The organism is Dermabacter sp. p3-SID358 (genome assembly GCF_025147465.1).
GTDB lineage: Bacteria > Actinomycetota > Actinomycetes > Actinomycetales > Dermabacteraceae > Dermabacter.
This window is the reverse complement of the sequence record NZ_JALXOZ010000016.1, coordinates 1-57,671: the sequence shown is the minus strand read 5'-3', so window position 1 is coordinate 57,671 and position 57,671 is coordinate 1. Positions and strand designations below refer to the sequence as shown.

The window sequence follows — 57,671 nt, the reverse complement described above, 5'->3', positions numbered from 1 at the left end:
CACGGCGCTCGCCCTCGATTCCCTCGCGATCGCGGCGCAAGCCCTCACGGGTAAGCATCTCGGCGCTGGCGACCGCAAGAGCGTCGAGTCCGTGACGCGCACGCTTGTGCGCTGGTCTTTCGTCGGCGGGATCGCCGTCGCCGCCGTGCTCCTTCTCGCGTCGTTCGTGCTCCCCCAGGTGTTTACGCCCGATCCCGCGGTGCAGCGCTCGCTCACGTGGGCGCTCGTTGTGCTGCTCATCGCGCAGCCGCTCGCGGGCTACGTGTTCGTGCTCGACGGGGTCTACATGGGTGCGGGCGACGCCCGCTATCTCGGGCTCGCCGGGCTCGTCACGATGGGGGCATACCTCCCGTTTGCCCTGGGACTCTGGTGGGTGTCCGACGCCGGCCTGCTTCCCGCCGATTCCCCGTTCGCACTGGCACTTCTGTGGGCCATCTTCACGTTCGTGTTCCTGGCCTCGCGCGCCGCGACGCTCTGGTGGCGCGGCCGAAGTGACGCGTGGATGCACCTCGACGAACACGAGAGCGCCGCAGCGTAGGCGAGCGTCGGAACTGACCTACGGGACGCTCGCCTGCACGAGCCGCCCCTGCCCCCGCACGGTGAGCGGGCCCTCCGCTGCGGCGATAAAGACGGCCTCGCCCCGCTCAAGCGTGTCCACTCCCGCCGACGTTTCGAGGGTGAGCGGCCCCTCGATGCACAACACGATGCGCGGGCCAGTGCCCACGAGCGTGCGAGCCGCCGCGTCCGCGTTCGCCCCGCCCGTCTCGCTCGTGAACGTTGAGAGCTCGAAGTCGTCGATCGGCGCGAAGTAGGCGCTCGTGGCGTCGCTCAGGCGCTCGGGCGCGATGCGGATCGGCGGGGCGGCGGTCACGGAGACGCACTGGAGGAGTTCGTCGGCGTCGACCTTCTTGGGGGTGATGCCGGCGCGCAGCACGTTGTCGCTCGAGGCCATGATCTCGACCGCGAACCCGCTCAGGTAGGAGTGGAGCGCGCCCGCCGGGACAAACATTGCCTCGCCCGGCTTGAGTGACACGGGATTGAGGAGAAGCGTTGCAGCAACACCCGGGTCGCCGGGGTACTTCTCATTCAGAAGCGCGACGGCGCGGTCGATGCGAGGCGAGGGCGACGTGCGTGCATGAAGGCGCGCGGCGCACTCGTCTGCGAGCGCGATGATCTCGCTCGAATCGGGGCGCATCGCGGGCGCGACGAGCATGCGAAACGCCGCGCGCATCCCGTGCGCGCTCGGCTGGGTCTCGAGCAGGGTGAGCATGCGCTTAGCGAGCGGCGTCTCGAGGTTCTCAAGCATCGAGGCGGCTTTGCGGGGCGTGCGGAAGCCACACAGCGCCTCGAATGGTTCGAGGGCGAGGACCATCTCGGGTTTGTGGTTCGCATCGCGATAGTTTCGCTCGGGCGAATCGAGCGCGAGGCCCGCGGCGTTTTCGGCAGCGAAGCATTCGCGAGCGTGCTCGCGCGTGGGGTGCACCTGGAGCGAGAGCGGCTCTTTCGGGGCGATGAGCTTGATGAGGAACGGCAAAGTGTTTCCGAAGGCGCGCGTGACGGGCTCGCCGAGCATGCTCTCGGGGTGAGCGGCAATCGCATCGTTGAGGGCCTCGCCGCCCTCTTTGAGGGTGGCGGGAGCGAGCGGGTGGGCGCCGAACCAGAGTTCCGCCCACGGTTTTCCGTCGGCTGCAGTCGAGAGGAATTCGGGGAGGAGCGTGGGCGAGCCCCACGCATAGTGCTGGAGATAGCCGTCGAGTCGCCGCATCCGGTGCCTCCCGAGTCAGGGTGTTACGAGGATCAATCCTAGACGTACCCCGCACCCCATAAGAAACCCTTTGGAGGCCTGTAGACTTTAGCGTATGGATCCTCGCAGACTCGTGATCTTCAACAGGGTGGTCACCAAAGGCTCGATCGGCGCCGCCGCGCGCGAACTTGGATGGACCCAACCCGCCGTTTCCCAGCACATCGCCGCACTCGAGAAAGATACGGGCATGCAGCTCGTGGTGCGCGGCTCGGGAGGAGTGGCTCCCACGGAGGCCGGTGCGCGCCTCGCCGTGCACGCCGCCGCGATCGCAGCGAACCTCAAGGCCGCGGAGACGGAGATGAACGACCTCGCCGCCCTCAAAAAGGGTCTCGTGCGCTGCGCCGCCTTCCCTTCGGCCGCCGCGATGCTCCTTCCTCCCACGCTTGCACGCATGGACAAGGATTACCCGGGGATCGAGCTCGGTTTCACCGAATGCGAGCCGCCCGCAGCACTCGAAGGCGTGCGCGGCAATAGCTTCGATGTCGCGATGATCTTCCGCTACTCGCAAACGCCGCCCGAGGAGCACGAAGCCCTCGAGTGGACGCCGATCCTCGCCGACCCGGTGCGCCTCATTCTCCCGAAGAGCCACCCTCTTGCGACGCGCGAGGACATCTCGATGAAGGATCTAAGCGGCGAGGCGTGGGTTGCCGGCTGCGATCGATGCAGCGCGAACCTGCGCCACCACGCGCGCGTCGCGGGCTTCACGCCCGATATTCGGTACTGCACGGACGATTCGACGGTCGCCCAGCGCCTCGTCGGGCATAACACGGGCGTCGTCGCCCTTCTTCCCGAGATCGCGCTCGAGGCTTACCCGAACGACACGGTGGTGATCAAGGAAGTCAAGGAGCTCGACAACCGCGTGATCGGCATCGTGAATCGACCCGGCGCACTTAAGATCCCCGCGATCGCGGCGTTCGTGAACACGCTTCGCCACAACGCGAATGCGCATGGCTGCACACTCACGCACGCTCACGTGCACCTCGACACCGAAGACCTCGACAATCTCGACGCCCTGGCCGACATCGAGAACAACGCACGCGAGGAGAAGCAATCATGAGCACCCGCTCGAATCCGCCCGCGATCCGGCTATGGGCGCGCACCCTGCTCTTCCTCATCGTGGGCGCGATTGCCGCGGCGATTTGCGCCTACTACGAGTGGTGGATCACGATGACGATCATCCTCGTGCCCACGCTATTCTTCGCATGGTGGGTCTCCCCTGTTCGCAAGGGCCAGCACACCGCGTGGCTCGCGGCTCTCACGCACCGCGCCCCGGATCACGCAATCATCGTGTGGTCACCCGCCGATAAGCGCAGCGCACAAATCCAGGTGGGGCTTCAGCCCACCGACCCGCGTACGACGTGGGTCAACTACCACCACGACACCGAGGCGTGGGCGTTTGCGCAGCAAAACGACGGTTTCGCCGCGCTCCCGATCGCGCTCATTGGTGAACGAGTGCTCGTGAATGCGACGTCAGGGCAGGTGCTCGACGTGCTCGACAACAAAGGCTCCGCACGCACGGCAGAGCCCGGGGAAGCGCCCGAGCGCTAAATCCAGTCGAGGAAGCGACGCACATACTCGTCCCACACGGCCCATTCGTGGGCGCCGGGTGTGTATGTCACCTCATGCTCATGGCCCGCTTCCTCGAGCGTGCTCACGAATGCGCGCGTCTCCTCAAGCAGGAAATCCTCAGTTCCACATCCGATCCACAGCTTCGGAAGCGAGCCCGGTGCCGCCTCGCGGGCGAGTGCGTTCAGGTCATCGATCGCGGGGAACGTGCCCTGCTCAACGCCCTCGAAGAACGGCTCGTACACGGTTCCCGCCTCGGGCGTGAGGCCCTGGCCCCAAATGCGTGCGGGCATGCCGTAGCCGAACTCGGTATAGTCGCGCTGCGCGACCGCGAGCGCGCCCGAGAACGAACCCGCGGCGGCGAAGCGTTCGGGCTGGTTGAGGGCGAGTTTCATCGCGCCGAAGCCGCCCATCGAGAGGCCCGCGACGAACGTGTCTTCGCGCGCGGTGGAAATGCGGAAGGTCTGGTTAATGAGGGCGGGAAGCTCCTCACTCACGTATGTCCAGTACTTTTCACCGAGCACTTCATCGGCGTAGAACGAGCGGCGCACCTCGGGCATGATCACGCAGATGCCCTTCGCGGAGGCGTAGCGCTCGATGCTCGTGCGTCGAGTCCAGCCTGTGCAGTCGTCGCTCAGGCCGTGCAGGAGGTACAGCACGGGAACGCGCGGATCGCCGTTCTCGTCGAGATCGATGCCTCCCGCCATGCCGATCTGGCCGTCGGTTTGCTGCGGGTAAAGCACCACGGCGCTCGTGCCCATACCGAGCGCGGGCGAGTGAAAATCCATGCGTGAGTGAATCATGGCTCTAGCGTAGTCGCCCCTCCACATTCACGTTTATCCACATTTGACTAGGGGCGCTAGTCTTGAACGTCAAGGGGCTCTAGATTTAGCCTATGGTCAAGCCTGATAAGCATCGCGCGAACACTCGGTCCTCAAGCACCGAAAGAGTGGAGGTAGCACTCATGGCGGCTTCGTCATTTCACGTCCTTGCTCGCCGCGAAGGTCGATGGTGGGTCGTCGAGATTCCGGCCCTCGATATCGCAACTCAAACCCGAAATCTCAAGGATGCCCGCGCCGTCGCGACCGAGGCCATTGGCCTTTACCTCGATGTCGACGAGTCAAAAGTGATCGTCGATCTCTCGATCCAGCTTCCGCGCGACGTGAGCTCGACATGGCAAAAAGCCCGCGACCTTGAGGAAGAGTCTCGAAAGACCTCCGCCGAGGCGGCCCGTCTCTCACGCGCTGCCGTCCGCACCTTGCGTGCAAGCGGCATGAGCCAACGCGACGCCGCGGAAGCGCTCGGCCTTTCGTATCAGCGCATCGCGCAGCTCGAGAAACAGTCTGCTTCCACCTAGTGAAACAGCCCACATAAAACGGAAGCCGCCGGTACAATCGTGCAGGCCATGCAGAAAGATTCCGCGCCACCGCACACGCATCCGATGATCCGGCTGTGGAAGATCGTGCGGCCGATTCGCGGGCGGCTCGTGCTCGGTCTTCTGTGCGCGATTGGCAGCGCGGTGCTTGGCCTCATGATTCCGCAAGTGCTCGAGCGCCTCGTGAATTCCGACCTCGTCGAGGGCGGGACCGCGGCCGCGGTGTGGACGGCGGGCGCAACCGTACTCGCGCTCGGTATTTTCGAAGCGCTCTTGCTGTTCATGCGCCGCGTGTTCGCGCTCGTGCCCGCAACCGGAATCGAGCGCGACATGCGCACGGATCTCTACGACAAGATCCAGCACATGCCCGTCGCCTTCCACGATCGGTGGAGCTCCGGGCAGCTTCTCTCGCGCGCGATGAGCGACACGAACCTCATCCGGAGGTGGATCGCCTTTGGCATGATTATGGGCGTGACCACCGCGGTCACGACGATCGTGGGCATCATCCTGCTCATCCGCTCGAGCTGGATTCTCGCACTCGTGTTCATCGCGGCCGCCATCCCCATCGCGATTTTTTCGTTCCGCTTCAGCCGCCAGTTCTCAACTCTTTCGCGCCTCTCGCAGGATCAAAACGGCGATCTCGCGACCACGATCGAACAGTCGGTGCAGGGTATTCGCGTGCTCAAAGCCTTCGGTCGCGGCCCCACCGCGCTCGAGCAGTTCACTCACCAGGCCGACGAGCTGCGCGGCACCGAAGTCAAGAAAGCAACGGCGATCGCGCGCTTCGACATGCTCATGTACGGCCTCCCCGAGATCGCGACCTCGGTGAGTCTCTTGCTCGGCATCTACCTCACGGCGAACGGCCACATGAACCTCGGCCAGTTGAGCGCCTACTTCGTGACCGCCGTGCTCGTCACGGGCCCCGTGCGCATGCTCGGCCAACTCTTCGGCATGCTCATCAACACGAACACGGCTCTCGACCGCTACTTCGAGGTCATGGATGCGGCCAACACGATCACCGATCCCGAAACACCGGCGACCACTCCAGCCACCACATTCGAAGGCCGCCTCACACTCAGAGACGTGCATTTCCGCTACGACGACTCCCCCGCGCATATGCCCGACCTCCTCGACGGCGCGAGCCTAGAGGTCGAGCCCGGCGAGACGATGGCGCTCGTGGGCATCACGGGCTCCGGCAAATCCACCTTGCTCCAGCTCGTGCCGCGCCTCTACGACGTCACAAGCGGGAAGATCACGATCGACGGCCACGACGTTCGCGACATCCCCCTCGACACCCTCCACCGGATCACGGCCTTCGCGTTCGAAGACGCCACCCTGTTCAGCGATTCCGTTCGCGACAACGTACTCCTTGGGGCACCCGGGTACGAAAGAACCGTCGGAACCGTGGAGTTTCCGAACAGGCTTTTTGGTTCCGACGGCGCCGTGCCCCCGCTGACCCGCACGTCCGCACGCAGTGCCGAGCTGGACGAGGCGCTCGAGCTCGCCCTCGATACGGCAAACGCACGCTATGCGTACGAGCTGCCAGACGGCGTGGAAACCCACATCGGCGAGGAGGGCATGAGCCTTTCGGGCGGGCAGCGCCAGCGCCTTGCCCTCGCGCGCGCGATTGCGGCGAAGCCCACGGTGCTGCTCCTCGACGATCCCCTCTCCGCGCTCGATACGAAAACGGAAGAGCGCGTGACCGAGCGGCTGCGCGAGGTTCTTTCACGCACGACCACGCTCATCGTCGCTCACCGCACATCAACGGTCGCGCTCGCGGATCGCGTGGCGCTTCTCGAGGATGGCCGGATCACGGCCGTGGGCACGCACACCGAGCTCATGGCCTCGAGCGAGCGCTACCGCTACGTGATCGCCAATCAGGAAGAAGAGGCACGCGGCAACCGCAATCTCACGCGCGTCGCGACGGAAACGGGAAGTCTCGAGGTTGCCGAGATCCGCGCCGCGGCCGACGAGAAAGGAGGTGCGCGATGAGCCAAGCGGTCGAAGAAGAGAACGACGAGTTCACGAAGGAAGAAAATCGCGCCTCGCGCAAGCGTTCGCTCGCGCTCCTTCAAGAGCTTCTCGCACCCGAAAAAGCCTCGATCGCGCTCGTCGCGGTCATGGTGGTCCTCGCGCAGGCCGCGGTCGTCGCAGGGCCCGCGATCCTCGCGTGGGGCATCGACCACGGGCTCCCCGCCCTCATCGACGGCAACGCTCTGCCCGCACTCGGCGCCGCGGGGCTCCACGCGGCGTGCGCGATCATTGCCGCGGCCCTCACGTTTGGCTTTACGCGCCAGTCTTCCGTGATCGGGCAGAGGCTCCTTCTCGACCTGCGCCGCCGCGTTTTCCGGCACACGCAGCGTCTCTCCCTCGAGTTCCACGAGCGCTATACGTCTGGGCGCATCGTTTCACGCCAAACGTCCGACATGGAGGCGCTGCGCGAGCTTCTCGAATTCGGCGTACCCATTCTCATCGGCTCGAGTCTGTCGATGGTCCTCACGGCCGGGTCGATCGTCGCGATGGACTGGCCCACGGGCCTCATCATGCTCGTACTGCTCATCCCGTGCATCGCGCTGACCGTGTGGTTCCAGGTGCGCTCGCGCATCGCCTATCGCGGAATGCGCACCCACTCGGCGGCGCTCATCGTGCAGTTTGTCGAGGCGATGAACGGCATCCGCGCCGTGAAAGCTTTCCGCAAGGAGGAATCGAACTCGACCGAATACCGCGCGCTCGCCGAGAACTATCGCCGCGCAACCCTCAACTCGATCTCCGTGTTCGGCATCTACCAGCCGGCCCTGCGCCTCCTCGCCAACGTCACGGTCGCCTCAGTTCTCGTCGTGGGCGGTTTCCGCGTGCTCTCGGGGGACTTGAGCGTGGGCGTTCTCCTCGCGCTCGTGCTGTATGCGAGGCGCTTCTTCCAGCCGGTCGACGAGATCGCGAACTTCTACAACTCCTTCCAGTCGGCAACGGCCGCACTCGAGAAGATCAGCGCGCTTTTGTGGGAGGTTCCGACGGTTGCCGACCCGGATACTGCGCACGCACAATCCATCGCGAGCGGCCGGGGAAGGATCGAATTCACGGGGGCCGAGTTTCGCTATAGCGCCGAGGGCCCGCTTGTGCTCAAGCCCCTCAACCTCGCGATTCCCGCGGGTCAAACCGTTGCCCTCGTGGGGCAAACCGGCGCGGGCAAGTCGACGATCGCGAAGCTCGTCTCGCGGTTCTACGACGTCACGGAGGGCAAGGTCGAACTCGACGGGGTCGACCTTCGCCATCTCACGAGCGAAGAACTCACGCGCAACGTCGTCATGGTGACGCAAGAGGCGTATCTGTTCAGCGGCACCGTCGCCGACAACATCGAGCTCGGCCGGCCTGGCGCGAGCCGCGAAGAAATCGTCCGCGCGGCGAAGGCGATCGGGGCACACGAATTCATCGAGGCGCTCCCCTACGGCTACGACACGGACGTGAGCAAGCGCGGCGGCCGCGTCTCCGCGGGTCAGCGACAGCTCATTTCGTTCGCGAGGGCGTTCCTCGCGAATCCCAATGTGCTCATTCTCGACGAGGCCACGAGCTCACTCGACCTCCCGAGCGAGCGCCTCGTGCAAGAAGGTCTCACGAGGCTTCTCGGCAATCGCACGGCGATTATCATCGCCCACCGTCTCTCGACCGTCATGATCGCCGATCGCGTTCTCGTGCTCCACGACGGCGTCGTGGTGGAAGACGACACTCCCGCGACGCTCATCGAGCAGGGAGGCTGCTTCGCCGCCCTTTACAAGGCGTGGCAGGATTCGCTCTAGGGTTCCTCGGCTTCACTCGCGCCTTCACCTAACCGCTCTAGTACTTCCGTGTAGCGCTCAAGGCCGAAGGCTGCTGCGTCGCTCACGATGCGCTCGTGTTCAGCCTGATTCGTCGCCATGAACTGCTCCTTTTCCTAGTTCCATGAGCCGCATCGAGGTTGCCGTTGCGCGCTCGAGGTTGCGCGGGCCGTCCTTGAGGGCCTCGTCGAGGGTCGCAACGCCCTGCACGATCGGCACGAGCGCGCTCACACCATGAGCGTAAAGCACCTCGGCGCCGTCGCCTAGACGTCCCGCGAGCGCGAGGCATGGCACGCCGTGGCTTTTCGCGAGGGCAGCGACTCCCGCGGGGGCTTTGCCGCTCAGTGTCTGCGCATCGATCGAGCCCTCGCCCGTGATCACGAGGTCGGCATCCGCAATCGCACCCTCGAGGTTCACCGTGCGCGCCACGAGGTCGAAGCCCGGCTCGAAGTGTGCTCCGAGGAACGTCGCGAGGGCCCAGCCGAGCCCGCCCGCGGCACCGGCACCGGCTTCCGTCGCGTGGGCACGGGCGTCAAGGGCGGGGTCCGACGCTTCCGCAGCCTCCACGAGCTCCTCGAGATATCGGTCGAGTTCGGCCACCATCGCGGGGTTCGCGCCCTTTTGCGGCCCGAACACGGCGCTCGCGCCGTTCGACCCGAGCAGCGGGTTCGTGACGTCGCACGCGACTTCGATGCGCACGCGCTGCAGCCGCGGATCGAGCCCGCTCGTATCGATGCGGGCGAGCCTGCCCGCAAGAGAAGAGGAATCGGGGCTCAGTGAGGAGCCGTCGGAATCGTAAAAACGCACGCCGAGCGCGTGGAGCAACCCCGCGCCGCCATCGTTGGTCGCGGAGCCGCCGATGCCGAGGAGGATCCGGCCTCCGTTGCCGACATGGTCGAGAGCGTGCGAGAGGAGCTCGCCCACGCCGCGCGTGCTCGCATGCCACGGGTCGCGTTCATTGGGGGCGACGTGCATGAGCCCCGCGGCGCTCGCCATCTCAACAACGGCGGTGCGAGGCGCGGCGCCCGGGGCGAGAGCGAACTCGGCCCGCACGGGGCGACCGAGGGCGTCGGCAACGCTCACCGAATGGAGGGCGGCCTCGAGCGCGGAAGAGAGGGACTCGGTGAAGCCCTCACCACCGTCGGAAACCGGAACGACAGCGCATTCGGCGTGCGGGACCACGGCACGCACCCCGCGCGCGATCGCCTCGGCGGCGTCCCTTGCGCTCATCGACTCCTTAAATGAATCGGGCGCGATCACAACCTTCACGGCGAGCCTCCCTGCTCTCGTGGGTGAGCCACGCGTTTCTCGACAGCTCTCTCACAGTGAACCTACCGGCTCTCCCGTAGAAACCGTCAAGGGGGTACCGTGGAAACATGTCCCAGACCTTCAATCCCGATCCAACTCTGCCCTCGAGCCCCCGCGAGATCCTCGACGCACTCGTGCGGATCGACAGCACCTCCCACACCGGGAACCTCGAGACGATCGAGCTGCTGCAGCGGATCTTTGAGAGCAAGGGCGTCACGACCCATGTGTTCCGCGAAGACGACGGGCTTGACGCGAACCTCGTCGCCGTGTTCCCCGCGAAGGGGGAAAGCGCGGGTGAAAGCACCGATCGCAAGGCCAAGGACGTGCTCGGCGAGGACTACGGCACGGGACGCGGCGGCGTGAACCGACTCGACGGCGAAAGCGCGCCCCAGACCGCTCCGAGCACCGAGCGCCGCGGCATCCTCATCGCGGGCCACACCGACTGCGTGCCCGTCACGGGCCAGAACTGGGTGAGCGATCCCTTCGAGCCCACCGAGCGCGACGGGAAACTCTACGGGCGCGGCACGGCCGACATGAAAGGCTACCTCGCGACGTTCACCGCGCTCGCGGATCGGTTCCTCGCCGCCGACCTCACGGAGCCCGTGTACCTCGCGGCGACCTGGGACGAGGAGACGAGCTGCAACGGCGGCCGCGAACTCGTCAAGCAACTCGCGGCACTCGACATTGCGCCGCGCATCGCCTACGTGGGCGAGCCCACGATGATGGACGTCATCACCGCCCACAAGTCGATGAACTCCTTCGAGGCCGACTTCCGCGGCATCGCCGCCCACTCGAGCCTCCTCCCCCGCGGCCTCAACGCCAATCGCTACGCCGCGATGTTCACGACGTGGTTCCACGAGGAGATCATCGACCGCGGCGTTGCCGAGGGCCCGAACGATCCGGCATTCCTCGTTCCCCACATCACGGGCGGCGTTAACCGTTTTGATGGCGGCAACGCGATCAACACAGTCGGGGCGCACGCCCACCTCCTCTTCGAGTACCGCGCGCTTCCGAGCGACGACGCGATCGCGATCGCGCGGCGCATCCAGGCGAAGATCGCCGAGCTCGACGAGGAGATGAAGAAGGCGATTCCCGCCGATCCAGCCGACCCCGAGCAGGCGAAGGACGTCGGTGCGAGCCTCACGATCCGCACGCTCCTGTACCCGCTTGATTGCGGAACCGAAGGCGAGGCCGTGCAGCTCGCGCGTGAGCTCGGCGTGAACATCAGCCCTACAAAAGTCACCTACGGTACCGAGTCGGGCATCTACGAGGCCGCGGGCATGAGCGCCGTCGTGATCGGCCCCGGCGACATCGCCCAGGCGCACGGCGCGAACGAATACGTTGCCCTCGAGCAGCTCGAGAAGTGCGAGGCGTTCTTCCTCGCCCTCCTCGAACACCTGAGCGAATAAGGCCGCAGGCCACCCGAATCTTTAACGACGATCGATCCATTGGAGTAGTACGCAGTGAACAGCAAGCAGGCGTCGGAACACGACCTGCCCGCACCCAAGCCGGGCACCCCCAAGAAGATTCTTGAGCAGGGCACTTTTCGCGAATACAGCCGCGTGGAAGAGATTCTCACGAAGGAATCCGCGGGTGGCGTTGCCCTCGTGATCGCGACGATTCTCGCGCTCATCTGCGCGAACTCCCCGCTCGCCGACCTCTACTTCAACGTGCGCGACGCGCACCTGGGTTTTGACCTCGGCTGGCTCAATCTCAACCTTTCGGTTGCGCACTGGGCTGCCGACGGTCTCCTCGCGATCTTCTTCTTCCTCGTGGGTCTCGAACTCAAGCACGAGTTCGTGCGCGGCGACCTGCGTGACCCGAAACTTGCCCTCGTGCCGATGCTCGCCGCCGCCGGTGGCGTGGCCGTTCCCGCCATCATTTACACGCTCGTGAACCTCGCCGGCCCCGCCGCCTCGCATCACGGTTGGGCAATTCCCGCCGCGACCGACATCGCATTCGCCGTCGCAGTTCTTACGCTCATCGGCTCGAAACTCCCGGCAGCGCTGCGCACCTTCCTGCTCACACTCGCCGTGGTCGACGACCTCATCGCGATCCTCATCATCGCGATCTTCTACGCCGAGGAAACGAAGTTCCTCTACCTGCTCGCGGCGCTGCCCGTGATCGCGATCTACGCGATCGTGGCGTACAAGGCCGAGGCCATCTTCAAGAAGCACTACAGCGCCACGTGGCTCATCCTCCTGCCGCTCGCGATCATCACGTGGATCCTCTTTTACAACTCGGGCGTGCACGCGACCATCGCGGGCGTGGTGCTCGCGTTCTGCGTTCCCGTCCACGCGCGCAGCCCGTACGGCAAGCAGCACTCACTCGCCGAAACTCTCGAGCACAGGTTCCGCCCCTTCTCGACCGGCGTTGCCGTGCCCGTGTTCGCGTTCTTCAGCGCGGGCGTGGCCGTGGGCGGCCTGAGTGGTCTCTTCGACGCGTGGACCACGACCGTCGCCCTCGGCGTGATCGTGGGCCTCGTGCTCGGCAAGATGATCGGCATCACCGGCACGACATTCCTCGTCACGAAGCTCACGAAGGCCAACCTCGACGACGAGATCCGCTGGATCGACCTCATTGGCATGTCGGCCATCGCCGGCATCGGCTTCACCGTGTCACTTCTCGTTGCGGAGCTGAGCTTCGACCCCACGAGCGCCCTCGTGGAGGACGCGAAGATCGGCGTGCTCACCGCCTCGGTGCTCGCCGCGATCGTGGGCTCGATCATCCTCGTGCCCCGCAACAACCACTACAAGAAGATCGCCGAGCTCGAAACGCGCGACGAGAACCAGGACGGCGTGCCCGACGTGTTCTCCGACGACTCGGCACGCACACAGAAGCCATAACCTGTAGACTCGTTTTCGGTGTGCCGGGAAGTCTGGTCGGCACGGGCCGTGAGGTATTGACCGCGGCTCGTTGACATTACCCGCCGAGCCCCAAAGGACTCCCCATGACGAGCAACCACAAGAGCCGCAGCGAAACGATCCTCGCGCGCGGCACCTACCGCGAACTCACGCGCATCGAAAAGATCCTCACGACCGAGACGACGGGTGGCCTCATCCTCGTAGGCGCCACCGTTCTCGCGCTCATCCTCGCGAACTCCCCCGCCGCCGACGCGTACTTCTCGCTACGCGACATGCACGTCGGCTTCTCGACGAGCTGGCTCGACCTCGACCTCTCCCTCGCGCACTGGGCGGCCGACGGTCTCCTCGCGATCTTCTTCTTCCTCGTGGGGCTCGAGCTCAAGATGGAGCTCACGAAGGGCGACCTGCGCGATCCGCGCCGCGCCTTCGTACCCGTCGCGGCGGCCGTGGGCGGCGTTGCGCTCCCCGCCCTTCTCTACTTCGCGCTCAATGCTTCGAACCCCGAAACCCTTGGCGGCTGGGCGATTCCAGCCGCGACCGACATCGCGTTCGCGGTCGCGGTCCTCGCGATCGTCGGCTCCAAGCTCCCCGCCGCGCTGCGCACCTTCCTCCTGACCCTCGCGATCGTCGATGACCTCATCGCGATCACGATCATCGCCGTGTTCTACTCGAGCGACCTCAAACTCCACTACCTCGCGATCGCGCTGATCCCCCTCGCGCTCTACTGGCTCGTGGCCAACAAAGCCGAGGCGCTCTTCAAGAAGCACTACAGCGCCGCGTGGTTCGTGCTGCTCCCGCTCGGCCTCATCGTGTGGGCGCTGTTCTACAACTCCGGCATCCACGCGACGATCGCGGGCGTTGCGCTCGCGTTCATGATCCCCGTGAACCCCCTCTCGAAGTACGGCGAACGCTACTCGCTTGCCGAAACCTTTGAGCATCGCTTCCGCCCCCTCTCCTCGGGCGTTGCCGTGCCGATCTTCGCGTTCTTTAGCGCGGGCGTCGCCGTAGGCGGCATAAGCGGCCTCACCGAGGCGTGGACTTCCACGGTTGCGCTCGGCATCATCGTGGGTCTCGTTGCCGGCAAGATGCTCGGCATCGTGGGCACGACCTTCCTCGTGACGCGCCTTCGCGGCGCAAACCTCGACCCGGACATTAAGTGGCTCGACCTCCTCGGCGTCGCGGCTCTCGCGGGTATCGGCTTCACGGTGTCGCTCCTCGTGGCCGAGCTGAGCTTTGATGTTTCGGACCCGGCACATGACTGGGCGAAGGTCGGCGTGCTCACCGCCTCGGTGCTCGCCGCAATCGTGGGCGCCGCGATCCTCGCGCCGCGCAACGCTCGCTACGCGAGGATCGCCGAGCGAGAAAAGGTTGACGCGAACCGCGACGGCATCCCCGACGTGTTCTCCGACGACTCGGCGCGCGCGAAGTAGATCTCAAGCTTCGGGGGAACCGTCTTCGGCGGAATCGCCGCCGGGGTTCTTGCTCTCGCGCTCGGCGTAATACGCGATGCGGTCCGTGTGCACCCAAATACGCGCCGCATCCGACGTGAGCGTGAGAAGCGCGAGAGTGCTGAGTCCCACGCCGAGCAACTCGGTCGCGCTTGCCGCCCCCGCGGGCTCGAAGGCCGCGACGCTAATGCGCGCAAGCGAATCGAAGGCAAGAAGCGCCATGAGGCCGAGCCTCGCCCACCTGTTGCGCCCGAGCATGAACACGAAAAGCACGATTTGCCCCGCGACAAGCACGGTGAAGGTCGGGAGCGGAGCTTCGCCGAGCTGTTCGAAACCGAGGGTGCGCACGATGGCGTCGGCCTCCCCCGCGCCCGAGCCCTTCGCCCACACGAGCCCCCAGAGCCCGAGCACCGCAATCGTTTCGAGCGCAATCATGAGCCCCACGAAACCGATCGACGGGGGCGGAAGGTGGTGGTCGCCGAAATTGCGGATCGCCTGAAGAAAATCCTCGCGCGCCCCGTGCCAATCACGCTCAAGCGACTGCATGAGTTCACCGGGGCGGAGTGAGCGCCCGCGTAGATAGAAGATGCCGGTCGCGCGGTTGCGCGGTTGAATCACGGCGGTCGAACCAGTCGAGCGGGCCTCCGCACCCGTAACGTCGACGACGGGAAGGTGACCGTCGGTACGCAGCGGGTCACCGCCACCGTTCACGTGGTGGTACGACGTCGAATAGTCCTTGATGACGCCCACGGGAATCGCGTGATCGGCGTGCAAGAGGGTATCGACCACGTAGTTGCGCTCGACGTCGGTATTCTCATCGATCTTGTGCGTGACCTGGAGCGTGAAGCGCGAAAGCCCCACGCCGCGGTCGAACGTCGCCGCGGCAAGCCACGTTACGCGATGCCCGCCGGGCATGACCCACTTGTGCGGCACGCGCCAAAACCTGATGTGGTGACGCCTCAAAGTCGTTCCCCCCACCTCCTGCTGGTAGGCGAACTCATGGCGCCTCCCAAAAAGGAAGAGCGAACTCACGGGTGCCCTCGGGTACGAGCGCCGCAAAAGGAACGCGACCACCGTGCGGCGGGCGCTGTGCAGGGTGTTCTCCTCCGCGAGGACCCAGCCGGCCTTGCGCATCGCCACGTGGATGTCCTCAGCGCTCCCCTCGAAGGCGAGGTTGACGGGATCGCCGAGAAGGCCATCGGCCGTGCGCGTGCGTCCCATGAAGTAATCGGGAACGTACACGGCCGTGAGCGCCTGATGGAGTCGCGGCAGAGCCACGTAGGTGGACACGATCCAGAACACGAGCAGATTGATGAGTCGGCTCGGATTAGTCGTGAGGCCCTGGCGTAAAAACACGTACGCGAGCACGAGCGAGAGCACCGTCGCAAGCAGCACAAACACGGCATCGAGGCGAGGATAAATCTCGAGACGCGGGCGGTCATAGCTGTGGCCCGCCTCGTGATCGTATTCGGGATACGCGAGTGGAACCGGCCGCTTCCACTTCGCAAACCGGGTGCGCTTCGTGTGCGGTGGGCGGGGCACCACGCGCGGCTTCTCGGGAAGGGGAATGGGGTCCGACGATTGCCTCGCCTCCGCGCGTGCGCGCGCCCCGTAAGCCTCCATGCCGCTCATTGTACGGGCGCCGCCGCACAATCACGGTGATTCAGGGAGGGCCCGCTTGAGGTTTATAGGCTGGTGGAAGCTTTGAGGAAGAAGGATTCGATGACGCCCACGCGCGATTTCGCCACTGCAAGCCCCCTGCTCAAGCTGAACGACGGCAAGGAGATCCCCCAACTCGGCTTCGGGGTGTACAAAACTCCGAACGACGAGGTCGAAGCCGCAATCGAGTGCGCTTTCGAGGCCGGCTACCGCCACATCGACACCGCGAAGCTCTACGACAACGAAGAGGGGGTGGGGCGCGCCGTGCGCCGCTCGGGCCTCGATCGCTCCGATGTGTTCGTCACGACGAAGGTGTGGAACGACGACCACGGGCGCGAAAAAACGCGCCGAGCTTTCGAAGAGAGCCTCGAGCGGCTCGGCCTCGACTACGTGGACCTCTACCTCATCCATTGGCCCATGCCCATGAACGGACTCACGGTCGAAACCTGGGAGGAACTCATGAGGCTCCGCGAGGAGGGTCTCGCGACCTCGATCGGCGTCGCCAATTTCCCCGAGAAGCGCATCGACGAGCTCACGGCCGCGACCGGCGTGAGCCCCGTTCTCAACCAGATCGAGCTCAACCCCTACTTCGCGCAATCGGAGCTTCGCGAGGCGAACCGCGAGCGCGGCGTGCTCAGCCAGGCGTGGGCGCCGCTCCACCGCGGCAAGGGGCTTTTCGAGGAGCCGATCATCCGTGAGATCGCCGAACGACGCGAGGCGACCCCGGCGCAAGTGGTGCTCGCGTGGCACCTTGCCCTCGGCACGATCGCGATCCCGAAATCCGTCACGCCGAGCCGCATCCGCGAAAACTTCGCTGCCCTGAACATCCACCTCACGACCGAGGATGTGGAAGCCATCGCGACCCTCGATCGCGGCGAGGCAGGGCGCACCGGCTTCGATCCGGAAACGATGGTGCGAGGCCCGGGATACAAGGGCTAAGCGCCCCGCGCAGCAAGCAGACCAAAAATTGTGTGACCGCCAACCGTAAGGAGAAAACCATGGCCTTCGAGAGTCCACTCACAACCCTGAACGACGGGAAGCGGATCCCGCAGCTCGGCTTCGGCGTGTTCAAGGTGCCGAACGACGAGACCGCCGCCGCCGTCAAGGCCGCGATTGAGACCGGCTACCGCCACATCGACACCGCCGCCGTGTACGGCAACGAAGAGGGAGTGCGCCAGGGCATCGATGCCGCGGGCGTCGACCCAAAGGACCTCTTCATCACCACCAAACTGTGGAACGCGAACCAGGGCTACGACGAGACCATGCGCGCGTTCGACGAGTCGATGGGCAAGCTCGGCCTCGACGTTGTTGACCTCTACCTCATCCACTGGGCATGCCCGAGCTTCGGCCTCTACAACGACACGTGGAAGGCGTTCATCGAGCTCCAGAAGCAGGGCCGCATCACGTCGATCGGTGTCTCGAACTTCCCCGCGGAAAACCTCGAGGATCTCATCGAGAAGAGCGGAGTCACCCCGGTTCTCAACCAGATCGAGCTGCATCCCTACTTCAACCAAGCCGAGCTGCGTGTGGTGAACACGAAGTACGGCGTCGCAACAGAGGCATGGGGCCCGCTCGGCCAGGGCGGCGACGTTCTGAGCGATCCGACCCTCGACGCCATCGCGAAGGCCCATGACGCAAGCATCGCCCAGGTCATCCTCGCGTGGCACCGCCAACTCGGCACGATTGCGATCCCGAAGTCGGTCACGCCCTCGCGTATCGCTGAGAACTGGGAGTCGCTCGGTCTCACGCTCAGCGGCGAGGAGATCGAAAAGATCAACGCCCTTTCGCGTGCGGATGGCCGCGGCGGTCCGGACCCCGCCACGGCGGATTTCAAGTGAACCGTCGGAGGTGAAGTTTCCTTCCGTTGAGCGGAAGGTAACAAGTTCCCGAACACTGTGCGGAACCTGCCCGCGCCCTCTTCCATGGGGGCGTGGGCCTTCCTATTTTGGAGGCATGAGTGACGCACGCACCCTTTCACGCACCGACTTCACGTTCCGCGCACGCGGCTATTTCGCGCTCACGCAAGAAGACGCGTGGGACCGCATGACCCAGCAGTGGCTGCCCGCGTGGCTCGGCCTTACGTCGATCCCGCTCATGGTGGGTGGGCCACTCGTCAAGAACCCCGGTAAGAACCGCCAGATCATCGGCAAGGTGCTCGGCTCGGCGCTCGGTCACCGTATCCGCGTTGAGTACGACAGCCCGCTCGTGGATGCCCGCATCATCGTGCAGGCAACCCTCATGGAGGATGAGGGCGCGACCGTTCTCGAGCTCGATATTGAGCACGCACCGTCGCTCGAAGCACTCGAATCTCTCCGCGAGGCATGGAGCGAGCGTGTGGCCGCAGCCGAGGCTGAGGTTGCCCGCGAGCAGGAAGCGCACCGCGCCCGTTAAAGCTTCACCCCAACCGCATACGCGAACGCCCCGCCCGATTGGGCGGGGCATCGGTGCTGTTCACGCGTGAATGACACGAATGTAGTTCTCCCCAAACGTGGACAGCATTGTGGATAACTCTGTCGAGGGTGGGCTCAGGCGAGGTAGACCGTGGTCGCCGCGAACCACCACTTGACCGCACACGCGGCCAGCATGAGCACCGTGAGACCGGCGACAACGGCACCGTGGCGCATCGCCGACTTCTTGGCGAGCGCAACACGATCCACTCCGGGCTCGGCGGTGGGGCGCGTGGCGAAGAAAAGTCCGACGGTTGCCGCACCCGCAATGAGACCACCGAGATGGCCCTGCCACGAGATACCCGGGTAGAGGAAGCCGATTGCGAAGTTGAGCACGATGAGGATGAGCACCTGCGCGCTCTCGGATCCGAGCCGACGCTGGAGAATGAGCAGCGCACCGAACATGCCGAAAAGGCCGCCCGAGGCTCCCACCGTGCCCGTGAACCACGCCTCCGTACCGATGCTCGCCAGAAGCAGTACGGCGGTGTGCCCGCCAAACACGCTCACGAGGAACACCGCGAGGTATCGCCAGTGGCCGAGTGAACGCTCGAGGACCTGCCCCACGGCCCACAGGGCGTAGAGGTTGAGGCCCACGTGCGCGATACCCCCGTGGAGGAAACCGCTCGTGAGGAAAGTCCACGGCATCGCGAGCGAGCGGAAAGGTGCGAACATGAGCCACTCGGAAAGCGTGTGATCCAAACCGAGCATCTGGAGCGCGAATATCGCGACGCAGATCCCCATGATCGTGTATGTCACGATGGGAGCGCTCCGCACGGACTCGGCGCCCATGACTGTGCGCGGGGCACTCTGACGCTGGCTGCGTTCGGCCTCGCTCACGCAATCGACGCACTGGATCCCAACGGCGGCCCGGCGCTGGCATTCGACGCACGCGGGGCGGTCGCAGCGCTGACAGCGAATAAGAGAGGGCCGACCCGGATGTCGCGGGCACACGGCGGGCGTATTTTCCGGCTCGCGCGGGCTCGGACTCGGGTCGGCTCCTTTTCCGTAGCTTTGTGTCATCGACGTAGGGAGCCCTGCGCCTTAGTCTTCGATGCTCACCGAGTTGATGACGACATCCTCGAGAGGACGGTCACGCATGTCGGTGTCAACCTTGGCGATTTCGTCAACGACCTTCTTCGACTCGTCGTCCGCAACCTCACCGAACACGGTGTGTTTGCCGTGCAGGTACTGGGTGGGGGCAACGGTGATGAAGAACTGCGAGCCGTTGGTGCCCGAGGGGCGACCCGTAATGGCGTTCATGCGCTTGCCGGCATTCGCCATGGCGAGAACGTAGGGCTCGTTGAAGTTCTTCTCCGAGATTTCATCATCGAAGTTGTAGCCGGGGCCGCCCGTGCCTGTGCCGGTCGGGTCGCCGCCCTGGATCATGAAACCATCGATGATGCGGTGGAAAATCACGCCGTCGTAGTAGGGGCGCTTTTCCTTGTCGCCCGTCACTGGGTTCGTGAACTCGCGCTCGCCCTTCGCGAGCTCAACGAAGTTCGCGACGGTCTTGGGGGCGTGGTTTTCGAACAGTTCGAGGCGAATATCGCCGTGATTCGTATGAAGCGTTGCAAACATGCCTCGATCCTCCCACACCCTCGCTGAATGCGGCTGGACGGCACTCGGTCATTCTGCATAGAAACTGTGATTTCGCGATGCGCCGCTAGTAGGCTTGAGGCATCGCGGCGTGGCGATCACCCGCACTTCCAGACCACCGCCGGGGAGATCCGGCGCACAAACGAAAGGGTCAGCGATGGCTTTCACTAATTCCAAGCGCGAGGCCAAGAAGGCCGCGAAAAAGCAGGCCAAGAAGCAGGCCAAGCGCGCACAGAGCACGTGGTACAAGGCGCTTGACAACGCCGGCCCGCTCTTCAGCGAAGCAACGGCGGAAGCACGCAAGCGCGCCGAGAAGTTCTACGGCGACTTCGCACCCGAGGTTGAGAAGCGCGTTCGCAAGGGCCTCGACCGCGGCCAGGCGCGCGTGAACAGCCTCTCGAGCCGTCTTTCTGACGAGTTTGATCGCAATGTCGGCCCGCGCGCCCGCAAGTTCCGCAGCGACTTCGAGGCTGACTACCTCCCCCGCGCCCGCCGCACCGCGGATGCCGCGAACACGACTCTCGGTGCAGCCGTAGCTGCCGCCGTGGATGCCGCTCGCGCTGAATGGGAAAAGGGCGCTCCCGAGATCCGCACAGCCGCAACCACGAGCCCCGTTGCCGACAAGAAGAAGTCGAAGGTCGGCACCGTTCTCGTCGTGCTCGGCATCACCGCGGTTGCTGGCGCAGCCGGCTACCTCGCATGGCAGAAGACCCGCCCGGTCGAAGACCCGTGGGCGCCGCCGGCAGATTTCGCCCGCTCGCACTACCCCGCCGCGGGCGTGAGCGAAGAGGATTCGACCGAGGTTTCCGATTCGGTTGCCGCGGCCGAGGCAGGCGACGTTACCGAGTCCCTCTCCGATGGCGAGAAGGAAAACACCCACAAGGGTGAGTGACACTTCGCTTCACAGCAGTAAGAGCCCCGTTTCCCACGCGCACAGTGGGAGCGGGGCTCTCTCGCATACCCTGGCCCCACTGTGCGCCACCGATTTGCCTGAGCTTTGGCTCCTCCACTCGGATCCCCGCGTGTTCGAACTCGACACGATCGGCCCACTCGAAACCGTTGACCAGATGCAGCGCGTCCTTGGAATATGGATGCGCTCGCATGAACGCGACGGGTACGGGTACAGCGCGATCCGCGAGAAAGCGACGGGGGCATTTCTCGGCGTCGCAGGACTCTCGGCGATGCCACTCGGCGATCGCTGGGTCGCAAACACGTACATAAGGCTCACGCCCGAGGCGTGGGGCACGGGCACGGCCACGTCAGCTCTCGATCAGAGCCTCCGAGCGGTCGCCTCCCTCGACAATGCCCCGCGCGAAGCCGCCTTTATCACCGCTGATCAAAATCTCCCCGCGCGCCGCCTCGCCGAACGCCTCGGCTTTACCCTCTCCACCGAAAGCGACCCGACGGAATCGGGCGCGCACGTCGTCTATCTCCTCGATCTTCATGACCTCTCCTGACCTCCACTCCCCCTTCGGCTTCGCGGGCCGCTACGCGCCCTCGCCGAGCGGCGACCTGCACCTCGGCAACCTCCGCACGGCGATCCTCGCGTGGGTGTTCGCGCGCCGCACCGGCCGTGACTTCCTCATGCGCATGGAGGATCTCAATCGCGTGAAGAAAGGCAGCGCCGAGCGGCAACTTGAGGATATGGAAGCGCTCGGCCTCGACTGGGACGGCCCTGTCGCCTGGCAGTCGAAGCGACTTGACCTGTATCGACGGGTCGTGGCAGCCCTCGATGAACGCGGGCTCGTCTACGAGTGCTATTGCACCCGCCGCGAGATTCACGAGGCGCCGTCGGCCCCGCACGCCCCGCCGGGCGCGTACCCCGGAACGTGCCGCGACCTCACCGAGGCCGAGCGGGAGGCCGGTCGAGAAAAGATGCGCGAGCTGAGCCGTGAGCCGTCGCTCAGGCTCCGCGCAAGCACGCACTCTTACGAGGTCACCGACCTGTACGCGGGCCGCACCGTGGGGGATGTCGATGATTTCGTGCTCGTGCGCGGCGATGGCATGTGTGCCTACAACCTTGTCGCGGTCGTGGATGATATCGAGACCGGGGTCGATCAGGTCGTTCGCGGCGACGACCTTCTGAGTTCAAGCCCCCGCCAGGCGTACCTCACGGACCTGCTCGCGCAGGCCGCGCCGTGGCTCTTCCCGCACCCCGAAAACCTGCGAGAGCGCCCTTCCACGCACCTCTCCTACATTCACGTGCCGCTCGCCCTCAATGCCGAAGGGGCGCGCCTCGCGAAGCGCGACGGCGCCGTGACGCTCCGCGATCGCCTCGACAAAGGCGAAAGCCCCGGGGACGTCGCCGAAACCATCGGCACATCCCTGGGGCTATCCGGATGCCGCAGCGCGCGCGACATCCTCGAGGCATTCGACCCGGAGGACCTTCCGCGCGAGCCGTGGGTCTATACGCCAGGCGCCTAAATCACACTCACGCCGAGCAGAGTGCCGATACCGTACGAGACTGCCATCGCGGCCGTGCCGCCGAGGATGGTGCGGATCGTCGCCCGCCCTGCCTTCGCCTGTCCAAGACGCGCCGAAATGTAACCCGTGAGGGCGAGCGCGATGACAACCGCGAATACGACGGCGGGGACTTTGAAGGCCACGGGCGTCGCGAGCACGGCGATGACCGGGAGGAGACCGCCGAGAGTGAACGCGATGAGCGAGGCAAACGCGGCCCCGAGCGGCGACGCAATTGCCTCTTCTTCAATGCCATACCGAACGCGCACGTGAGCGTCGAGCGCGTCGTGCGCGCTCATGCGCTCGGCAGCCTGGCGAGCAAGATCCCCGGGAATACCGGTTTCTTCGAGGGACGCGGTGAGCGCTTCGAGTTCGCCCTCGGGATCGTCCGCGAGGCGCTCACGCTCGCGCGCGAGCATCGAGCGCTCGGTGTCGCGCTGGGTCGAGACGGACACGTACTCGCCCATGGCCATCGAAAGGGCGCCCGCGCTGAGCGCGGCTGCGCCAGCGATTGCGAGCGCGGCGAACGTGGGGGTCGCGGCGGCGACGCCAACGACCATGCCGGCGACGGACACGATGCCGTCGTTCGCGCCGAGCACGCCGGCCCTCAGCTGGTTGAGGCGAGCGGAGTGTTCGGCGCGGTCGTGCGACTCTTCGGAAGCGACGTAGGGTGAGGTCTCGGGGGCACTATTAGGGCTGCTCATAACCCCAAAGTACGCGCGTAGAAACCTCGCCCGCTAGACCGGGAAGCCTACCCTTAGCGGTCCTCGCCACCCTCAACTGCCGCCGCTGCTTCGCGATCGTCGACCTTCGGCCCCCACAGGATCGAGGCGATGATTGCGATGATCATCGAGCCCGCGATCACGGTGAGCGAAAGCCAAATCGGGATCTCGGGGATCGAGTGCACGAAGTGCCCGAAGCCCGAATCCTCGGGCCACAGCGGCGCCTCGTGGGCCGCGTGAATGACGAGCTTCACGCCAATGAACGCGAGGATCGCCGCGAGACCGTAGTGGAGGTACACGAGGCGATCCACGAGCCCGCCGAGCAGGAAGTACAGCTGGCGAAGGCCCATGAGCGCGAACAGGTTCGTCGTGAACACGATGAACGGGTTCTGCGAAATGCCGAGGATCGCGGGGATCGAGTCGAACGCGAACATCACGTCGGTCAGGCCGATCGTGAGGAACACGAGCAGCATCGGCGTGAAGACCTTCTTGCCGTTCACCACCGTGCGAATCTTGTTTTCGTCATACTCGTCGTGGACGTGGACGACCTTCTTGAGGTTCTTCATGACGAAGCCGTCTTCGGCATCGTCTTCTTCTTCTTCGCCCTGGACCTGCTTATAGGCCGTGTAGAACAGGAAGATCGCAAAGATGTAAAACACCCACGCGAAGGAATTGATCACGGCGGTGCCGAGCAAAATGAAGATCGCACGCGCAATGAGCGCGATGATGATGCCCACCATGAGCACCTCTTGCTGGTATTTCCTCGGCACAGCAAACTTCGACATGATCACGATGAACACGAAGAGGTTGTCGATGCTGAGCGAGTATTCGGTGAGCCAGCCCACGATGAATTGTCCCGCGACCTGGTAGTCGGCGAGGAAGTAGAGCGTGACAGCGAAGATCAGCGCGAGCGCCACGTAGAACACGACCCACCCGATGCACTCCTTGAAGGACGGCACGTGGGGGCGCTTGATGACGAGGAGGAGGTCGACGACGAGGATCGCGATAAGGACGATCAGCGAGATGACCTCGAACTGCAGGGAAATTTCACCCATCGGGGTCCCTTCGAGCTGGGGAGCAAGCGGAAAATGAAAGAAGGCGCCTCAATTTCTCGGGCGCCGCCTTTGGATGGTGTCCATTTTACGTGCCGGACTTGGGGGAAAGTCGAGCATAGAGGGCCGGAATCACGCTCGTCACGTCGCTCGCGAGGATCGGCGCCTGGGCCTCTCCCGCGGCGAGGGCGGCGGCGTGGGAGTGAAGCGTCACGGCGGCTTCGCACACCTCGAGGAGGGTCCGACGGCTGCCCAGTTCCAGATCCTTCACAATCGTTTCATGGTTGAGGGCGAGAAGCGCCCCGGTGATCCCCGCGAGCGCGTCGCCCGTTCCCGCGGTCGCGAGGCGGGACGTAGGCGAGGTCGAGGCACGAGTCTCTTCGCCGCTCGCGGCGATCCACGTCGTGTGTCCCTTGAGGATGACCGCCGCGCCAGTGCGACCCGCGAGAGCCTCGGCTGCTTCGCGCGGTGAAGCCTCGACTCGGGCGCGGTCCCAGCCCTCGAGCAGATGCACGGCCTCGCCCGCGTGGGGAGTGAGAACGGTGTGGGCGGGGCAAGCGTCGGAACCCGTACTACCACCCGCAGAGTCGAGCGCCCCCGCGTCCGCGACCACAAGAGCATCCGGGGAGGTCTCCCTCATGCATGCGCGCACGCGTTCGAGACGGTCGGCACTCTCCCAACCCGACCCCGCGACAAAAACTTGAGCGCGGCCGGGTGCGGGGACGACCTCGGGTGTGCGCGCAACGACCATGCGCGCGACGGTTTCGGGGCCGAGGTAGCGCACCATGCCCACGCCGCAACGGGCCGCTGCTTCGCAGCCGATAAGCGCCGCACCGGGGTAATGCTCACTTCCCGTCGCCATGCACACGACGCCGCGCGTGTACTTGTGGTCACTCTCGGTGGGCGCGGGCCAGTAACGAGCGAGATTCTCGAGGTCGGTCACGAGAAGAGCTCCTTGACGTCGTCGGCGGTGATCTGCGTGCTGAACGCTTCGCCGCCATCGGTGAGCGAATCGAAGAGCGCGCGCTTCTTATCCTGGAGCGCGAGGACCTTGTCCTCAATCGTGTCGGAGGCGACGAGCCGGTAGACCATGACACGCTCCGTTTGGCCGATGCGGTGCGTGCGATCGATCGCCTGGTTTTCCGCGGCGGGATTCCACCACGGGTCGAGGAGGAACACGTAATCAGCCTCCGTGAGCGTGAGGCCGAAGCCGCCTGCCTTGAGGGAGATGAGGAACACCGGGTCGTTGCCCTCGCGGAAGTCGCGGATCACGTCGGCGCGGTCGCGTGTTGACCCATCGAGGTACTGATAGGCGACCTGCCGTTCGCGAAGCTGCTCCGCAACCCGCGCGAGGAAGCTCGTGAACTGCGAGAACACGAGCACGCGGTGGCCTTCGGACACGACTTCGTCGAGTCTCTCAAAGAGCACCTGAAGCTTCGTCGACGGCGCGTTCTTGTCACCCCCGTCGTCCACGAGCGCGGGATCGAGCGCGAGCATCCGCAAAAGCGTGATCGAGCGGAACACGATGAAGCGGTTCTTATCCATGTCGTTGATAAGCCCGAGAACCTTCTTGCGCTCGCGCTGAAGCACCGAATCGTAAATCCGTCGATGCGCGCCCTCGAGCTCGACCTTAACGACCTGCTCTTGCTTCTCGGGCAAATCCTTCGCGACGAGCTCCTTCGTGCGGCGCAGCATGAACGGGCGCAGCCTCCGGCGAAGAACGGGCATCTTCTCGGGGTGCTCCCCCGACTCGATCGGCTGCGTGAAGTGCGAACGAAACTGCACGTGAGGGCCAAGCACGCCCGGCGCGACGATCGACATGATCGCCCACAAATCCCCGAGTGAATTCTCCATGGGGGTGCCCGTGATCGCAAGGCGGAACGGTGCCTTGAGGCGCTTGACCGACTGGTGGATGCGCGAGGCGCGGTTCTTCACGAACTGGGCCTCGTCGAGGATGAGCCCTGCGAATTGCTCGCGCGCGAACTCCTCCGAATCGATGCGGGCGATCGTGTAGCTCGTGACGACGATGTCGGCACCTTCGATCTCGCGCCGCAGCTCGGTTTTGCGTGCTCGACGCGTGCGGTTAACGAGCGCGACCCTGAGGTTCGGGGTGAAGCGCGCTGCCTCCGCCTGCCACACGCCAGTGACGCTGCTCGGCGCCATAACAAGGAAGGGACGATCAGGGCCGGCAGGCGTCGGACCTGCACTTTCGTTGCCCCGGAACTCACCTGCGCTCACGCCCTCACGCGCGTGCTGGATGAGCGTGAGCGCCTGCAGGGTTTTGCCAAGCCCCATGTCATCCGCGAGGATCCCGCCGAGGCCGAGCGAATACAGCAGCGCAAGAAACTCGAAACCCTCGCGCTGGTACGAGCGCAGCTCCGCGTGCAATCCGGTGGGCAGGGGCGTGTGGGGAATGGCCTCGAAGTTCTTGAGTTTTCCGACGGTGGCCTCCCAACCATCGGCCGCCTCGACCACATCCGCGGCATCGGCAAGGTCCTCCCAGAACCCCACCTGGTACTTCGAAATCTGCTGGCGCTCGGGCTCCCACTCCGCGAGGGCCTCGCCTTCGGCGATGAGGGCGCGCAGGGCGTCGAAAGCCGGATGCTCGAGCGAGAAATAGGTGCGGTCCTCGAGAAGGAGCTTCGACTGGCCCTTCGCGAGTGCCACGAAAAGGGAGGGGAAGGGGATCGTTTTTCCCTCGAGCGTGACCTCGAAGCCAAGATCGAACCAGTCGTTTTTCCCGGGATTCTCGGTTTGCCTCACGCGCACGGACGGAGCGCCGTCGAGCTCGCGATAGGTGTGGCGCGTGCCCGAAATCGCGACGTCGATGCCCTCCCTCGCCTCGAGCTCGGAAAGAACGTGTTCGGTGAAGAACGCCGTGTCCACGTCGCTCAGCTTCTCGGTGCCCTCGGCGGCGCGATCAGTGGGGAGGGCGCCGCCCACCGTGGGCCACAGCTCCCGCAGCTCGGCGAGGAGCCCATCCTCATAGTTGTGGTCGCGGCCAGTGCCGCCCTGTTGATACACGCCGAAACGGCTTCGAGTCGAGGGGTAGAACCACGACCACTCGAGCTCAACCGTATTCGCGCCACTATAGGCCACATTCAGGCGCAGCACCGGGGCCTTCGGAGCGGGCATCGTGACGCTCCCGTCACCGCTTGCCACGTTCGTGACGCGGCTGATTCTTGGGAGGGCGCTATCGAAAAAAGCCTCGCGATCGCTCTTCGGCACGTCGATCCGGGTGCGCGTTTCGAGGAGCCGCTGCACGGGCATCGGCACGAGCGCGGGCGTTGCCGCAAACTCGATATCGAACGTGCCTCGTTTGCCGGGGTGGATGTCGATCACGCCGTTCGAGCCGAGCATGCGCGCCTCGGGCCTCGGCTCGCCGTCGATATGCGCGAGGGCGCGCACTTTGAGGGAGTCGGCGCCGCTAAGATCAAGGCCAACGTCGGCCCCCTGACCAAGGCGCACCTCCCCCACGTTGTCGAGCCCGACGAACGCGACCCCCGCCTCGTGGGCGCGCACGAGCGCCTCCCACAGAATCGGCGAGCGGAACTGGTTGATCCACAGCTGCTCGACGGCAGCGGTGTGGCTGCGATCCGCCTCCGAAAGGGCGAAGATCCTGGTCAGGGCGTCGGCGTGCGCGGGGTCGTAGCCGCGGCCACTCATGCGGTACTCGAACGTGCGCCACGAAAGGCCCGATTTGATCCAGTTGTTGCGCTTGCCGCGGCGCAGCGGACGGATCGCGAGGAATACGCCTTTGCCCGCTTCGAGGTGCTCCTTCGTGAGCGATTCATAGCCCCACGAGAACCGGCTTTTGTGAAGCTGCTCGGCCTTGAGATCAAAGCCGAGCGCGAGAGGCGTGGTGTCTTCCGTTTCCTCGTCGCTCGCGCGCAAAAGCGGTGCGAGGGTTTCGAGCCACGACGCGGGCTGCTCAGCCTCCGCTTCGGCCTCCGCCTCGCGGCTCTCGCTCCACTGCTCCGCCTGCCGGCCCGACCACAGGGCGAGGGCCGCGCCGTGCTTGCAGTTCATGACCACGGGGCACGTGCACGTCGACTGCACGGGGATCCACAGGGGAAGCTCGCCTTCGCTGCCGCTTTCGTCGTCCTCCACGCGGTGAAGCGACACCCGCACGCGATACGGATCCGGACCGCGGCCGTGCACGACGCCGATGAGCTCCCCCTTCGACCCGGTCGAGGTCGTGACCCAGTTGGGGAGGCGAATATGCTCGTCGTTCGCGTAATCGGTGGCGCGTTCCACGACAACTCGGCCAAACATCGGTTCGATGAGCGCCCTCGGCACGAAAGGGAAGGGCGGCTGAGGGGTGCGCGCGGAAGAAGCCATAAATTCCAGAGTACAGGCCGGATTCGGGCACTGGAGAGCTTCTAGTCGGGTGGGGCAGCCTCGGACGGTGGGGGGCAGGCCCTCCCCGATCCACCCCTTCCCGATCCGCCCTCCCCGTCCCGATCACGAGGGAACCCCTCCCCGATCCGCCCCTTCCCGATCTAGGCAACTAAACCCAACGTTTGTGGCGGTATGGAGCCGAATACCGCCACAATTGTTGGGGACAGATTCTCTTGCGCGCCGGGAACGACGAAAGGGCAGCCCATGCCCCTCCGTCAGCCCTTCGTTCACGATTTGTGCGGCGTCTTTGCCGCGCCCATTCACGCATGGTCCACGACGAGCGGGGCGATGCGCGGCGAAGGCGCCGAGGGGCTCTTCCTCGCCGATGACCGCCTCGTCAGAACCTATGCACTGAAGGTTCGCGGCGCGCAGCTCACCGATGGCACCGCCGCCCCCGAGCAGCTCCCGGAAGGCGAGCTCTCAAGCGTGGGCCTCGAAACCTTTGGCGCAAAGAAGCTCCGCTTCACCGATGTCGTCTCGCTCGAAGGGCTCCCCGTCGATCCCGTTGTGAGGCTCGTCCGCGAACGGGAAGCCAGCATCGACGGTGTACGCGAAAAACTTACGCTAACCTCCGCAGCGGATCACCCCGTCACAGTCGAGCTCTATGCCGAGCTCGGCCTCGACGCGAGCCCCATGGCCGCCGTCAAAGACCCGCACCTCGCGCAAAAGCTCGCCGTGGCCGCACCTACCGCGACCCTCAAAGAGAACACCGCCGAGTGGAGCTGGCGCGAGGGCACCCACGCCACATTCACGGTCAAGGGCGAGGGCACGTCGCTCACCGCTTCCACCGACGAAACTCAGGTTCTCCACGCCCACCTCAACGTGACCCTCGAGCCAAACACAACGGCGTCCTTTACCTGGGTCCTCACCGCGAGTGACGAGCACGCACCTTTCACCGGAGTCGACCAGCCCGAACTCGGCTCTAGCATGACCCTCGAAGAGCCGCACGATGATGAGCAGGCGACCGTCGGAACTCTCCTCACCCAATCCCTCGCCGACCTCACGAGCCTGCGCCTCGCACGCCAAACCGATCCCGACCAGGCATTTCTCGCAGCTGGCGCTCCCTGGTTCTTCACGCTATTCGGGCGCGACTCCCTCATCTCCGCAAGCTTCCTTGCGCCCCTCGCCCCCGAGCTCGCCGCGCAGACCCTTCGCACGCTCGCGACCCAGCAGGGCACCGAGAAGAACATCGACACGGCGGAGCAGCCCGGCAAGATCCTCCACGAGGTGCGAGCCGTGGGGATGGACATGGGCGATTCGTACCTTCCGCCCGTGTACTACGGCACGATCGACGCGACGCCCTTGTGGATCCTCCTCGCGGGCGAAGTGACCAAACTCGGCCTTGACGTGAGCGACCTCGCCGACAATGTCGCGCGCGCAGCCGAGTGGCTCCTCGAGCATGCCGATGCCGACGGCGACCTTTTCCTCGAGTACATCGACGAATCCGGGCGCGGCCTCGCCAACCAGGGTTGGAAGGATTCTGGCGACTCGGTACGTTTCGCCGACGGCACGATCGCCGAGGGGCCCATCGCCCTCGCAGAAGTGCAGGGCTACGCCTACGAGGCAGGCTTGGTTGCCGCTCAGCTCCTCGAAAAGTGGGGGCATGAGCGTGCGAGTGAGCTCGGCGAGCGGCTTCGCAAGCGGTCCGACGGTATCCGGCGCGCATTCCGCGAACAGTTCTGGGTTGAGGACAGCAATGGCGCCTACATCGCCCTCGCGCTCGACGGGAAGAAACGCCCCGTGGACGGCGTCGCCTCCAACATGGGGCACCTGCTTGGCACGGGTCTTCTCGACGATAACGAGGAACGCCTGGTCATCGATCGCCTCATGGACTCGACGATGTTCACGGGCTTCGGCATCCGCACCCTTTCGAGCGACAACGGCGCGTACTTCCCGACTCGCTACCACGGCGGGAGCGTGTGGAGTCACGACACCGCCTTCATCCTGCGCCAGGCCATGCGCGCGGGTTTCACGAGCGAAGCCCAGCAGATTGCGCGGGCACTCGTGCGTGCGGCGCGCGGCTTTGACTGGCGCCTGCCCGAACTGTTCGCCGGAGATCCGACGGATGCCGTGCAGCAGCCGCTCCCCTATCCAGCGAGCTGCCGCCCGCAAGCGTGGGCCGCGGCGAGCGCGGTTCCAATTGCGGAGGCGCTCGGCCTGCTACCTGCGCGTTCCTAGCGTTCGACCTCGACTTTCACAACGTAACCGCTGAGCGGGAGGTGCACGAGGGCGTACTCTGGCCGCTGCCCGGTGCGCTCCTCGAGAGCGCTCATGTAGGTCGCGAGCTGCCCCACGTACTCCCCGCGGATGTAGTCGAGGATCTGAGCGGGTTCAGTGCGTGAATTGGTTTTGTGGTCGACGATGATGCTGCGACCATCGGGAAGCGTGAGAAGCGAGTCGATCCAGCCTTCCATCGTCTGACCATCGTCATTCCACCACGCGATGGGCACTTCGGTGCCGCTCGCATGGCCCGGGAGCTCGCGCGCGGACCACGCGTGCCATCTCTCGCCCGCTTCGACGACCACCTCGGGCGTGACCTTCGCCTTGAGCAGAGGGTCTGTGCCGAGCCACCGTTCGGTGATCCTCCGCGCGAGGCTGAGCTGGCGCTCACGCGGAAGCTGCGCATACGGGGTCGCGAGATAGGCGTGCACCGCTTCGCCCACGAGTTCGCGGTGCTCGCCTCCCTCCCCCACGAGAGGGGCGCCGAGTTTCGCGTGGATCGTCACCTTCGCGTCGATACCTGCGGAGGACACGGCGCTTGCGGCAAACCTCGCGGCAAGGCCACTCTCGTGTTGGAGAAAACTCGACGGCGCGCCCGCGGGTTTCGCAATCGGGGTTGACGCGAGGGGGCTGCGCTCCTGGCGGTACACCTCGACATGCGCATCGGGGTCGTTCGGGTCGCCGGGAACCCCGTGGTGGAGGACCGTAACGGGGATCGACGATGCTGATTCAGCATCGCTTTCGCCGGGAAGGCCTGCTGGGACGCGCGCTCCGGTCACGACGAGGGCCGCGGAAGCGTCGGAGCCCTCCTGTTCCTCAAGGCCGTAGGTGGCGCGAGCTTCCCGCTTAAGCATCGATTCCTTGGTGGCTTCCGCGGATTCCTCCCTCTCGGGCACCCACGAGCCTGCCTCGGCAATGCCCGCCTTGAGACTCTCGGGTGAGAACTGCGCGTACAGGGTCTCGGCAAGGTTTTTGTGGCCCGCGAGCACGAGCTGATACTTCGCACGCGTGAGGGCGACGTAGTGGATGCGCGCCTCTTCGGCACGATTCTCGAGGCGGGCGCGCGTGACGTCGGGGTTGTGCGCGAGCGCCTTCGCCATCGGCGCGAAGGAATCCTTGAGTATCGGGATGAATCGCAGGGCTCGCCCCTCGAGCGGATGCTCGGCATCGAACTCGTCCTTAGCCCGTGGCTTCACCGTGACGGCATTGCGCGTTTCCTTGGCTTTGTCAGGAACGATCGTGATCACCACGGGCCACTGGAGACCCTTAGCCCCGTGGATCGTGCTGACGGTCACGGCGTTCGGATCGTGCGCGAGCTTATGCTTCTTGCCGTGTTCCTCGAGGAACGCACTGAGTCCCGCAAGGCCCATCGCGCGGCCGCGGCTTGCGCAATCCTCTTCGTATTCGCGCGCGAGGGAGTGGAAAGCGTCGAGCACCGCGAGGCGGTCTTCGGTTGCGCTCCACCGCTTGGCACGGCGCGGGAGCTCGAGCGCGTCGATGAGCGCCAGGATGACCTCGCTCGGGCTTAACTGCGCGGCGCGCGCACGGAGAGCTTCGAGCCCCGCGAGTGACGGATCCTCACGCCATGCCTTCATGCGGGCCTGACGCTCCGCGCGATCGGGAAGCGCACCGAGCTCCTGGAACCAGCTTTCGTGCGAGGCATGCTCGGGGAGGAGGTTCACCAGTTCGGCGAGCGCAAGAGTGTCGCTCTGATCGAGAAGGGACGCGAGACCCGCACGCATCACGTGCGCTTCGCGGCCCTTCCAAAGGTTTCGTTCCGCACCCGTCGTGGGAATACCGAGGGTTTCGAGCGCATCGGTGACTGTGGAGAGCGAACCACCGCCTCGCGAAAGAACGGCGATGTCTCCTGGGGTCACGGGCTTGCCGTTAAGTGTGGCGCCCGAGGTGAGCAGCTCGTGGATTCCGGTCGCGATCGAGCTTCGCAACGCCGTGTCTTTTGCGCGCGGCGGGATTTCGGGGCCCTTCCACATCTCGATCCCGCCCTCGTGCCTCGTGCTTTCCCGCTTCTCGGGAATGTTGAGCGCGACCGTGGAGGGCTCCATGTCTCGGAAGATGGCCGTGAAAAGGGCATTCGAAAGGGCAAGAGGAGCTTCGGAACTTCGATACGAATCGGTGAGCGCTTCGACTCTGCCGCCCGCGAATCCGCCGCGTTTTCCGCGCACGGCTTCAACTACGCCCTCCATAAGCTCCGGGGCGGCGTCGCGAAAACCGTAGATCGACTGCTTTTGGTCACCCACCCACACGACATCGTCAACGAGTTCGCCGAGTCGCATGAACAGCTCGAGCTGGATCGGGGACGTGTCCTGGAATTCATCGACGGCGAGAAAGCGGAAGCGATTCGCGAGCGAGGAGCGAGCGCGTTCGTTGTGGGTGACGAGGTCGAGGGCGAGGATCTCCTGATCGGCAAAGTCCATGACGCCGAGGGCGGCCTTACTCTCGGCGTAAGCCTCGAGCGCTTGCGCGGCGGTCGAGAACGCGAGCCGTATGAGTTGCTCGATGTCCGCGAGAAAAGCCTCGTTTCCGAGCACACCCACCCCGTCGCTCGCACCAAGGATGAGCGAAGAGAGCGGCGCACACACCACCTTCGGTCTTGCCCCAGGCTTCTTGCCGCCCCTCGGTACCGCGACCCCACTCACGTCGGCGAGTGCCATCCATTCGCTCCACGGAACCGCGCTCACATCGCGACTCATGCGCCTGTAGGCCGCCTCGAGCGTGACGACCGAACCTTCAACATTGCCGAGTGTCCTCGCGCCACCCTTGACCGGCTCTCCGTCACTTGGCCACTGCGAAAACTTCACGCCCTGAGCCTCGGCCGCCAAGGCCGCATCGAGATCGCCCTTGAGATCCGCGAGGCAGCTCTCAAAAACTCTCCTCCACTGTTGTCGCTGATCCGGCCCGGTCTCATACCCGGCAGCCTCGATCATCGCGCGAAACTCCGCGATGGATTCCTCGGCGTTGTGCGCGAGCGTGGCGGGGTCGATCGCGTTCGTGCGGGCGAGCCTCGTCATGTCCCTGACGGTGCTCGCCCATGACTCTTCCTTCTGGAAGGAACTCGTACTCTGACCCGAGGTTCCCTCATACCCGAGCCTCGCGAGCAACTCGTGTTCGCGCTCCTCAACCTCGGCGATCGTCTGGTTGATCGAAGCCGTGAGGAAGAGCTCACTCTCCTCTTCGCTCAGCACGCGCAGCTCGGGGCTGAGCCCCATGTCGATCGCGTGGTCCTGAACGATCTGCCCGGCAATTGAGTTGACCGTGCCAATGAGCGCCGAGCCGATTTCGTTCGCCTGCTCCACGTGACCGAGCTCGATGAGGCGGACCTGGAGGCGTTCGCGCAGCTCCGCTGCCGCTTTCGTGGTGAAGGTCGTCGCGATAATCTCGCTCGTGCGCACCCCGCCCGCGACTGCATCGGCGAGGCGCGTGGTGAGCGTATAGGTTTTGCCGGACCCTGCCGACGCTGTGATGACGGTGAAAGTCATGAGTAGTCTCCCGTGAGCCCCGTAAGCAGGCAGTAGTCGCTATAGCTGGCGTTGTGGTCCACGAACACGCGCCCTGAATCCGCGCGCGCCTCAGCAAGCTCAGCCGCGGCCTTTTTGTGGGCGGTCTCGTAGCTCGAGAGGCCGTTATTGAGGGCGAGATCCCCGAGTGCGCTCGTGACCCTCCCCTGCGCGATCGCGCTCAACTCATTCTCGATCGTCGTGCGGAGCCTCTCGAAAAGAGCGCGCCCTCCTTCGCCCGCGTTCCCGCGCCCGCCGAGGCCCGCATCCCGAGTCACGAATTCGCCCTGGCGCAGCATGAAGTACCCGATTCGCGCCTCGTGCTTATCACTTCGCTGCTCGCCATAGGCCCACGCGTATGTCGCAAGCTGGAGCGACTCGTCACTGTCGACGTAGCTCGCGTAGCGGGACGTTCCCTTCGCCCATTTGAAATCGAGAAGGACGGGAACGCCATTCTCGCCAATGCCGACGAAGTCAATCGAGCCAGAAAGTGGCACGCTGATGCGCTGGGAGGAGCCGGACCCCTCTATCTCAAGCCCGAGCGAGACGCCTTCGAGCCCATGCTCAATTTCGAGCGCGCTCACGCCCGCGGTGCGGAACGCGCGAAACAGCTGGCCGATGCTCGCTTTCGCGCACCGCAGAACGTACGCGCGCAAGGCTTCGTTCCCGGGAAGATCGAGGTTGCTCGCATACCTCGGAACGAGCCGCGAAAAGACCTCCTCGATCGTGCCCGTGGGAATCTCGTAGCTCACGGGCACGAGTTTGTCGTTCACGAGAGTTTCGATCACGGCGTGAATGAGGGTGCCGATTGCGCGATCGCCCGTGGGCACGCTCGCAGCGCTTCCGGGTTTGATGCCGAACGGGTAGCGCAAGACCCACGAGAGGGCGTCGCGGTGAAGGGTATCGAGCTGCGTGAAGGAAAGAGTCGCGGGCATGAGATGCATGCCCGGAGTGACCTCTCGCGCGAGGCTTGCGGGCGGCATGAACCGGAGTTCCTCCGGGACCTCGAGAATCCCCTGTTTTACTCTCTCCGCGATCCACGCACGAGCGTCGATGCTCACGGCCCGGTGGCGGGTTGGGTCAGATTCCTCGGTGTCGCGCGCCCTGATGTCGGGATTTGCCTCAAGCCACGCCCCCGCGAGTGGCGCGAGCACAGGGCTGAGGCTCGCGTGTTCGCCATCCACGACGTCGGCCGCTACAGCGATGATCTTCCTAGCACCGCCGAGAGCCCGCAGCTTCGCGCCCATATCGAGTGCTTCTAGGGCTTCTGGTTCGAGAACGCGTGCGCCGCCCGCTTCGAGCAGCTCGACTTCGGACTTATCCCACGTAGCGCCGCGCCTGCCCTGAACCCCGGCAGCGCCCCACCATAGGACCATTCCGCCCTCAACGTGCGCCTCATTCGATGCCATGGTCCATGGAGCCACACTCTTGCGCGTGAGCACGGAAGAGGAGGAAGGGGCGGCAGCTGCCACGAGATCGCGAAGTTCGCGCTCGCCAAGCGCGCTTCCACCCATGAGGGCGACGAGCTCGCGAAGGTTCGTGATGTGCGCACGGATAAGCGCCTTCGCTGGCGCGGCAGCCTTGGTAATCTCCTCGACGCGGGCCTCGAGGAAGGATAGTCGCCGCTCGAACTCATCGACGCTCATTGCACCTTCTCTGGGCGTAAGAGACGTGAAGGCGCACAGCTCCCGCACGAGCGCAAGGTCCCGCTCACCGTTCTTTGCATCCTCGCCGATTTTCGCGAGGGCCTTCGCGAAAGCAGAGTGGGGATCACTCGCGTCAATTCCCGCCTCCTCACCGAGCGCATCAAGAAGCGCCCTGCTCACTCGCCTCGCCAGAACGGGGGCCGACGCTTGCCCCTCCCCCGCTGCGCCCACCTTCTCGCACGGCACCTCGAAACTGAGGAATTCCACGAGGGCCTGCACGTTCACGGGCGCGCTCACTGCCTCGAGGAACAGAGGCACGACCTGCGCGGCGAGACGCGGCGGCGCTTCGGGCGCATGAGCGACGGGCGGGAGACCGCGCCGCGCAAGCTGAATATCGAGCGGAAGCGTGGAGCGCGTGGCGAGAACGGTCACGGCTTCTTCGCCGGTGCATGCCTCTTCGAGAATCTGCACGGCGACCTCTCCTGCTGAAAGCTCTTGCGGCGCGCGGATGATCGTGAGCGCCCTCGGCACGTGACTCCCCAGTTCCCCCACGATGACCTCGACACCGAGCTTGGCGAGGAGTGAAAACAGCGCGGGCCAACGCCCGGGAAGCGACGCGGGATCCTCGGCGCACTCGATCGCCTCGATCCCGAGCGGCCAGGGCTCGACTTGCTCGACGAGGGCCTCGAGTTCGGCGTGCACGCTCGACAGATCATCGGAAAACCCCGGCGAGAGGTTTGCCCCCGGCACTCCTTCGACCCCAACGGTCGCGGCCTGTTCGAGAGCTGCCACGGCCTGCAATCGGGGGAACCGCACACCGTCGATCTCGCGAGGCTCTGGGGCCCGCCAGCCCGCTTCGCGCGCCTCATCGCGAAGGCGGAGCAAGGTTCGAGCCGTATTCCACGGGTCAAGCTCACGCGAACGGCGGTACCACGCATGATCAACCTCGCCGAGCAGACGGTGCATTTGCGCCACCCGAAAAGCGTGCGACGCCTTCGGGTGTGAGAGCCCTAGCCGCGTGAGTAGAACACCCACAAGTTCACGCGGCCCCGCGACCATGTCCCATGAACGCTCCGCACCTGCGCCGCGCGACGCCCACGGGGCGCCATCGAGCAGCCAACCAAATCGGATCCTCACGCGGGCCCCTCTCAACCATGTCCCTTTACACACAACGGTATCCCGGGGGTGAGACATTTAAACCGACACACGTCGGCCCAGCCCCTCTGGGCGTCTCGAAATAGCCACCCGCCCACCCCGTAAGCAAGCCACCCCTGTCGAAAGGAGACCGTCGATGACGGCCCAGCAAGCGTCGGACCCTACCTCGTTCTTCCCGCAGCGCCACCGCGTGCACGCGCGCGGGTGGATTAATGACCCGAACGGCATCCACAAGAATGGCGACACGTGGCACGTGTATTTCCAGTGGAATCCGCATTCGGCGAGGCACGACCGCATTCACTGGGGGCACGTGGTCTCGAAAGATCTCGTGCACTGGGAGGAGCGCCCCGCGGCGATCATTCCGCGCGAGGGTGAGGCGGATTCGGCCGGTTGTTGGAGCGGCGTGGGGCTCGTTGACCGCGGGCCCGGCGCGGCCGAGGGCGGCACTCCGACGCTCGTGTATTCGGGGGTTGAGGAGGCAAATCCTCAGTTCGCGAGCGCGATCGTTGCGCGCAGCAACTCCAACGAATCGCTCTTTGATCACTTTACCGTCGCCGCTCCCGCACCCGACATCGAGGGCCTCACCGGCATTCGCGACCCGTTCGTTCTCGAAGCCGAGGGGCACCGTTTCGTGATTCAGGGCGCGGGAATCAAGCGCGAGGACGGCTCGCACGATGCCGTCCTCCTCGCCTGGCTCGCCGACGATCTCGAGCGCTGGGTGTACCTCGGCGAGGTCGCCTCGAGCGCCGACCCGGTCCTTCGGGACATGACCCGTTCGACGCTTTGGGAGTGCCCGCAGCTCGTCTGGGTCGATGGGCAGTGGGTGCTCATCGTGGGGCTGTGGCACGGCGAAAATGAGGCGGAGGGCAAGCCCGTTCTTCAGGGTTCCGGTTACGCGCTCGGCTCGCTCGAGGTGCGGTTTGACGGCGATACGCCGTGCGGCCTGCGCTTTCACGACGTGACGTCTCACGGTCTCGTGGATCAGGGCCCGGACTTTTACGCGCCGCAAGCGTATGTCGATGGCGACCGGGTTCTCCTGTGGGGTTGGTCGTGGGAGAACGCCTCGCGCACGCAGGAAGAGACCGACGCGCAGGGCTGGGCGGGCTGCCTCACGCTTCCGCGCGAGCTCCACGTGGAGGGCGATCTGCTCGTGTCTCGCTTCCCGGAGGAAGTGCTCGCAAACGCGGGCGCGGCAGGGGTGCGGGAATTCGGTTCCGACGGTTGCCTGCTCACCGTCGTGGATTCTTCGGGCGTCGAGCGTGAAGTGGCACGGCTCGAGGGCGCTGGCGCCGTCGCGGTCGACCGCTCGATCATCGAGGTGCTCCCTGAAAACGGCACCCCGATAACGCTGAGGGTTTACGGTGAGGTAAGGATCCACGCACACGCCGCGGCGCGAGTCTCATAATCCCGACTCTGCGCAGCCAAAACACGGCAGCTAGCGCCAAAGTGGCGGAGTGCACATGCCCTAATTTCTCAAAACGACGTCTCTGAATAGCGCTTGACCAGCGGCTGTTATATATTCGTGATGTTGTTCGTGTCGCGGGTCTCCCCGTGACTGAACCGCGTTCCTCATCTTCACAAACTAGGGCTCACGCCCGCGCCGCCTGGCGGCGTTCCCATCGCCACCCGCCGCTGACACCGTCGCGCGGGTGAGGCGGTGCCGCGGTGAGGGGATTTCCGCGGTACGAGAAGCGCCCGGCGGAGGGGGTCCGACGGGCGCTTCTCTACATCTCCGGTCGCCCTGATCTGGGGGGCCTAGGTTGCTCACTCTGGCTTCGTCTCATCGGGAGCCGAGGAACCGTCGGACCCCTCCCCCGCACTCTCCCCGGCGGGCTTGCCGCCGAGGTAGCCGAGGTAACCGAATGCGCCGTCCCACGGCTCGAGGTCATCCTTGAGCGCATGCTCGGAGGATTCGTGCACGAGCCGCGTCGTTGCCTCTGTTCCCTCGGCGATAACGAAGCCGAGCGGCATGAACTCCTTGACCTGCTCCCACAGCGCGATCGCATCGGCTCGGCTGAGCGGGTCGCGCCCCGAGGGAAGCTCGAGGTAAATATCCTCCATCACGCCCTGCTGAGACGGGAAAAGATCGAGCGTTCCGCGCATTCCTGGACCGCCTAGGCACCACGACCCCGGCTGCGGCGACGCGAGCGCGGAAAGCGCCACAGCGACCTCTTTTTGCCATGGCGCGCGAGAAATCTCCGTGCGCCCGAGTGTCACGTGACGAAGGCCGACGGTTGCCGCAAGAAGTCGTTCACTGGCTTCGCCTACAGCGATCGTGTCGTCAAGGGGGTGAAGCACCTGAAGGCGAATGCGCAGACCATCGGGCGTAAACGACGGGAGCTTATGCTCATGCTCGGCTTCGTCGAGTTTCCCATCATTCGACCATGAATACCCCACGCCCGTAATCCCCTCCACGGGACCGTTCGCAGTTTCGCGAATCCACAAAACCTGAAAAGTTTCGAAGACGCGACGCATGAACGGCGTGATCCGAGTCGATTCAGGTGTGCGGATTATGAGCGAATGCGGTTCTTGCTGAGCGCTCTGAATAAGCGCGGAAATCCACGGACTGAACTCGATGACCTCAACCGGCATATCGACCACGCGAGGAACAAGCGGAGTTTCATCCTCGTAATAGGCGCCGCGCCCAATGCTCTCGCGCGGCACGCGGTGTGCCCAACCGGAATCCTCGGCAAGGTCAGGGTCGATACTGACATCGGTCACCGAGGCCGCGAAGGCACGCGCACAGCCTTTCGCGAAGGCGCGGGCCTCGGCGCGCGGTCCCACGATCTCGGCAGCGTAATACGAAACGGTCGACGCGGCTTCATCACAAAACCAGAGCGGAGGCGTGCGGTCAGTGCCGTCGGTAATCGCGACCATGTCACCGTCAGTCGACCAGATCGTGTATTCGGGTGAAAACACTGCGCTCACAACGTCAGCAAGCCGCTCAGCGTCCCATTCGAGCGAGGAATAGATTCGGATGATGGCCTGCTCGTCGGGGCGATTCTCAAGATTCATGCTCAGATCTCACTCCTTCGGCGATGATCCGCTAAAACCGCGTGATGTCGCGCTGCTTTCTTGAGCGTCCTCACAGACGATCTGCACAGTCTCGCCCGGCGTACCAGTACGGAACATGCGCGCACGCCCCGTGGGGAGGCTTCGCGCGCGCTCGCCACCGAGTAGCAGGCCCTCGGTGCGATCGCCAGAGAACATAAAGCCCGTCGCGCCGCTTTCGCGCACGGTATTGAACACCGGTTCATAGAGCCCACGCGATGCACCCGCAACGCGACGCGCAATAATCGCCGAAAGATTGATCTCCGGGCCCATCGCGAGATACGGCTGAAGCGCCTGGAGCGGGCTCATATTGCCTGCCGTGAGCACGTCGTAGTCATCGACGAGGAGCACGATTCGCGGCTGGTTTCCTTCACTTTCCTCGGCCTCCGGGGAACCGGGAACGCGTTTCTTGAGCTCAGGAATGATCGCGGCGACAAGCTGCTCAGCAAGTGTCGCCGATGCCGCATACCCACCAAGGTAGGGCTCGGGAATCACATTCGCGAGGTTGCGCCTCGGATCGAATACGGCGAACACAAGCTCGTCTTCGCTCCAACGCGCCATCATTTGCCGCGCAACGTACGCGAGCATGCTCGTACGTCCGGTCTTGTTGGCCCCAAGCAGAACGAGGTTCCAATCGGTTCCGGTCACATCGAGCTGCGCAGTCCCCAAGTCTGCTTCGTACAAGCCAATCGGGATGAGCCCCTTCGAATCACTGTGCTCGAGCACGTCGGGCGTGACAACGGTGGGCAGCAACCGCACCTTGGGCGCGCGATCGGTCGTCGACGCCGCGACGGTCTCGACGAGATTCGAAAGGCCATCGACCATCGTTTCCTTATCGGCATTCGAATCGATGCGCGGGAGCGCGAGCTGCCCAAACAGGCTGTCGGCGGTAAGGAATTGGCCCGGTCGGTCTGTCGAGATCGTCTCTGCGAGCTTGCGCGAGACACCCGACTCGCCCGGCTCCGTGAGGCGCAACTCGAGTCGATTGCCGAAGTAGGTCTGCATCGACAGGCGCGCATCGTTCAACCGCGAACCCGTAGCGACCACGTGCACACCAAGGCCAGCACCTCGGCGCACGATGTCCTTGATGTGGTCCTCGAGTTCAGAAAACTCTTCGTTGAACTGCCCGAAACCGTCGATAAGCAGCACAATTTCGCTCATGAGCTTCGGATCCACCTCAAGCCCCGCCGCGCGGCGCACCGACTCCAGGTCGGGAAGCTGGCTCTGGTGGAGCAGCAACTCTCGGGCGCGCATCGCCGCTTGCACTTCTTCAATGGTGCGGCGCACGGCCTCGCGGTGCTGACGTGTCGCGATACCGGCAACGTTGGGGAGTTTTTCGATCGCAAGTAGACCCGCGCCAATGAGGTCAAGGCCATAGACAATCGCTTCGGCCGAGGGATGAGTAAGAGCGAGCGAGGCCGCGATCGTTTGCAGCACCGTCGTTTTACCAGAGCGCGGCGCCCCCACGACGAACACGTGGCCCCCGGGCCCCGCGAGATCGAGGTTATAGACCCCCTGCCACTGGTGGGCGGGATCGTCGATCATGCCAATCGGGACGGAAAGCAACTTCGCTTTAGGCAAGCGCAAACCGCGCCTCGTTGCCATGGGTTTGCCCGCAACCTGATCGAGCGTCAAGACAGGCGGAACCGGGTCGAGCCAGATCGGACGAGTCACGCGAGGCTGCTTTTCGAGCTGCCTCACAACGGTCGAAAGCACGGTTTCGCCTTCTTCATCCTCATCGTCTGCACCACCGGGAGTAGCCTTCTGCGGGAGATCGTCGTTTCGATCAAGCACAGCAAATTCATCAATGAGGGTCACATGCGGAAGGTTCGTCACTTCGGTTTCGTCTTCGTCCTGCGGTAAAAGACCGGAGACGTAACCTGAACGGAACTTCGTGTAGGTCGTCGTGTCAACCTTGAGGTAGCCGTAACCAGGCAGGGGCGGCAGCGAGAACGCGTCGACGGTATCGATCACCGTGCGCGACTCGGCAGCCGAAAGCGTACGAAGGCCAATGCGGTACGAAAGGTAAGTATCGAGGCCACGGAGCTTGCCGCCTTCGATACGCTGACTCGAAAGCAGAAGGTGCACGCCAATCGAGCGCCCAATACGACCGATCGACAGGAAGAGATCGATGAAGTCCGGGCGGGCCGTGAGAAGCTCACCAAACTCGTCGATGATCACGAGGAGATGCGGGAGTGGCTCCATGGTCTCGCCGCCGTCGGCCGCCTGGCGGCGTCGATATGTCGTGATGTCCGAGAGGCTGCCCGCATCCTTGAGGAGTTGCTGGCGGCGAGTCACCTCGCCTTCGAGACTCGAATAGACCCTCTCTACAAGATTTGCGTCATCCCCAAGGTTGGTAATGACACCCGCAACGTGCGGGAGATTCTCAAACGGCGCAAAGGCCGCACCGCCTTTGTAGTCGATGAGAACCATGTTGACGTCGGCCGGCGAATGCCCAGACACAAGGCCCAACACGAGCGTGCGCAAGAGTTCGGACTTACCCGATCCCGTTGCACCGATCGCGAGGCCGTGCGGGCCCATTCCGTATTGCGCCGATTCTTTAAGGTCGAGCATGACGGGAGCGCCTTGGTCGTCGGTGCCAATTTGCACGCGAAGGAAGCTCGAGCGCGGACGCGGAGCCCACGCTTCTTCAAGATCAATGTTCGTGAGGTCGCCGACTCCGAGAAGATCCGAAGCGCGCATCGCTTGCTGCGCTTCATCATGTTCGAGGGAATCCGGAGCGAGACGAACACCCGAAAGGTAGCGCGCGAGAGCACGGGCTTCTTCGGGCTCAAACCTGTCAAGCTTGACGGTGAAGCGTTCGGGTTCTTTGTCGCGTTTCGTGTAGCGCTCCACAATTGCTTCATCCGATTTGACCGACGACGGGCTAATACGCAGCGAAATATCGTCGGGTTCTTGCTCGCGGCTCGCGAGGAGGTGAAGCATCGTGAGGCCAACATCGGACGGGCGGATCTCGCGATCACCAAGAGGGAGTTCGAGAGCATCCTCCCCGTGGTGATCGGACACGATCCACATACGTGACATCGTGCTTGAGATGTTGCCCCCACCGCGATTGCGGCGCATCTGCGCGGCAGCAGTGAGTCGGCGGTGAAGCTCGGGCCGCAGCACCTCGGCAAGTTGGCTCTCATCCTTCGCGATGCGCCGGATCGGCCCGTACTCGGTTGCCCTGTTCTGGTCGGCGACGTGGGGAAGCCACGTCATCCACGACCAAAAATCGCGCGCTTCCCCTTCGGGATACGTGAGCGCCATTTCGATGTCTTCCGGTGACGAGAACGTCGCCGCCTGGCTCGTCAGCAGGACCGCTACGCGCCGGCAGAAGGGCTGGTCACCCACGATGCTCACATTGCCGATGGAATCAAGCGCGACCGTCATGGGCGCATCGGGCATGGATGAGAAGCGCTTTTCAACTCGCTCGAGTTCAGTCTGCATGAATTCGTCATCGAGGCTCAGGGCGCTTTCTTCGCCGACGCGTTCGAATTCGATCGCGGGGGCATACCCCGTTCCGAGCCGAAGTCGCATGAAGTCTTGGTCATCGCGACGGCGCTCCCACAGGCGCGCGTTTGAGCGTGCGAGGCTCAAGAGCGCGCCCGGGTGCGGTTCGGCGGCACGCGCGAGCTCTGCGCGCTTTTGTTCCGCCTCGAACAGTTCACTCGCTTGGCGATCGAGGTAGGTCAGATACCGATCGCGCAGGTTTCGACGGCGTCTCACGGCACGCCCGCGGTTGCTCATGAACATGATGATGAATGCGATGACGGTCACGACCATCATGAGCGCGCCGATCGCGGCAAGAGCCGATCCGCGAAAGAGCATCATGAGGGTCATACTCGTCGCCGCACCCAACATGGGGATGAGCATGAGGAAGTTTGCGGTGCCGTCGTTTTCTGGCAGCGTTGGCGGGAGTTCGAGCTCGTGGCGAGTGACGCCTGGAGCCGAGGGCGATGTACGGGCGGGGCGATGAACGATACGTGTGCTCAACGGCTGACCGCCAATTGCATCATGAGTGCGCCGAGTTCCTCAATCGAGACGCGTGCCGGCTCGGAAATGTTCCTGATATTCACGTGCGAATCACCAGCGAGATGCTTGTCGTGCGGAATCACGACGAGCTCGCCGAGTTGGATTCCCCCTCGGGGCTTACCGAGGCCACTATTGGGAGTCTCGCAAAGAAGACGAATCGTCGCACCGTACTTGTCACCGAGGGCTTCGCGAATGTTCTCTACTTTCTCGATGCCCTGGACGGTGCGGCGCCCGACGATGACGATGACGTGCGGCATAAGCATCGCCAGTTCCTCATCCGTCACGTGCGAGTCGCAATCGATGAGAAGAAGTTGCTGAGCTCGAGAAATCTCTCCAATCGACTCGCGGGCTCTCACAAGTGGAGTCTCGTGCAAACGCAAGCCACGCTCATGATGGTTGCTGCCGAGGAACCATGAGAGGTCGCTCGTCGAGCGAAGGCCTGAAACCGTAACCGAACCACCGCGTGCTTGCGCCAAGTATCCCGCGGTCGCGACGAGAAGCGAGGTCACACCGGCCCCACCATGCGCCCCGAGGAACGCCACGCGGCGCCCGGTCGTGATGGGAAGTTGCTCGTCCTTTTGCGCTTGCACGATGCGCGTCGGGGTTTCGTCGTTTCCGATCCATCCCGTGACGCTGCGAAGGGCGCGGCGGGCGAAGTTTTCGCCTTTACGGTTGCTGATCTTGAGTGCGCGGTCTTTTTGATTCACTGGAACGTCCTCAACAGTTCGCTATACACACCGAAAATTCCGACGAGCGCGGGCACAGTAGCGAGCGTGCAGATCCGCTCGACGACTCCCGAGATTCGCCGCCCGAGGGCGGAATTCACGGTGCTCCTGAAGGCAAAACGCGGAATGACATACATCGCGAAAGCAATAGCGATGGCTCCCAGCCCGATCCACAACGTCGAGCCGGGGTACTCGTTCACGATGGCCTGGGCACAGAACGTCCCCGCAATCATAATGGCGCCCCACAGGACCGCCCGGTGGAGGGCGAAGGGGAAGTGACGAGTGCGGAAAACTACGGCAATTCCGACGGCTGCCAACGTAATCGCTGCGAAGGGATTTTCAACGACGAGTGGCGCGGCAAGACTAAGCGAGGCAGCAAAAATCACGGCGAGCACCACAACGGACATCGTGAGGGTCTCGTAGGCTTCTGCAATCGCCACATCAACGGCTTTGGCCTTGATGTCTTTTTCTTCCGCGAGAGCATCCTGAACTTTGTAGAGGCCTGATCCTTGCATGACCAAGCGCGGAACAAGGCCGAGAGCGGCGAGTGCCACGACAGCGACGATCGCACCAGATTGTTCAATGCTCGCACCCAAGAAGTGCGCGAGGATGAAAAGGCCTGTCCCCCCGGCGAGAGTCGCAAGCGAGGTCGCAAGCGCGCGGGAGCGTCGACGCATAACCCCGACGACCGCGAGGATTGCCGCGAGAACACTGAGCCACCAGATCGCGCTTTCCCGTCCCGCGAAGGAGAAGTTGAGGCCGCCAAGAATCGAGAGAAAAAGCGCCGCGATGAAAAATGGCCATGCGAGGGTCCTAATCCTCAGTGCGGCAGCTCCGATCGTGAGCGCAAACATGCCTGCAACGGGCCACCATGGTTTGTTGAAGACCCCCGGAATGAACCACAGGGATACGAGCAAGAGTCCCGTCGAGAGGATGCCGAGAACCCAGGAGCGAGTGTTGTCATTCCAGAGCCCTCGAACATCCGTTGCTGTGAGACGATCAACGACGTCGTGGACCACGGGCTCGAAAGGGGCGTCCGCAAGAGGCAGAACTTGCACGACCTGCCCGTCAAGGAGGTCTTGCTCGCCGACGGGGATCGTGGGGTGCAAGCGCTCGCCGAGAATCGTAAACATCCCGAGACTCGACACGTCTGTGGATTCACGAACGAGTTCCATGAACTCTGGGATCACATCCGAAGGGGTGAGTGACCCGGGGACGATGACGTCCGCGGCACGCTCCTGTCCGCGAATCGTCAAACGAACGAAGGGGCTGGTTGTCATTGGTTGTCCTTCTCGGCTGGTTTCGGTGTATTGGCCGGAGGTGTCGGCGCGTAAGCGGGGCTCGAGACCGACGTGTTGGGCGGCGCTTGCGGTTGGCGCCTAAAGGTCGTGTCAGTCGCGAGAAGGTGCATCACGAACGACACACCTACGCAAACAGCGCACGCAAGAACGGCAAAAAAGACGCTCAACATGATGGAGCCAAGACCGTCAGTCCACGTCCGGCGGAGCCTCTGCGACCTATGCAAAAGGGCCTGAGCGAGCCGTTTACGGCGCACCCTAGCGGCGTCAAGAAGTTGATCGTCATAGGTGTACACGCAGTTCAAACCCCCTATTGAGCGAAACGGCGAGCGAGATGCCGTGGACATTGTGCATGCATTCGCTGAGAAGAGCCACCTAGGTGAACATCACGGAAACATCACGAAACTTTTTGGTTGATTCTCGTGACAACGCATGACGGTCATGATTGTCTGTAACGGTCAGATAACGGGACTTAGGGCCCGGACGCCGTAAATAGGGGGAAGCGTGGGAACCGCACGCGCTCTGACGCCGAGGTTCGCACACTCCTGCCAGACTGCCAAGGAGTGCACATCATGAAATTCGATATGGGGAACACAACCCTCTCCACCCTCACCACCAACACCCAGGGCGCTAACGACGACCTCGGCACGCTCGTCAAGCAGCTCGTGGCGTCGGTTGAGCCTCTCGAAGGTAACTTCAACGGTGCTGGCCGCGCCGCTTTCGATCAGTTCAAGGGCCGCACCGACGAGGTCAGCAACGACCTCAACACCTCCCTCGGTCGCATCCTTGAGGGCCAGGGCGGAATGGACACCGCGTTCCAGACCGGCGACCAGGAGTCGATGGACAACGCCACCTCCGCACAGGGCTCGGCCAACTTCGACGGCGCTCGCTTCTCCGGCCAGCGCTGATCCCCCACTTTTTGAATCTTTAGAGAGGAAAACCCATGCCTACGTCAGACCGCATCTCCTTCAACACCAGCGTTTCCCAGACCGTCCAGGGCGACCTCGGCGGCATCATCGGTCGTCTCGAAGGTCTCATCGCCCAGCGTGACCAGCAGGTTGCTGCCGCCATGAGCGACTTCCAGGCCGACGGCGTCTCCGAAGAATACCGCCACGTCGAACAGCGCTGGGACCGCGCCTCCAAAGAGGTCCGCACCATCATCGACCTCGTCAAGAACACCATGGCCCGCAACGACGAAACCGCAACCGGCGCACAACAACGCGCCGCCACCGCCGTCGCCAACATCGGCTAACCACACCACCACACCCTGCCACCCCACAACCGGGGTGGCAGGGCCACCGCAAATCCACAAGCGCCACACAAAGCACACCCACAACCACACGGGCGCAAGTCTCATCACTGCCGATCTTTCAGATCCGACACACTCAGCTGATCCACTGACACCTCCGCAGCGAGTTGGGATCCGCACACGAAGTGAGAGTGACACTCGCCAATAAGGGGGTACTCGATGAAATACGTAATCGACCCGGATGCGATCTGGGCCACTGCACAAGATGCATCAGCGCAGCTCGATGAGCTCGAGGGGGTAGCTGATCGCACGAACGAAGCAATGGGCGACGCCAGTAGCGCTCTCCAGTACAGCCCTTTGAGCTCAACCGCCGCGCAGCGCTGCCTTGAATTTTTCGTTTTGTACGAAGTGACGTACTGCCAGGAGCGAGCACGCAGCAACGTCGACTCGACACTCAGCGCCGTTCAACACTACGTTTACGGCGACGGACTCATGGCCGATTCGTCGAACGGCGCTTCGTCGTCGATCCCCCTGATCGATGCTCCCGGCGTGAGCGGATCGGGTTCCGGGATCCCGGGCCCCGCGCCGGATCCGATCGGGCGATGCACTCCCGACAACCCCACGGGGAAGGCACCGTATACCAAGAGCCCCGCCGATTTTGGCATGATCAACCTGTCTGGAGAGTGACATGGTATCTACTTCTGATCTTCCCGATCTCGATGACCCAGGCGCGGTTGATGCCCTCGCTGGCAAATTTGGTTCGATCGGCGCCGACACCTACTCAGTGATTTCTGCTGCCGAGGGCAGCTGGACTCAAATCGCCAGGTCTTACGAAGCGCCCGAGACGGATAAAGTGGTTCACGTTTTCCGCACGCCCTCGGAGGTCGCTGAGAACCTGCAGACCGAGACCAACAACCTCAAGGGCCACCTCGAGGACTACGCAAGCGAGCTCCGTGACTTTGAGCAAGAGAAGTCGCAGCTCGCTTCCGATATCGATGACGCGAACGCCGCGATGGACGCTGCCCTCGCGATGGACGAGCAGGTCGAGGAGCCTGACCCCGGCAATCCTGACGAGACCCGCATGGTTCCCAACCAGGAACGCATTGACGCCATTGATGCAGCCTCAGCACAGCTCGCGAGAGTCGCCGCGGCCGTCGCCGCGTTCAAGGCTCGAGTCCAGCAGGCTGACTCCGCCCTCTCGATGAAGCTTGCGCGCGCCTCCTTTGGGGCACACACGTGGGAACAAACAAAGGACAGTTTCCGAAGCGGCGCTTTCTTCAAGGGCCTTTGGGATGGCATCATTGGGATCCCCAAGGTTATCTTCGGGACGCTGCGCTTCAACCTTATGGATCTTTGGAGCCGGCGCGAAAGCATCGCGGGGGCCGTTATGAATAACCCCTTCATCGTTGCAGATCACGCAATGAGCGCAGCGGTCCCGGGCTATGGGTTGACCATGAAGATGCAGCGGTTTGCAATCAACAATGGTCTCGGCGTGCTTGATTGGGGAACGTCGACTTTGCACGATGCTGTGACCCCGGGGGTTGAAACCTCAATGCTCCGTCACGCGAAGTCTTATCTCCTCGGTGGCACCGTATCATTCGCGCACGATCCTTTCTACACCATCGGAGGGCTCGCTCCTTCCGCCGTTATGGGTGGACTTTCGGTAGAGGTGAAAGGCACCCAAATTGTCACCAAGGGATACCAAGGAATCGGTTCGAAGAGCCTTTCCAAAGGCGCCAAGGACGTCGGAAAGAAGGCCGTTCAAGACCCGGCAAGGGACGCGTTCAACACGGGGCTCTTTGGCTCTCTGGGCGAACACCTGAACTTGGGGTGGCCAGGCGGTTCTGGACAGTCCGGGGCGAATCCGGCCCCGCCAACGTCGGTCCCGTCCGCACCGCCGCAAGCACCGCCCACACCAGGGCCCGAGAGCCCTGCTCCTGGCGGTTTGGAGCCTACGCCTGCTCCCGGTTCCGGGCGCGGCCCACAGCATTCGGAGGCTCCCGTGATCGTGACGGCCCCCGAAGAGCCGAGCCGAGCTCCCGCACCGGCGCCTGAAGCCGCACCTGCACCGGCTCCGGCTCCTGCACCCGCTCCGGCGCCAGCACCTGCTCCAGCGCCAAGCTACCAGCCAGCTCCGCAGCCTGCTCCGGCACCGGTACCAGCACCCGCTCCGGCTCCTGCACCGGCTCCGGTATACGAAGAACCTGCTCAACAGCCGGCCCCTGCACCGGATCCCGCCCCGGCGCCCGAGTTGGCTCCTGCACCCGAGGCCGCACCCCCGGCACCCCAGCCGGTCGCTCCCCTGCCCGGGCCGGAGCTCGCACCAGCACCCGAGCATGCTCCAGCACCTGGGGCTCCCGCGCCTGGAGCGCCTGCGCCTGAGCACGACGAGCCGGCAGCCAATGATTGGCTTGGTTTCTTGAATCACCAGTACTTCGAGTTCAAGGATCAGGTCGTCAACGATCTTTCCTCGATCACGGGAGTCGATGCAGAGTCGATCCACGAAGTCATTGACAGCGGCGGCAACGTCTCTCCCGAACAGGCAGAAGACATGCTCAACACCGCGCTTGACGCAAACCCTGAAGTGGCGAGCACCCTTCGCCAGCACGGGATCGTGGGCGAGCACACCCCTGGAGATCTGGAAAGGATCTTTTCGGGCGCTGGCAACTAACTCAGCGTTTCCGTAAAGCCCGTTTATAACCTCAAGTAGCCCCACCTTTATACGCCCGCGAAACGCGTACTTCGCTTAGGCGTAGAAGGTGGGGCTGCTCGTCGTTAAAGGAGAATCAGAACGCGCTAACTTGATATCTCAATCACCCCACTACCAACATCACATTTAGGTAAACTCTACGCAAACACAATGGAAATTAATATTGCGATCCACTGACAGCTCTTTGGAATCATGATTCTATGTAACGGTCAGATAACGGGACTTAGGGCCCGGACGCCGTAAATAGGGGGAAGCGTGGGAACCGCACGCGCTCTGACGCCGAGGTTCGCACACTCCTGCCAGACTGCCAAGGAGTGCACATCATGAAATTCGATATGGGGAACACAACCCTCTCCACCCTCACCACCAACACCCAGGGCGCTAACGACGACCTCGGCACGCTCGTCAAGCAGCTCGTGGCGTCGGTTGAGCCTCTCGAAGGTAACTTCAACGGTGCTGGCCGCGCCGCTTTCGATCAGTTCAAGGGCCGCACCGACGAGGTCAGCAACGACCTCAACACCTCCCTCGGTCGCATCCTTGAGGGCCAGGGCGGAATGGACACCGCGTTCCAGACCGGCGACCAGGAGTCGATGGACAACGCCACCTCCGCACAGGGCTCGGCCAACTTCGACGGCGCTCGCTTCTCCGGCCAGCGCTGATCCCCCACTTTTTGAATCTTTAGAGAGGAAAACCCATGCCTACGTCAGACCGCATCTCCTTCAACACCAGCGTTTCCCAGACCGTCCAGGGCGACCTCGGCGGCATCATCGGTCGTCTCGAAGGTCTCATCGCCCAGCGTGACCAGCAGGTTGCTGCCGCCATGAGCGACTTCCAGGCCGACGGCGTCTCCGAAGAATACCGCCACGTCGAACAGCGCTGGGACCGCGCCTCCAAAGAGGTCCGCACCATCATCGACCTCGTCAAGAACACCATGGCCCGCAACGACGAAACCGCAACCGGCGCACAACAACGCGCCGCCACCGCCGTCGCCAACATCGGCTAACCACACCACCACACCCTGCCACCCCACAACCGGGGTGGCAGGGCTTATGATCACTCGCCACAAAGTCGCACGTACCTCGAGGTCACAAGCTCTCATTCATCAACTGCTCGCCGCCCCTCACCGCGGCCACTGGCGAAGCAGGAGCGATCAGCGGTCATTGAGCGAAACGCCCTCCCCACCTACCTTCTCACCGTTCAGAACTACGGAGCTGGAGTGCCCTTTTGCAGCGGTAGCTTTCACGCGGGAGGCACCACGCCTTCATAATCGAGTACTTCACCAGAACGTCACAAAGATTCGAAACTAGGGAAAGAGATGGAATACAGCATCGATCCAGGAGGCATAGCCGGTGTCGTGAGTGAGACGCAAGCGTCGATCGACGGCCTGGACCAAATGCTAGCGCTCACAGACGAGGCCGAATCTAACGCGACCACTGCGTTCCAATACAGCCCACAAACGTCATCTGCAGTGCGAAGCTGCCTCGAAAACTTCGTGGCTCAACAAATAATGGTTAGTCGCGACTACGCCCAGACGACTATTTCCAGCACGGTCGGCGCATGCAATGCGTACACCGGGGGGGACTCGAGAATGTCCTCTGATGCGCATGACGCGCTTTCCTCTCTCACCGACCTTGATCTTCCGGGGGTGCGCAATGGTTTCGGTTTCTGACCTCCCCGACATTGATGACCCATCGAGCGTTCGCGCGGTCGGTGAAGATATTAAGAACGTTGGGCATAGCACACTCGCCATCGTTATCAATGCAGAAGACTCATGGGCGCAGATCAGGGGCTCCTACCACGATCCGCAAGAGCACAAAGTTTACGACGGAATGAACACGCCTCGAGTTGCAGCAGAATCACTCAAAGAGAAAAGCGAAACTCTGGGGGACACGCTCCAAGACTACGCTGACGAGCTCGAAGACTTTCATCGACGTAAAGACCAACTCGCGAGCGAAATCGAGGCTGCTCTTGCCGAACTCGATGCTGCAAAGGCGATGCCCGAAACCGTCACTGAGGATGATCCGGCGAATCCTGGCGAGACCCGCGAGGTTCCTAATAAGGAGCGCGAAAGCGCAATCGATGCCGCGGAGTCGAAACTCGCGAAGCTCGAAGTGGACGTCGCAATGCTTAAAATGGACGTAGAAAACGCCGACTCCAACACCGCATCCGCATTCGCCCACGGATCGATAGGCGTGCACTCGGTACTGAATTTTAACGATGGGCTCCTGAACGGCCGTTTTGCCCTGGGGGTTCTAGATGGAATCCGCCCTCTCCTCGGTCTTGTCGCGATGGGAAGTTTGAGCTCTTTACCTCCCCTGGCCCTCATTCGCAACACGTCCATGGCCTTTTCGCAGGCGTTGACGCTTAGAGAATTCTTCAAGAGCGGCGGACTCGAAAATTCTTTGAGGTCCTTTACCGAATTAACCGCGGATTACGCCGCAAGCCCACCCGGCCACTCCTCGATCGAACGCCATGGAAAAGCATGGCTCAAGGGCGAGTTCATCGAGGTGATGAACGACCCTGCGTATTCGCTCGGCAATGCCTCGACCTACCTGCTCCCCGGCTGGGCCGGCGTGCTTGGCAAGACTGCCAAAGGTGCCAACGCCACGGGCAAGGTCTTGAAGAGAGGGGCCCGGTCTGCGAGCCGGAGGACAGCGGCCGGTGCGGCCGGAGCCGGGGTGCACGGTGCACTGTCTGACAAACAAAGGTCGGCCCACGGAGGTCTGACTGAGGAGAATATTTCCGCTACCGAGTTTTTCGATGGTCAAGGCCGCCAGGAACTCATCGACCAGGCTCATGCTCAAGGAGATTCCGAACGCGCCGCTTATCTCGCGGGCCTCAACCCGGATCAAATCGGGGACGAGTATCGCGCCATGGCTTACGGTGGCGGAGACACAGACGTGTATCGCGGCTTCAGCAACCCGTTTGCGTTCTCTCCCTATCAGGAGTGGAACGGTGTTGTTGACTATCAGGTCAATACAGGTGAATACACCGGGGAAACCAACTTCCCCGAGGAGCTACCCGATCGCGTGGAACGTGCTCGAGGCGAAGCCCCAGACCCCAAGACCACCGTCGTGGATTACGTCAATGACGACGTTCGCGAGGTTCGTGTTGAAATCGGCCAGAACACGACGATATATAGGGTTAGGTCTCACTACATCGAAGTTGAGTCGCAGGTCTCAGAGAAGTTCACCAAAGTGGAACGTCTTGATCAAAGAGCGGGACGAAAGCATATAGCCAACTTTGGAAAAACTCCTGGCGATGATGCAGGACACCTTCAGCCGCACGCACTCAGCCCAAACTCTGGACCGGGGAATTTCCGTCCCCAAAACGGGGACCTCAACAGAGGCCCTTACCGTAACGGAGAAGAAACTGTGATGAAGGGGGTTGAGGATCACGACAGCGTCGGATACACGGAAACTGACGTGTACCTGACTCCTACCGGTCGGCCCTCAGAGTACGATTTCGATATCGAACTGCGCGATCGTTCTAGTGACGCCTCGTGGCTCGAAGCAGATCTTGACTTTAAAAACAATGGGAACCAAGAGTTCTACCCGGATCCGAAAAAGTACTCCGAGGAATGGGACCAGCCTGACCTCACGGCCCGCAACTTAGGGAATGTGAAGCAAGAGGGCATGGAGAACGGCCCCGTCAAGGTCTCTAACCCGCCGCGACCCTAGCGCATCAGTTCTAGGGCGACGGCTGCCGGGAAGGGCTCGACGCCCCGCTCCGGCGCAGTCACGAGGGGACGATAGGCAAACCTACCGGCGCTTCGCCGTGCACGCCACCGCCGCCACCAATGGCGCCTCACCATATCCGCTACTCCAGCTCTCCATCACGAGGTTGCTGGACTCGCAATAACCGTGAACTTTCGAGGGGGTATTACGTTGAAATACAGCATCGATGTCAACGCTTCTAAGCACATCATCGGGCAGGCACTGGACTTGCTCGACAAATTGACGTCAGCCGTGGATAAAGCTGACTCAGCCAAGTCCACGGCAAGCAGCGCTCTACAGTACAGCCCCAGTAGTAACGCTGCAGCAAACACGTACTTAGAGGATTTTCTGTCCGTTGGAATCAAGGGTGCTCAGGGGCTCGGGTACCAGAACGCATCATGCACGGTCGAGGCAATAAATTCCTTTACTGACGCCGATGCAACGATGAGCAATGACTCACGATGCGCTGCTGGTTCCGTTCCTACTATCGACGCACCGGGAGCGTGACATGAGCCTTGCAGCAAGCCTTCCAGACATTGACGAGCCGGGCCCCGTTCGCCAACTCGGCGCAGAAATTCGCGACGCTGGACACGAGACTTTGGACCTTGTGTCCTCGGCCCAAGCGGAGTGGGTCGCGCTCGCCGGGACCTTCCAGGCTGACAACACCGAGAAAGCCTACGAGGCCATGGATACACCCAAGGCAATTGCCTCGGATGTCCAGGCAAGCACCGACGGAATCAAGAGCGCGCTAGACGACTATGCATCGAAACTCTCCGAGCTGCAGCGCCGCAAGCGCCAACTTGAGCGAGAGATTGCTGCGGCTGAGAGAGCCCTTGCCGCGGCTGAGGCAATGCCCAAGACCAAAGCCGAAACTGGTCCGGATGGTGAAGAACGCGAGGTTCCCAACGAGGAACGCGAGGAAGCAATCGCCGAAGCCGAAGCTGAGCTCAGTCGCCTCGAGACTGAAGTCCAGCAACTCTGCGATGACGTCAAGAGCGCAGATGAGGACCTTGCAGCGCGATTTAACGACAACGGCTTTGAAATGCCTGATGCGGGCGGAGGCAGAGAAGGGCGTGATGGCAACTGGCTCATGCGCTTCGGTCAAGGAGCATGGGATGCCCTTGTCGACACGGGTAAAGCTTTTTGGGCGCTTGGCAAGTCAGCCGTTAACGGCGTTCGGTATGCCTTTGAGCATCGCCAAGAAATCTTTGATGCCGCCAAGGGTCTAGATGACTTCGTGAAAAACGGCGGACTTGGCCGCATGCGTGATTCGCTCGCTATTGCAGCGCAGAACTTCGATGCCAAAGATACTGCCTCGACCGTGGTGAGCGGCACCAAAAACTGGGTGTCGAACGAGTGGCAAGAATTCAATGATGATCGAGCTTACTACCTCGGCCGAGTCGCACCGGATGCGATCATGACCGTTGCCTCCGGCGGCACAGGTGGGCTTGCGAAGATGGGCGCAACCGCCGGCGCGAAAGCCACCGCGGGCGCGGCCGCAAAGGGAGGAGCCGCGGCTTTGGCGAGGGGCGGCGCAGCGGCATCGTTGAGGGGCGCCGGGAAAGCTGGAGCACTTGCAGCCGGCAAGACCGGACTCGGGGAGGCCGCTAGGGCCTCTCTCGGAGCTATGGGCGCGGCAGGTGTCACTCGCACCGGAGCTAAAGCGGCCACCGGCGCACTTGACGACGTGGCCCGAATTGGTGCGAGCGGTGCGGCGCATAGTGCCGATGACCTCGCACGCTCCGGCGCACGCACGGTCACGCAGCACGGAGACACTGTCGGAAAGACTGGCGCTAGTCACGCGAATCATGCTGGAGCGGCTGCCGCGAAGGACCTCCCCTCCCAACCGACTTTGAAGCAACAACTTGCGTCAGATTGGGAGCACCACTCCAAAAAGATCGATGAACCGATCGATGCCGTGGATTACTATGAGAGTCGCGGTCGTGCCGACCTGGCTAATAAATACCTTGAAGAGGGCAATGAGTCGATGGCGGCCGCAGCCAAGTATCTTTTCAATACAGACAATGTGCATGGACAGCACACAGCGATGAAGCATGAAGAAGTACTTGAGAAGACCTTCGGCCGTGGTGAAGACGGAACTCTGCCAAAGTACCGAAATCCGCTGAAACACTGGGCGGGAGACGAGTGGCGCAACTCTAACCATAAAGTTGTAGATGGCTCGTATGTGCGCCCTGAAAAGACTGTCGTCCCGCTTGAAGATCGCGTCGCACGGACCGCCGGCGACACTCCTCATGTGGAGTCCGAAGTAATTGACGCCCCAGATGAAGGTATGCGGTACGTTGACTCCAAGGTAGGCCAAAACAGATTCGAGTTCGACATGGCACCCCACTATGAAGATCATCGCGCGACAATTTTTGAAACGTTCAAAGATGCTCCGCGTCTTGACCAAGAGGCTGGCCAAAAGGCCATCGAAGAGCTCGGTAAGGAACCAACCGACAACGCGGGCCATAAGCAAGCCCATAGTTGGGCAGCGAACTTGGGGGCCGGTAACTATCTGCCTCAAGATACGCGACTCAATAGTGGACCATACAACCAACTCGAGAGTGTCATTAGAGACGCAGTCAAGCCGGAACACAAGTCCTACGTCGAATCGAAGGCACACGTCAAACTTGAAGAGTCCGGACGCCCAATTGACTACCTGACAGAGATTACTTTGCGAGACCGGGAAACCAGAAAACAGTGGGCCGATTTTTCTGTTCTCTTCGAAAATAATGCGGAACAGCGCTTCAGCCGTAACCCCAATAAGTACGGAGTCACAGACCAGCCCGACGTTCGCGAGCGAAACTTCCCGACGCTGCGCGAACAAGCCTTGGGGGGAGACGGTGACTAGCTCCGTTCACGCACTTGGGGGAAGAGCGCACCAGTCAGAAGTCAGGCTAGCTCGCTAAGGTGGGAATATGGCAGAATTTAGCGCCCCGTGGGCCGGTTCACCGGTTGAGCGGTTCGAATACGAAGTTCGCCGCGGTCTTGAAAACGTCGATCGCCTCGAAGGACTGACCTCGTTCATGGTGCACACCTCGTCGGGGGAAAACTTCGAGACGAGACTCGGGCACTTTGAGGGAGAGCCGCCCTTCACCGTAGACCTCGCCTTCGAAAAGGCGCACCGGAAACTACTCTTTGAAGTTTTCCTGGAGAAACAGGTGCATCCCGACCAAGCCGCGACGCTTGTGGCCCATTTCGATCGGCAAGCCGATAGCTTCACTTACCATCTTGTTGAGGGGTTCGGCGGCGACGCAAACCCGGCGAGTGCAGCCGCCCTTCGGGATCTTGCAGAGGAATTGAGGGCTTCATGACCAACGACCCCACATCCGAAAATACTGCGACAGGTGATGCAGGTAGCGAAGTCGAACGTCTTCTTACGCAACTTGTCTCTCTGATCCACGATGAGGTTTCCGAGTTTTCAGGCTCGTGGGATGGCTTCAACGTCGCCTTCACTTTTGCCGCAGGACTTGAAGGAACCGCACTGCAGCAGGTCGACCCGATCTTTTATGTCGAGAGCGGCGCTTTTACGCACGGGGTCTTTTCTCGAAGCAGACTCGAGGACGCCGCAGTGGCCTATATCAATGCTCGAGCCGGCAAGAAGTTTGACCTTGCGATGCTTTTCGTCATGTTTACGAAGGCTCAAGGCGACATCGTTGCTCGCGTGTTCTGGGAGCAAGATGCGGTTCCTCTCCTCATCACTCCCGACTCGTGGGCGAGCGTCGCGCAAGCCGCGAACCCGTTCCGCGAGAAGAAGGCCTGAAAAGCCTGCACCTCAAGCGCGCCGGTGATACGAAAGCGGCAGGCCATTTAGGGCTCGCGTGAAGCTCCCTCATC

The 57,671-nt window shown here is 63.4% G+C and carries 46 protein-coding genes (1 of these 46 running past the window's edge); 29 read left to right on the top strand and 17 right to left on the bottom strand.

Features of this window, described 5'->3' with window-relative positions:
- Positions 1-538: the 3' portion of an MATE family efflux transporter gene (locus tag M3B90_RS08010; protein ID WP_259889697.1), read on the top strand. Its footprint begins 845 nt before the window's first position; 538 of the gene's 1,383 nt are visible here — the last part of the coding sequence; its start codon lies off the left edge, out of view; it ends in the stop codon at positions 536-538.
- Between the two features lie 18 nt (positions 539-556).
- Here M3B90_RS08010 and manA read toward each other — a convergent pair whose 3' ends face one another.
- Entirely contained in the window at positions 557-1,765 is a 1,209-nt protein-coding gene (gene manA / locus M3B90_RS08005; RefSeq protein ID WP_259889694.1) for a mannose-6-phosphate isomerase, class I, read from the bottom strand.
- A 94-nt stretch (positions 1,766-1,859) separates the two neighbouring features.
- Here manA and M3B90_RS08000 point away from each other — a divergent pair, with 94 nt between their 5' ends.
- Positions 1,860-2,861 carry a LysR family transcriptional regulator gene (locus tag M3B90_RS08000; RefSeq protein WP_259889692.1) on the top strand — a complete coding sequence of 334 codons (1,002 nt, stop codon included), beginning with the start codon at positions 1,860-1,862 and terminating at the stop codon, positions 2,859-2,861.
- On the top strand, positions 2,858-3,352 hold the full coding sequence (locus M3B90_RS07995; protein ID WP_259889689.1) for a hypothetical protein: 495 nt from the start codon (positions 2,858-2,860) through the stop codon (positions 3,350-3,352). Before M3B90_RS08000 ends, M3B90_RS07995 begins: the two co-directional genes overlap by 4 nt.
- Here the strand turns inward: M3B90_RS07995 and M3B90_RS07990 are convergent.
- Positions 3,349-4,173, bottom strand: coding sequence for an alpha/beta hydrolase family protein (locus tag M3B90_RS07990; RefSeq protein ID WP_259889686.1), 825 nt, complete (start codon positions 4,171-4,173; stop codon positions 3,349-3,351). The genes M3B90_RS07995 and M3B90_RS07990 overlap by 4 nt on opposite strands.
- Before the next feature lie 161 nt (positions 4,174-4,334).
- On the opposite strand from M3B90_RS07990, the gene M3B90_RS07985 reads away from it, so the two are divergent.
- Genes M3B90_RS07985 through M3B90_RS07975 form a run of 3 tightly spaced genes read left to right on the top strand, consistent with a single transcriptional unit; the run spans position 4,335 to position 8,539 of the window.
- On the top strand, positions 4,335-4,727 hold the full coding sequence (locus M3B90_RS07985; RefSeq protein ID WP_259889683.1) for a hypothetical protein: 393 nt from the start codon (positions 4,335-4,337) through the stop codon (positions 4,725-4,727).
- Positions 4,728-4,775: 48 nt separating this feature from the next.
- Positions 4,776-6,737 (top strand): ABC transporter ATP-binding protein, encoded by a 1,962-nt coding sequence (locus tag M3B90_RS07980; RefSeq protein ID WP_259889680.1) that lies wholly within the window; start codon positions 4,776-4,778, stop codon positions 6,735-6,737.
- A complete protein-coding gene (locus M3B90_RS07975; RefSeq protein WP_259889677.1) occupies positions 6,734-8,539 on the top strand; it encodes an ABC transporter ATP-binding protein in 1,806 nt (601 codons plus the stop codon). Before M3B90_RS07980 ends, M3B90_RS07975 begins: the two co-directional genes overlap by 4 nt.
- Here M3B90_RS07975 and M3B90_RS07970 read toward each other — a convergent pair.
- Both M3B90_RS07970 and M3B90_RS07965 read right to left on the bottom strand, forming a co-directional pair.
- Positions 8,536-8,658, bottom strand: a complete 123-nt coding sequence (locus M3B90_RS07970; RefSeq protein WP_259889675.1) for a hypothetical protein — start codon at positions 8,656-8,658, stop codon at positions 8,536-8,538. The genes M3B90_RS07975 and M3B90_RS07970 overlap by 4 nt on opposite strands.
- Complete coding sequence (locus M3B90_RS07965; protein WP_259889672.1) at positions 8,639-9,826, bottom strand: glycerate kinase; 1,188 nt, start codon at positions 9,824-9,826, stop codon at positions 8,639-8,641. Before M3B90_RS07965 ends, M3B90_RS07970 begins: the two co-directional genes overlap by 20 nt.
- 107 nt (positions 9,827-9,933) lie before the next feature.
- On the opposite strand from M3B90_RS07965, the gene M3B90_RS07960 reads away from it, so the two are divergent.
- The 3 genes from M3B90_RS07960 to nhaA (M3B90_RS07950) all read left to right on the top strand — a co-directional run bounded on the left by M3B90_RS07960 (position 9,934) and on the right by nhaA (M3B90_RS07950) (position 14,159).
- Entirely contained in the window at positions 9,934-11,274 is a 1,341-nt protein-coding gene (locus tag M3B90_RS07960) for a M20/M25/M40 family metallo-hydrolase (RefSeq protein WP_259889670.1), read from the top strand.
- Between the two features lie 54 nt (positions 11,275-11,328).
- Complete coding sequence (gene nhaA, locus M3B90_RS07955) at positions 11,329-12,711, top strand: Na+/H+ antiporter NhaA (RefSeq protein WP_259889669.1); 1,383 nt, start codon at positions 11,329-11,331, stop codon at positions 12,709-12,711.
- Between the two features lie 104 nt (positions 12,712-12,815).
- A complete protein-coding gene (gene nhaA / locus M3B90_RS07950; protein ID WP_259889667.1) occupies positions 12,816-14,159 on the top strand; it encodes a Na+/H+ antiporter NhaA in 1,344 nt (447 codons plus the stop codon).
- A 3-nt stretch (positions 14,160-14,162) separates the two neighbouring features.
- Here nhaA (M3B90_RS07950) and M3B90_RS07945 read toward each other — a convergent pair whose 3' ends face one another.
- On the bottom strand, positions 14,163-15,800 hold the full coding sequence (locus M3B90_RS07945; protein ID WP_259889665.1) for an LssY C-terminal domain-containing protein: 1,638 nt from the start codon (positions 15,798-15,800) through the stop codon (positions 14,163-14,165).
- Positions 15,801-15,899: 99 nt separating this feature from the next.
- Between M3B90_RS07945 and M3B90_RS07940 the strand changes: the two genes are divergently transcribed.
- The 3 genes from M3B90_RS07940 to M3B90_RS07930 all read left to right on the top strand — a co-directional run bounded on the left by M3B90_RS07940 (position 15,900) and on the right by M3B90_RS07930 (position 18,227).
- Positions 15,900-16,775 carry an aldo/keto reductase gene (locus tag M3B90_RS07940; RefSeq protein ID WP_259889663.1) on the top strand — a complete coding sequence of 292 codons (876 nt, stop codon included), beginning with the start codon at positions 15,900-15,902 and terminating at the stop codon, positions 16,773-16,775.
- Positions 16,776-16,834: 59 nt separating this feature from the next.
- Entirely contained in the window at positions 16,835-17,674 is an 840-nt protein-coding gene (locus tag M3B90_RS07935) for an aldo/keto reductase (RefSeq protein WP_259889662.1), read from the top strand.
- Positions 17,675-17,789: 115 nt separating this feature from the next.
- On the top strand, positions 17,790-18,227 hold the full coding sequence (locus tag M3B90_RS07930; protein WP_259889660.1) for a hypothetical protein: 438 nt from the start codon (positions 17,790-17,792) through the stop codon (positions 18,225-18,227).
- Positions 18,228-18,361: 134 nt separating this feature from the next.
- Here M3B90_RS07930 and M3B90_RS07925 read toward each other — a convergent pair whose 3' ends face one another.
- Both M3B90_RS07925 and M3B90_RS07920 read right to left on the bottom strand, forming a co-directional pair.
- Positions 18,362-19,120 carry a rhomboid family intramembrane serine protease gene (locus tag M3B90_RS07925; RefSeq protein WP_259889659.1) on the bottom strand — a complete coding sequence of 253 codons (759 nt, stop codon included), beginning with the start codon at positions 19,118-19,120 and terminating at the stop codon, positions 18,362-18,364.
- Between the two features lie 204 nt (positions 19,121-19,324).
- Complete coding sequence (locus tag M3B90_RS07920) at positions 19,325-19,861, bottom strand: peptidylprolyl isomerase (protein ID WP_259889657.1); 537 nt, start codon at positions 19,859-19,861, stop codon at positions 19,325-19,327.
- A gap of 175 nt (positions 19,862-20,036) precedes the next feature.
- Between M3B90_RS07920 and M3B90_RS07915 the strand changes: the two genes are divergently transcribed.
- Genes M3B90_RS07915 through gluQRS form a run of 3 tightly spaced genes read left to right on the top strand, consistent with a single transcriptional unit; the run spans position 20,037 to position 22,303 of the window.
- On the top strand, positions 20,037-20,771 hold the full coding sequence (locus tag M3B90_RS07915) for a hypothetical protein (protein ID WP_259889655.1): 735 nt from the start codon (positions 20,037-20,039) through the stop codon (positions 20,769-20,771).
- The gene (locus M3B90_RS07910; protein ID WP_259889653.1) at positions 20,737-21,336 is read left to right on the top strand and encodes a GNAT family N-acetyltransferase; all 600 of its coding nucleotides are present in this window, start codon (positions 20,737-20,739) and stop codon (positions 21,334-21,336) included. The genes M3B90_RS07915 and M3B90_RS07910 overlap by 35 nt, the downstream gene beginning before the upstream one ends.
- The gene (gene gluQRS, locus M3B90_RS07905) at positions 21,323-22,303 is read left to right on the top strand and encodes a tRNA glutamyl-Q(34) synthetase GluQRS (protein WP_259889651.1); all 981 of its coding nucleotides are present in this window, start codon (positions 21,323-21,325) and stop codon (positions 22,301-22,303) included. Before M3B90_RS07910 ends, gluQRS begins: the two co-directional genes overlap by 14 nt.
- Here the strand turns inward: gluQRS and M3B90_RS07900 are convergent.
- From M3B90_RS07900 to M3B90_RS07885, 4 genes are all read right to left on the bottom strand, one after another.
- A complete protein-coding gene (locus M3B90_RS07900) occupies positions 22,300-23,043 on the bottom strand; it encodes a VIT family protein (protein ID WP_259889649.1) in 744 nt (247 codons plus the stop codon). The genes gluQRS and M3B90_RS07900 overlap by 4 nt on opposite strands.
- A 53-nt stretch (positions 23,044-23,096) precedes the next feature.
- Positions 23,097-24,116, bottom strand: a complete 1,020-nt coding sequence (locus tag M3B90_RS07895) for a TerC/Alx family metal homeostasis membrane protein (RefSeq protein ID WP_259889647.1) — start codon at positions 24,114-24,116, stop codon at positions 23,097-23,099.
- Positions 24,117-24,201: 85 nt separating this feature from the next.
- Positions 24,202-25,056: an ADP/ATP-dependent (S)-NAD(P)H-hydrate dehydratase gene (locus tag M3B90_RS07890; RefSeq protein WP_259889645.1), complete on the bottom strand. Its 855-nt coding sequence runs from the start codon at positions 25,054-25,056 to the stop codon at positions 24,202-24,204.
- On the bottom strand, positions 25,053-28,454 hold the full coding sequence (locus tag M3B90_RS07885; protein ID WP_259889643.1) for a DEAD/DEAH box helicase: 3,402 nt from the start codon (positions 28,452-28,454) through the stop codon (positions 25,053-25,055). Before M3B90_RS07885 ends, M3B90_RS07890 begins: the two co-directional genes overlap by 4 nt.
- Positions 28,455-28,718: 264 nt before the next feature.
- Here M3B90_RS07885 and M3B90_RS07880 point away from each other — a divergent pair, with 264 nt between their 5' ends.
- Positions 28,719-30,692 carry an amylo-alpha-1,6-glucosidase gene (locus tag M3B90_RS07880; protein WP_259889642.1) on the top strand — a complete coding sequence of 658 codons (1,974 nt, stop codon included), beginning with the start codon at positions 28,719-28,721 and terminating at the stop codon, positions 30,690-30,692.
- On the opposite strand, the gene M3B90_RS07875 is transcribed toward M3B90_RS07880, so the two are convergent.
- On the bottom strand, positions 30,689-34,231 hold the full coding sequence (locus M3B90_RS07875) for a UvrD-helicase domain-containing protein (RefSeq protein ID WP_259889640.1): 3,543 nt from the start codon (positions 34,229-34,231) through the stop codon (positions 30,689-30,691). The genes M3B90_RS07880 and M3B90_RS07875 overlap by 4 nt on opposite strands.
- A complete protein-coding gene (locus M3B90_RS07870; RefSeq protein WP_259889639.1) occupies positions 34,228-37,032 on the bottom strand; it encodes a PD-(D/E)XK nuclease family protein in 2,805 nt (934 codons plus the stop codon). The genes M3B90_RS07875 and M3B90_RS07870 overlap by 4 nt, the downstream gene beginning before the upstream one ends.
- A gap of 154 nt (positions 37,033-37,186) precedes the next feature.
- Between M3B90_RS07870 and M3B90_RS07865 the strand changes: the two genes are divergently transcribed.
- Positions 37,187-38,455 carry a glycoside hydrolase family 32 protein gene (locus tag M3B90_RS07865; RefSeq protein WP_259889637.1) on the top strand — a complete coding sequence of 423 codons (1,269 nt, stop codon included), beginning with the start codon at positions 37,187-37,189 and terminating at the stop codon, positions 38,453-38,455.
- Between the two features lie 359 nt (positions 38,456-38,814).
- On the opposite strand, the gene M3B90_RS07860 is transcribed toward M3B90_RS07865, so the two are convergent.
- From M3B90_RS07860 to M3B90_RS07845, 4 genes are read right to left on the bottom strand one after another with little or no spacing between them, the layout of a single operon-like run.
- A complete protein-coding gene (locus M3B90_RS07860) occupies positions 38,815-40,065 on the bottom strand; it encodes a DUF6177 family protein (protein WP_259889635.1) in 1,251 nt (416 codons plus the stop codon).
- A 9-nt stretch (positions 40,066-40,074) separates the two neighbouring features.
- Positions 40,075-44,097: a type VII secretion protein EccCa gene (gene eccCa, locus M3B90_RS07855; protein ID WP_259889634.1), complete on the bottom strand. Its 4,023-nt coding sequence runs from the start codon at positions 44,095-44,097 to the stop codon at positions 40,075-40,077.
- Complete coding sequence (locus M3B90_RS07850; protein ID WP_259889632.1) at positions 44,094-44,843, bottom strand: hypothetical protein; 750 nt, start codon at positions 44,841-44,843, stop codon at positions 44,094-44,096. The genes eccCa and M3B90_RS07850 overlap by 4 nt, the downstream gene beginning before the upstream one ends.
- Positions 44,840-46,141 carry a hypothetical protein gene (locus M3B90_RS07845; RefSeq protein ID WP_259889629.1) on the bottom strand — a complete coding sequence of 434 codons (1,302 nt, stop codon included), beginning with the start codon at positions 46,139-46,141 and terminating at the stop codon, positions 44,840-44,842. The genes M3B90_RS07850 and M3B90_RS07845 overlap by 4 nt, the downstream gene beginning before the upstream one ends.
- Before the next feature lie 590 nt (positions 46,142-46,731).
- Here M3B90_RS07845 and M3B90_RS07840 point away from each other — a divergent pair.
- The 12 genes from M3B90_RS07840 (at position 46,732) to M3B90_RS07790 (ending at position 57,597) form a co-directional block, all read left to right on the top strand.
- The gene (locus M3B90_RS07840) at positions 46,732-47,067 is read left to right on the top strand and encodes a hypothetical protein (protein WP_259889622.1); all 336 of its coding nucleotides are present in this window, start codon (positions 46,732-46,734) and stop codon (positions 47,065-47,067) included.
- 35 nt (positions 47,068-47,102) lie between these two features.
- Positions 47,103-47,411 (top strand): pore-forming ESAT-6 family protein, encoded by a 309-nt coding sequence (locus M3B90_RS07835; RefSeq protein WP_259889621.1) that lies wholly within the window; start codon positions 47,103-47,105, stop codon positions 47,409-47,411.
- Between the two features lie 216 nt (positions 47,412-47,627).
- The gene (locus tag M3B90_RS07830) at positions 47,628-48,095 is read left to right on the top strand and encodes a hypothetical protein (RefSeq protein WP_259889626.1); all 468 of its coding nucleotides are present in this window, start codon (positions 47,628-47,630) and stop codon (positions 48,093-48,095) included.
- A 1-nt stretch (position 48,096) separates the two neighbouring features.
- The gene (locus tag M3B90_RS07825) at positions 48,097-50,079 is read left to right on the top strand and encodes a hypothetical protein (RefSeq protein ID WP_259889624.1); all 1,983 of its coding nucleotides are present in this window, start codon (positions 48,097-48,099) and stop codon (positions 50,077-50,079) included.
- Positions 50,080-50,441: 362 nt separating this feature from the next.
- Entirely contained in the window at positions 50,442-50,777 is a 336-nt protein-coding gene (locus tag M3B90_RS07820) for a hypothetical protein (protein ID WP_259889622.1), read from the top strand.
- Positions 50,778-50,812: 35 nt separating this feature from the next.
- A complete protein-coding gene (locus tag M3B90_RS07815) occupies positions 50,813-51,121 on the top strand; it encodes a pore-forming ESAT-6 family protein (protein WP_259889621.1) in 309 nt (102 codons plus the stop codon).
- A 312-nt stretch (positions 51,122-51,433) separates the two neighbouring features.
- Complete coding sequence (locus M3B90_RS09665) at positions 51,434-51,787, top strand: DUF6507 family protein (RefSeq protein ID WP_396122487.1); 354 nt, start codon at positions 51,434-51,436, stop codon at positions 51,785-51,787.
- Entirely contained in the window at positions 51,723-53,798 is a 2,076-nt protein-coding gene (locus M3B90_RS07810) for a hypothetical protein (RefSeq protein WP_259889620.1), read from the top strand. Before M3B90_RS09665 ends, M3B90_RS07810 begins: the two co-directional genes overlap by 65 nt.
- 207 nt (positions 53,799-54,005) lie before the next feature.
- Positions 54,006-54,341 (top strand): hypothetical protein, encoded by a 336-nt coding sequence (locus M3B90_RS07805; RefSeq protein ID WP_259889619.1) that lies wholly within the window; start codon positions 54,006-54,008, stop codon positions 54,339-54,341.
- Between the two features lies 1 nt (position 54,342).
- On the top strand, positions 54,343-56,685 hold the full coding sequence (locus M3B90_RS07800; protein WP_259889618.1) for a hypothetical protein: 2,343 nt from the start codon (positions 54,343-54,345) through the stop codon (positions 56,683-56,685).
- 67 nt (positions 56,686-56,752) lie between these two features.
- Positions 56,753-57,148, top strand: coding sequence for a hypothetical protein (locus tag M3B90_RS07795; RefSeq protein WP_259889617.1), 396 nt, complete (start codon positions 56,753-56,755; stop codon positions 57,146-57,148).
- The gene (locus tag M3B90_RS07790) at positions 57,145-57,597 is read left to right on the top strand and encodes a hypothetical protein (RefSeq protein WP_259889616.1); all 453 of its coding nucleotides are present in this window, start codon (positions 57,145-57,147) and stop codon (positions 57,595-57,597) included. Before M3B90_RS07795 ends, M3B90_RS07790 begins: the two co-directional genes overlap by 4 nt.
- Positions 57,598-57,671 lie beyond the last annotated feature (74 nt).

What these genes read in the sequence shown, in the direction of transcription:
- M3B90_RS07835 (WP_259889621.1), top strand. Translation starts at nt 47,103, where the DNA reads ATGCCTACGTCAGACCGCATCTCCTTCAACACCAGCGTTTCCCAGACC.
- M3B90_RS07990 (WP_259889686.1), bottom strand. Translation starts at nt 4,173, where the DNA reads ATGATTCACTCACGCATGGATTTTCACTCGCCCGCGCTCGGTATGGGC.
- M3B90_RS07945 (WP_259889665.1), bottom strand. Translation starts at nt 15,800, where the DNA reads ATGGAGGCTTACGGGGCGCGCGCACGCGCGGAGGCGAGGCAATCGTCG.
- gluQRS (WP_259889651.1), top strand. Translation starts at nt 21,323, where the DNA reads ATGACCTCTCCTGACCTCCACTCCCCCTTCGGCTTCGCGGGCCGCTAC.
- M3B90_RS07895 (WP_259889647.1), bottom strand. Translation starts at nt 24,116, where the DNA reads ATGGGTGAAATTTCCCTGCAGTTCGAGGTCATCTCGCTGATCGTCCTT.
- M3B90_RS07920 (WP_259889657.1), bottom strand. Translation starts at nt 19,861, where the DNA reads ATGTTTGCAACGCTTCATACGAATCACGGCGATATTCGCCTCGAACTG.
- M3B90_RS07840 (WP_259889622.1), top strand. Translation starts at nt 46,732, where the DNA reads ATGAAATTCGATATGGGGAACACAACCCTCTCCACCCTCACCACCAAC.
- M3B90_RS07995 (WP_259889689.1), top strand. Translation starts at nt 2,858, where the DNA reads ATGAGCACCCGCTCGAATCCGCCCGCGATCCGGCTATGGGCGCGCACC.
- manA (WP_259889694.1), bottom strand. Translation starts at nt 1,765, where the DNA reads ATGCGGCGACTCGACGGCTATCTCCAGCACTATGCGTGGGGCTCGCCC.
- M3B90_RS07930 (WP_259889660.1), top strand. Translation starts at nt 17,790, where the DNA reads ATGAGTGACGCACGCACCCTTTCACGCACCGACTTCACGTTCCGCGCA.
- M3B90_RS07860 (WP_259889635.1), bottom strand. Translation starts at nt 40,065, where the DNA reads ATGAATCTTGAGAATCGCCCCGACGAGCAGGCCATCATCCGAATCTAT.
- M3B90_RS07830 (WP_259889626.1), top strand. Translation starts at nt 47,628, where the DNA reads ATGAAATACGTAATCGACCCGGATGCGATCTGGGCCACTGCACAAGAT.
- M3B90_RS07975 (WP_259889677.1), top strand. Translation starts at nt 6,734, where the DNA reads ATGAGCCAAGCGGTCGAAGAAGAGAACGACGAGTTCACGAAGGAAGAA.
- M3B90_RS07825 (WP_259889624.1), top strand. Translation starts at nt 48,097, where the DNA reads ATGGTATCTACTTCTGATCTTCCCGATCTCGATGACCCAGGCGCGGTT.
- M3B90_RS07940 (WP_259889663.1), top strand. Translation starts at nt 15,900, where the DNA reads ATGACGCCCACGCGCGATTTCGCCACTGCAAGCCCCCTGCTCAAGCTG.
- M3B90_RS07875 (WP_259889640.1), bottom strand. Translation starts at nt 34,231, where the DNA reads ATGACTTTCACCGTCATCACAGCGTCGGCAGGGTCCGGCAAAACCTAT.
- M3B90_RS09665 (WP_396122487.1), top strand. Translation starts at nt 51,434, where the DNA reads ATGGAATACAGCATCGATCCAGGAGGCATAGCCGGTGTCGTGAGTGAG.
- M3B90_RS07800 (WP_259889618.1), top strand. Translation starts at nt 54,343, where the DNA reads ATGAGCCTTGCAGCAAGCCTTCCAGACATTGACGAGCCGGGCCCCGTT.
- M3B90_RS07910 (WP_259889653.1), top strand. Translation starts at nt 20,737, where the DNA reads ATGGCGAGAAGGAAAACACCCACAAGGGTGAGTGACACTTCGCTTCAC.
- M3B90_RS07980 (WP_259889680.1), top strand. Translation starts at nt 4,776, where the DNA reads ATGCAGAAAGATTCCGCGCCACCGCACACGCATCCGATGATCCGGCTG.
- M3B90_RS07935 (WP_259889662.1), top strand. Translation starts at nt 16,835, where the DNA reads ATGGCCTTCGAGAGTCCACTCACAACCCTGAACGACGGGAAGCGGATC.
- M3B90_RS07865 (WP_259889637.1), top strand. Translation starts at nt 37,187, where the DNA reads ATGACGGCCCAGCAAGCGTCGGACCCTACCTCGTTCTTCCCGCAGCGC.
- M3B90_RS07970 (WP_259889675.1), bottom strand. Translation starts at nt 8,658, where the DNA reads ATGGCGACGAATCAGGCTGAACACGAGCGCATCGTGAGCGACGCAGCA.
- M3B90_RS07810 (WP_259889620.1), top strand. Translation starts at nt 51,723, where the DNA reads ATGACGCGCTTTCCTCTCTCACCGACCTTGATCTTCCGGGGGTGCGCA.
- M3B90_RS08000 (WP_259889692.1), top strand. Translation starts at nt 1,860, where the DNA reads ATGGATCCTCGCAGACTCGTGATCTTCAACAGGGTGGTCACCAAAGGC.
- M3B90_RS07790 (WP_259889616.1), top strand. Translation starts at nt 57,145, where the DNA reads ATGACCAACGACCCCACATCCGAAAATACTGCGACAGGTGATGCAGGT.
- M3B90_RS07960 (WP_259889670.1), top strand. Translation starts at nt 9,934, where the DNA reads ATGTCCCAGACCTTCAATCCCGATCCAACTCTGCCCTCGAGCCCCCGC.
- M3B90_RS07885 (WP_259889643.1), bottom strand. Translation starts at nt 28,454, where the DNA reads ATGGCTTCTTCCGCGCGCACCCCTCAGCCGCCCTTCCCTTTCGTGCCG.
- M3B90_RS07915 (WP_259889655.1), top strand. Translation starts at nt 20,037, where the DNA reads ATGGCTTTCACTAATTCCAAGCGCGAGGCCAAGAAGGCCGCGAAAAAG.
- M3B90_RS07900 (WP_259889649.1), bottom strand. Translation starts at nt 23,043, where the DNA reads ATGAGCAGCCCTAATAGTGCCCCCGAGACCTCACCCTACGTCGCTTCC.
- M3B90_RS07985 (WP_259889683.1), top strand. Translation starts at nt 4,335, where the DNA reads ATGGCGGCTTCGTCATTTCACGTCCTTGCTCGCCGCGAAGGTCGATGG.
- M3B90_RS07845 (WP_259889629.1), bottom strand. Translation starts at nt 46,141, where the DNA reads ATGACAACCAGCCCCTTCGTTCGTTTGACGATTCGCGGACAGGAGCGT.
- M3B90_RS07820 (WP_259889622.1), top strand. Translation starts at nt 50,442, where the DNA reads ATGAAATTCGATATGGGGAACACAACCCTCTCCACCCTCACCACCAAC.
- M3B90_RS07880 (WP_259889642.1), top strand. Translation starts at nt 28,719, where the DNA reads ATGCCCCTCCGTCAGCCCTTCGTTCACGATTTGTGCGGCGTCTTTGCC.
- nhaA (WP_259889667.1), top strand. Translation starts at nt 12,816, where the DNA reads ATGACGAGCAACCACAAGAGCCGCAGCGAAACGATCCTCGCGCGCGGC.
- M3B90_RS07795 (WP_259889617.1), top strand. Translation starts at nt 56,753, where the DNA reads ATGGCAGAATTTAGCGCCCCGTGGGCCGGTTCACCGGTTGAGCGGTTC.
- M3B90_RS07815 (WP_259889621.1), top strand. Translation starts at nt 50,813, where the DNA reads ATGCCTACGTCAGACCGCATCTCCTTCAACACCAGCGTTTCCCAGACC.